Source organism: Shewanella sp. SW32 (assembly GCF_025653365.1).
Lineage (GTDB): Bacteria > Pseudomonadota > Gammaproteobacteria > Enterobacterales > Shewanellaceae > Shewanella > Shewanella oncorhynchi.
The window spans coordinates 1-41,056 of the sequence record NZ_JAKKSJ010000042.1; the positions used below are offsets into that span (position 1 = coordinate 1).

Annotated in this window: 31 protein-coding genes and 1 pseudogene; 20 read left to right on the top strand and 12 right to left on the bottom strand. The window is 45.8% G+C overall.

The annotated features are described in order from the left end of the window. Positions 1 to 185 (top strand): annotated as a pseudogene (tnpA, locus tag L5M28_RS20020) (IS200/IS605-like element ISSod23 family transposase); the annotation flags it as partial. 77 nt (positions 186 to 262) lie between these two features. On the opposite strand, the gene L5M28_RS20025 reads toward tnpA, so the two are convergent. After that, on the bottom strand, positions 263 to 1,222 hold the full coding sequence (locus L5M28_RS20025; protein WP_212600427.1) for a sodium-dependent bicarbonate transport family permease: 960 nt from the start codon (positions 1,220 to 1,222) through the stop codon (positions 263 to 265). Between the two features lie 138 nt (positions 1,223 to 1,360). Between L5M28_RS20025 and L5M28_RS20030 the strand changes: the two genes are divergently transcribed. Beyond that, complete coding sequence (locus L5M28_RS20030) at positions 1,361 to 2,368, top strand: LysR family transcriptional regulator (protein ID WP_263196142.1); 1,008 nt, start codon at positions 1,361 to 1,363, stop codon at positions 2,366 to 2,368. A 115-nt stretch (positions 2,369 to 2,483) separates the two neighbouring features. Here the strand turns inward: L5M28_RS20030 and L5M28_RS20035 are convergent, their stop codons facing one another. Then, entirely contained in the window at positions 2,484 to 4,109 is a 1,626-nt protein-coding gene (locus tag L5M28_RS20035; protein WP_263204256.1) for a methyl-accepting chemotaxis protein, read from the bottom strand. A 587-nt stretch (positions 4,110 to 4,696) separates the two neighbouring features. Beyond that, entirely contained in the window at positions 4,697 to 5,977 is a 1,281-nt protein-coding gene (gene zapE, locus L5M28_RS20040) for a cell division protein ZapE (RefSeq protein ID WP_263204257.1), read from the bottom strand. A gap of 281 nt (positions 5,978 to 6,258) precedes the next feature. Here zapE and L5M28_RS20045 point away from each other — a divergent pair, with 281 nt between their 5' ends. Next, the gene (locus L5M28_RS20045) at positions 6,259 to 7,056 is read left to right on the top strand and encodes a polymer-forming cytoskeletal protein (protein WP_263196145.1); all 798 of its coding nucleotides are present in this window, start codon (positions 6,259 to 6,261) and stop codon (positions 7,054 to 7,056) included. 44 nt (positions 7,057 to 7,100) lie between these two features. Here L5M28_RS20045 and L5M28_RS20050 read toward each other — a convergent pair whose 3' ends face one another. Then, a complete protein-coding gene (locus L5M28_RS20050; protein ID WP_263196146.1) occupies positions 7,101 to 8,666 on the bottom strand; it encodes a M16 family metallopeptidase in 1,566 nt (521 codons plus the stop codon). Beyond that, entirely contained in the window at positions 8,663 to 10,081 is a 1,419-nt protein-coding gene (locus L5M28_RS20055; protein ID WP_263196147.1) for a M16 family metallopeptidase, read from the bottom strand. The genes L5M28_RS20050 and L5M28_RS20055 overlap by 4 nt, the downstream gene beginning before the upstream one ends. A 216-nt stretch (positions 10,082 to 10,297) precedes the next feature. Between L5M28_RS20055 and L5M28_RS20060 the strand changes: the two genes are divergently transcribed. Beyond that, positions 10,298 to 11,125 (top strand): M14 family metallocarboxypeptidase, encoded by an 828-nt coding sequence (locus L5M28_RS20060; RefSeq protein ID WP_105251567.1) that lies wholly within the window; start codon positions 10,298 to 10,300, stop codon positions 11,123 to 11,125. A gap of 91 nt (positions 11,126 to 11,216) precedes the next feature. On the opposite strand, the gene L5M28_RS20065 is transcribed toward L5M28_RS20060, so the two are convergent. Next, on the bottom strand, positions 11,217 to 12,131 hold the full coding sequence (locus L5M28_RS20065; protein WP_105251568.1) for a L,D-transpeptidase family protein: 915 nt from the start codon (positions 12,129 to 12,131) through the stop codon (positions 11,217 to 11,219). An 886-nt stretch (positions 12,132 to 13,017) separates the two neighbouring features. Here L5M28_RS20065 and L5M28_RS20070 point away from each other — a divergent pair. Continuing rightward, entirely contained in the window at positions 13,018 to 14,748 is a 1,731-nt protein-coding gene (locus L5M28_RS20070) for a potassium/proton antiporter (protein ID WP_105251569.1), read from the top strand. Positions 14,749 to 14,839: 91 nt separating this feature from the next. Here the strand turns inward: L5M28_RS20070 and L5M28_RS20075 are convergent, their stop codons facing one another. Beyond that, complete coding sequence (locus L5M28_RS20075) at positions 14,840 to 15,766, bottom strand: LpxL/LpxP family Kdo(2)-lipid IV(A) lauroyl/palmitoleoyl acyltransferase (protein ID WP_263196148.1); 927 nt, start codon at positions 15,764 to 15,766, stop codon at positions 14,840 to 14,842. A gap of 103 nt (positions 15,767 to 15,869) precedes the next feature. Here L5M28_RS20075 and hldE point away from each other — a divergent pair, with 103 nt between their 5' ends. The 4 genes from hldE (at position 15,870) to L5M28_RS20095 (ending at position 19,508) form a co-directional block, all read left to right on the top strand. Continuing rightward, a complete protein-coding gene (gene hldE / locus L5M28_RS20080) occupies positions 15,870 to 17,300 on the top strand; it encodes a bifunctional D-glycero-beta-D-manno-heptose-7-phosphate kinase/D-glycero-beta-D-manno-heptose 1-phosphate adenylyltransferase HldE (RefSeq protein WP_113939015.1) in 1,431 nt (476 codons plus the stop codon). Further along, a complete protein-coding gene (locus L5M28_RS20085) occupies positions 17,297 to 18,124 on the top strand; it encodes a hypothetical protein (RefSeq protein ID WP_263204258.1) in 828 nt (275 codons plus the stop codon). The genes hldE and L5M28_RS20085 overlap by 4 nt, the downstream gene beginning before the upstream one ends. A 151-nt stretch (positions 18,125 to 18,275) precedes the next feature. After that, complete coding sequence (locus L5M28_RS20090; RefSeq protein ID WP_263196150.1) at positions 18,276 to 18,755, top strand: TetR family transcriptional regulator; 480 nt, start codon at positions 18,276 to 18,278, stop codon at positions 18,753 to 18,755. Positions 18,756 to 18,923: 168 nt separating this feature from the next. Then, positions 18,924 to 19,508 (top strand): hypothetical protein, encoded by a 585-nt coding sequence (locus L5M28_RS20095; RefSeq protein WP_131524277.1) that lies wholly within the window; start codon positions 18,924 to 18,926, stop codon positions 19,506 to 19,508. 197 nt (positions 19,509 to 19,705) lie between these two features. Here L5M28_RS20095 and L5M28_RS20100 read toward each other — a convergent pair whose 3' ends face one another. From L5M28_RS20100 to L5M28_RS20110, 3 genes are all read right to left on the bottom strand, one after another. Continuing rightward, positions 19,706 to 20,086 carry a hypothetical protein gene (locus L5M28_RS20100; RefSeq protein ID WP_263196151.1) on the bottom strand — a complete coding sequence of 127 codons (381 nt, stop codon included), beginning with the start codon at positions 20,084 to 20,086 and terminating at the stop codon, positions 19,706 to 19,708. 221 nt (positions 20,087 to 20,307) lie between these two features. Beyond that, positions 20,308 to 21,792 carry a Re/Si-specific NAD(P)(+) transhydrogenase subunit beta gene (pntB, locus tag L5M28_RS20105; RefSeq protein WP_173496776.1) on the bottom strand — a complete coding sequence of 495 codons (1,485 nt, stop codon included), beginning with the start codon at positions 21,790 to 21,792 and terminating at the stop codon, positions 20,308 to 20,310. An 11-nt stretch (positions 21,793 to 21,803) separates the two neighbouring features. Continuing rightward, positions 21,804 to 23,330 (bottom strand): Re/Si-specific NAD(P)(+) transhydrogenase subunit alpha, encoded by a 1,527-nt coding sequence (locus L5M28_RS20110; RefSeq protein ID WP_263196152.1) that lies wholly within the window; start codon positions 23,328 to 23,330, stop codon positions 21,804 to 21,806. 419 nt (positions 23,331 to 23,749) lie between these two features. Here L5M28_RS20110 and L5M28_RS20115 point away from each other — a divergent pair, with 419 nt between their 5' ends. From L5M28_RS20115 to L5M28_RS20135, 5 genes are all read left to right on the top strand, one after another. Next, the gene (locus L5M28_RS20115; protein ID WP_263204259.1) at positions 23,750 to 25,549 is read left to right on the top strand and encodes an assimilatory sulfite reductase (NADPH) flavoprotein subunit; all 1,800 of its coding nucleotides are present in this window, start codon (positions 23,750 to 23,752) and stop codon (positions 25,547 to 25,549) included. Between the two features lie 99 nt (positions 25,550 to 25,648). Beyond that, the gene (gene cysI / locus L5M28_RS20120) at positions 25,649 to 27,346 is read left to right on the top strand and encodes an assimilatory sulfite reductase (NADPH) hemoprotein subunit (protein ID WP_212600421.1); all 1,698 of its coding nucleotides are present in this window, start codon (positions 25,649 to 25,651) and stop codon (positions 27,344 to 27,346) included. Next, entirely contained in the window at positions 27,339 to 28,121 is a 783-nt protein-coding gene (locus tag L5M28_RS20125) for a phosphoadenylyl-sulfate reductase (protein WP_263196154.1), read from the top strand. Before cysI ends, L5M28_RS20125 begins: the two co-directional genes overlap by 8 nt. Before the next feature lie 756 nt (positions 28,122 to 28,877). Then, positions 28,878 to 29,663 (top strand): monofunctional biosynthetic peptidoglycan transglycosylase, encoded by a 786-nt coding sequence (gene mtgA / locus L5M28_RS20130; protein ID WP_105251581.1) that lies wholly within the window; start codon positions 28,878 to 28,880, stop codon positions 29,661 to 29,663. A gap of 402 nt (positions 29,664 to 30,065) precedes the next feature. Beyond that, on the top strand, positions 30,066 to 31,802 hold the full coding sequence (locus tag L5M28_RS20135) for a hypothetical protein (protein ID WP_173496778.1): 1,737 nt from the start codon (positions 30,066 to 30,068) through the stop codon (positions 31,800 to 31,802). A gap of 61 nt (positions 31,803 to 31,863) precedes the next feature. Here L5M28_RS20135 and L5M28_RS20140 read toward each other — a convergent pair whose 3' ends face one another. Beyond that, positions 31,864 to 33,420 carry a S41 family peptidase gene (locus L5M28_RS20140; protein WP_263196155.1) on the bottom strand — a complete coding sequence of 519 codons (1,557 nt, stop codon included), beginning with the start codon at positions 33,418 to 33,420 and terminating at the stop codon, positions 31,864 to 31,866. Between the two features lie 233 nt (positions 33,421 to 33,653). Beyond that, entirely contained in the window at positions 33,654 to 34,538 is an 885-nt protein-coding gene (locus L5M28_RS20145) for a phospholipase A (protein ID WP_263196156.1), read from the bottom strand. A 442-nt stretch (positions 34,539 to 34,980) separates the two neighbouring features. Between L5M28_RS20145 and cobA the strand changes: the two genes are divergently transcribed. The 6 genes from cobA to L5M28_RS20175 all read left to right on the top strand — a co-directional run. Next, on the top strand, positions 34,981 to 35,826 hold the full coding sequence (gene cobA / locus L5M28_RS20150) for a uroporphyrinogen-III C-methyltransferase (RefSeq protein WP_263196157.1): 846 nt from the start codon (positions 34,981 to 34,983) through the stop codon (positions 35,824 to 35,826). Positions 35,827 to 35,917: 91 nt separating this feature from the next. Beyond that, a complete protein-coding gene (cysD, locus tag L5M28_RS20155; RefSeq protein WP_105251586.1) occupies positions 35,918 to 36,826 on the top strand; it encodes a sulfate adenylyltransferase subunit CysD in 909 nt (302 codons plus the stop codon). Between the two features lie 83 nt (positions 36,827 to 36,909). Continuing rightward, a complete protein-coding gene (gene cysN, locus L5M28_RS20160) occupies positions 36,910 to 38,352 on the top strand; it encodes a sulfate adenylyltransferase subunit CysN (RefSeq protein WP_113939005.1) in 1,443 nt (480 codons plus the stop codon). Positions 38,353 to 38,355: 3 nt separating this feature from the next. Then, on the top strand, positions 38,356 to 40,080 hold the full coding sequence (locus tag L5M28_RS20165; RefSeq protein ID WP_263204260.1) for an SLC13 family permease: 1,725 nt from the start codon (positions 38,356 to 38,358) through the stop codon (positions 40,078 to 40,080). 64 nt (positions 40,081 to 40,144) lie between these two features. Beyond that, entirely contained in the window at positions 40,145 to 40,762 is a 618-nt protein-coding gene (gene cysC / locus L5M28_RS20170; protein WP_105251589.1) for an adenylyl-sulfate kinase, read from the top strand. A gap of 166 nt (positions 40,763 to 40,928) precedes the next feature. Next, a partial coding sequence (locus L5M28_RS20175; protein ID WP_263196057.1) for a transposase occupies positions 40,929 to 41,056 on the top strand: 128 nt, incomplete at its 3' end.

Below are 41,056 nucleotides of genomic sequence, written 5' to 3' on the forward strand. Positions count from 1 at the left end.
GTGCGATAAGGCTATTCAATAAATTCCCTCATGTACGTAAAAAGCTATGGGGCAATAGCTTTTGGGCCAGAGGTTATTTTGTAGATACAGTAGGTGTTAATGAAGAAATCATTAGACGATATGTGCGCCATCAAGATAAACAAGATCAGGAACATGAGGCTCAATTGTCGTTGCAGATGATGTAGTTTTTGGAATAGCCCCTTCCAGGGGCAAGTCAAAGCCGCCTTCTAAGAAGGCGGATTCTTTACTCGGCGAAGAAGTACTAAGCTGTAATGAGCGTTACCCAATGTTGATATAAGGGTAAGCCAATTAGCACGTTAACTGGAAATGTGATCCCCAGTGAGGCTAGCATAGCCAGACCTATATTGGCTTCGGGGATTGCGGCTCGAATGGCCGCTGGAGCTGCGATATAAGATGCGCTGGCACTTAATGCCGCTAACACTAAAATGCTGCCTGAAGGTAAGTCCAGCCAAACACCTACACCAATACCACACCAAGCCAATATAAAGGGCGTTACGGCGGCGAACACTAATAAGCGCCATTGTTTCAGTGGTAGCGGCAAACACACTTTAGCCGTTACTAAGCCCATTTCCAGTAAAAATAATGCCAGTAAGGTTTTGAATCCGCCTAGTAACACAGGTGTAAGCGGCGCAAGTCCCGTTGGGCCATAAAGCCAACCTATCACTACACCGCCAAGGAGTAAGACAACGCCGCGGCTGGTTAAGGCTTCGTGCAACACGCTTGATTGATTTTCATTTTTGGGTGATGTTTCAATTGCTTTTTTGGCACTTAAGTATCTGTGTAACCAGAGCATTACGACAATAGCAGGTAGTTCCAGCAGCACGAGATATAGGGTCGTTTCTGGCCTTAAGATCAACCCAGATTTTTCAACCATAGCCATCACCACCGCAAAGGTTCCCGCACTGACGGAGCCGTAATGGGCGGCAATACTAATGGCATCGGTATGGCCAATGCGAACCAGCCGGGTTAGTACAGGGTATAAGGCCAAGGGGATTATCAAACCTAAGGCAACAACCGCTAACAGCTCAGTGAACACTAAGTTTTGAGTGTGACCGTGGAGTGCCATTCCGCCCTTTAAACCTAAGGTAAGCATTAACAGTATGGATAGGGTTTCGTAGATCGCGGGTGGGACTTTAAGATCTGATTTCACTAGGCCAGCTAACAGGCCTAAGGCGAAAAATGCAATGACAATATCGGGCATAGGTATCTCATTAAGTTTGACTTTTAAGCGGTGCAAAACGCGCTTGTTTGTCGAGTGATCCTGATGGCTGGTGATTTTGGACCTAATTAGTTATATTGAAAAATAAATTGTTTACCACCTAGGTATAGATAATTATCTATGGATAAGCGTTCGTCATCGACTCAGCTTAAATTGCGGCATTTGAGTTTTCGGTTACTGCAGGTGTATGTGCAAGTGGTGCGGTTAGGTAATATTTCCGCAGCGGCGAGGGCATTGCATTTAACTCAACCCACAGTGTCATTACAGCTTAAAAAACTGGCCGATGTGTTGGGTGAGCCATTACTCGAGAGTCGTGATGGCCGCATGTTACCGACATTGATTGGTAATGAGTTGTACCGCGCAGCCTGCGATACCTTGAGTCGTTTTGAGGATTTCGATGCTTTTATGCAGCAGGCTAAAGGTGGCAGTGTCGGTCACATCAATATCGGTATTGTCACTACCGCCAAATACGTGTTGCCACGGATTTTAGGGGCATTTTATCGGCAGTTTCCACAGGTTAAAGTGACCTTAAACATTGGTAACCGTGCCCATGTATTAGGCAGATTTGAACGTCAAGAAGATGATTTATACCTGTTCAGTCATCCTCCAAGTGGCGATAACGTGTTATCTGCACGCATCATTAAAAATCCGCTGCAACTGATTGCACCAAAGGAGCATTGGGCAGTGGGTCGTGAACAAGTGAATTTTAACGAGCTTAAGAATGAGCGTTTTATCGTGCGCGAACCGGGGTCAGCCACCCGCTTAATGTTCGAGTCTTGGTGCAGCGGACAAGGCATCACGCTCGGTGACACTATGCAAATCGAGAGTAATGAGGCGATACGCTTGAGCGTCGCGTCGGGCTTAGGTTTGTCGGTGATTTCGGCGCATACCTTGCAAGAAGGGCGCGAAAAACCTGCAATTCTAACTGTTACGGGGTTTCCGCTCGAAAGTAACTGGTATCTAGTTGGCCGTAAAGATCGCCGTTTGCCCTATGCCGCCATGCAACTGGTGGACTTTATGGCGGCGCATTTGGTCGAGTGTATCGAGCCAGAATGGGTTGCCACTGATATCAGTGAACTGGCTATGCACTTTAATCATGCACCGCAAACTCGGTCCTATCACTCTTGAGTCTTGCTTGTATTATGGAATGCTTTATTAAACTAGATCATAGCGTTATGCATTGAGGGTAACGGTTTAACACATCTTGTGCCATTACCCTCTGATTCCATTATAAAGTGATACTCTAGACTTTAAATCGCGTCAGTAGATTGTTCAGTTCAACGGCGAGTCTTGAGAGCTCATGCGCTGAGGCACTGGTTTGCTGTGCCCCCGCAGCACTTTGGCTGGCAAGATCACTAATATTCACAATGTTTTTATCGACCTCGCGTGCGACTTTCGCTTGCTCTTCGGCGGCGCTTGCGATGACCATGTTGCTGTTATTCATCGTACTGATTTGGCGATTAATCGTGTTTAATGCATCCCCTGCCAATCTTGCGACTGAGAGTGCCTGTTCAGCCTTTTGGCCGCTGTGCTGCATTGATTGCACAGCCGTTTCGGTGCCGTGCTGGATTTTGTTAATCATGTCTTCAATTTCACGGGTCGAGGACTGAGTGCGATGGGCTAGGGCACGAACTTCATCAGCAACAACCGCAAAACCACGGCCTGTATCACCCGCTCGCGCCGCTTCAATGGCTGCGTTTAAGGCCAGTAAATTCGTTTGCTCAGCAATGGCGCGGATCACATCGAGAACTTTACCTATATCCCTCGCTTGAATCGCTAAGGTTTGAACAACCTGTGAACTTTGCGTCACATCCTGATTCATGTCGATAATGGCTGCGACAGTCTGATCTACCTGTTTTTTACCTAATTCGGTACTGCGGGCGGTTTCTTCAGAGGCTTCTGAAGCGAGCACCGCCGTATTGGCAACTTCATCTACTGCCGAACTCATTTCGGTAATCGCAGTTGCCGCTTGCTGTATTTCATCATTTTGTTGCTGTATGCCGCGGGAAGCATCTTCAGTGACGGAATTGAGTTCTTCGGCGGCGGAGGCGAGCTGGCTAGAGGAGTTTGCTATATGGGATAAAGTGTCGCGCAGGTTTTGCTGCATTTCAGCTAATGATTGCATCAGTTGACTGGTTTCATCTTTACCCACTGTACTGATTTTCTGTGTTAAATCCCCCCTTGCGACTGCCACAGAAATGCCTACAGCTTCCTTCATTGGCTGCACGATACTGCGAGTTAAAAATATTGCTACTACAAATGCAGCGATTAAGGAGCCCACTATCATAATGCTGTTTAGCCATTTACTCTCGTCGTAGGCTTGTGCAGTTATTTGACCTTGTTCCTTTGCATATTCAGTATTCAAGCTGCCAATGCTAATGAGCGTCTTTGTCATTTTTTCGGCTTGCACTATCATGACATCATCCATGATCCGTTTAGCTTCGGCTGCATCATTCGCCTGTAGCTTGCTGATCATCTCATCTTGATGTTTTAAATACAGATCAAGGCTGCCACTAAATTCTTGATAGAGCTCCTGCTCACCTGGCAGGCTAATTAAAGGCTCATAGTTTTTTTGATCCGTTTTAATACTCTGGCGGGTTTGCCTTAATGTATCGAGTCCTTTGTTAAGTTCAGCAGTCGAATTTGCTAATAATAGGCGAAATGTAAACACCCTAGCGCGCATCACATTGAGGTTGATGCTCGACAGACTGACTAGCGTAGGTAGGGTATTATCTTCAATTTCTTCTGCAGTGGATCGCATGGATGACATTGTCTGTAATGACATGATTCCTTGAAGTAGCAACACAAGAGCAAGTAATCCAAACGCAGCAATTAATCGTGAGCCAATCTTAAATTGTCGTAACCACATAAGTTAATCGTCCCTGTATTTAAAAGAGTTCCGTTTAAGGCTGTTCTTAATATTTTCTAGCGAATATTTCGAACTAAGTGTCATGGCGCTTAGTCAGAATCATGAGTCTTTAGTTGATTGCATAAACTATAGATTATATTTTTGAGCTTTTATGTTGCAGGTTATAAATTTGATCGATTTAAACCTATAGGCTGTAAATTAGAATAATTGAAACTAAGTTACACCGTACCTTAAAACTCAAGGTTAGCAACAGCTAGAAGCAAATTGAACGTAATGAGTCATTTGGTTGTGTGGATTGAATCGATTATGGTAGATGGATTTCCTACTTTATGTATTTGATTTTTAACTATTATAATGTTTTTTCTGTACTAGTTTGTCTATGATTGCAGATTTTCAATTTAGGTACTTATTCATCTTTCTAGGCTTGTATCTGCAAATAGCGTATTTGACTTGTTATATTCTGAATGCATGAATTATCTTGTCACTAATTGTTCCTCGAATTTTTATCGTGATGACTAACTTCTCGCTTATCAATATTAGGCTTTTGGTCTAACTCAACAGAGCGATAAATCGCTAATGTTTTACGGTCATTCACTTCGACTCATTGCTATTAATCGACTGTAGGTGCGGCGGAATTCAAAACTGAGTGCGCCACCTTGATAGAGTTCACTCAGTGGCACGTCGCAGCTGAGATATAAGCTGACATTTTGATCGTATAACTCATCAATCAAGCTAATAAAGCGCCGTGCTGGGTCGTCGTTGGCCGCATAGGAGAGTTTGCGCTCGCCCGTGGCTGCGGCTTGGTTATCACCTGTACCGTCTTCTGTGCCGCGGGCACGGATCCAGCCTTTTATTTCGCCGCCTAATTTGGGAACGCCGCTTACCATTAAGATCTTAAATCGACTGGCTATTTCGATATAATCGAGCTGGGATCTCGGGCCGTCACATAGGGCATAAAAGTCGAACCAAGCGACTGAGTTGCCTGTTGGCGCTATAGCGGCGCGGATCACTGGAATTTCACGGTTGCAGATGGTGAGGCTAGCATTACTCATTCTGCTATCACTAATGCCAATAGCGCTCATACTGAGTGTATTTGGCGTTAACCCATTCACTAGCTTGTCAAAAATCCGCTCAAAATCGAGTGTTCCGGTAATGCCGATATTGCGGGAAATCGAGGCGTTAACTTCAGCGCTATCAATGCCAATCTCGTTGTTTAATGAAGCATTGATGGCGTGCATTCTATGGTCTTGGTTGCCATTGAGATGCAGCATTTGAGTGTGTGTTTGCAGCAGTTGGATGCAAGGTAAAAATCTGTGTCTAGCTAGGCCGTTCTCATATAAGCGCTCAATAGGAATATTTGAGGTGGCGACCAGCACCACACCTTGTTTGAATAGGCATTCAAAGAGCCCAGCGAGTATCATGGCATCGCCAATGTCCGAGACAAAAAACTCATCGAAACACAGCACCTTGCACTCTTTTGCGAGATTTTTAGCTATGAGAGTTAACGGATCTCGTTTACCCGAATGTTCGCGTAATGCTTGGTGAATCCGTGCCATAAATCGGTGAAAATGCAGTCTTAACTTGCCTTCACTCGGCAAACAATCGAAAAACAAATCCATCAGAAACGTTTTGCCCCGACCTACATCGCCCCACAGATACAGACCCTTGATTGCTTGTTTGTTGATAAGGGAAAACTGTGCTGAATGTGGCTGTAGCATCAACTGCTTAAATAGCACATCGAGCGCCAACACCGCCTGTTGCTGCGCGAGATCGTCAATGAGATCTATGCTCACCTTGGCGCGATACGCTTCAAGTGGTGTCACGATTGGGGTTATCGATTGCGAGCTAGCGGAGTTTGAATGTGCCATGTCGGGGTCTCGTTGGCGGTTTGTTTTCGGTGTTTGCTGCTAGTGTGTTCTTTAGCTTTGTTTTAGTGCGATATCAACACTCACCTTTTTGAGGCATCCTGTTACTCATATTCAGGTACTCGGGAGCCATATGGCAAGATGCTCAGGGTAACATAGTCGCTGGCGTGACTTAAGTCCCGCTCTGTGGCTTAGGTTAAATACTAAGCGAAACCAGTGCTTTATTCTCGAGGACTTTTACCATAACATCTTTGTCACAAAAATAATGATATGGAATGAACCCTATGGCGAGTAAGGGCAATGGCATTACGGTTATCAGTGCACAAACCTTGATTGAGGGCGACATTCAGTTAGAGAGCGCGGCATTCATTGCGGGTAAATTGCAGGGCAAGATTAGATCAGCAGGACAAATTAAGATCGAACTTGGCGGCGAGATCTCTGGTGAAGTCAGTTGTCATGAGCTGCGTGTTTGCGGCGTATTTCGCGGAAGAGTCTGTTGTAATAAGTTGATTATTACCAGTTCTGGTGTGGTTGACGGTGAAGTCGCCAGTCATCAGATGGAGATTTACGAAGGTGGGCAGTTTATTGGTCAGCGCATTAAAGGTCCTGAACTCGATGCCTTGCCGGACATGCTACAAGCACTCGCGCCAATAGCTCAACGCTCGGATGCGCATTTATATGCCAGTGAAAGCACTTTACTAAGAGGTGAGCATCTGGCGATTCGCCCTTGGCTGTATGTTGCAGTGGCAACTGTCGTCATAGCATTAGGTTTTAGTTTTGGACCCGAGCAATTGCGTGAGTGGTTACCGAATCTTAGTAACAGCACGTTGAAAACTGAGGTGTCTCCGGCAATCGAGGGGCTTAAGGCAGTAAATGGTATGTCTCCTGATCAACCTGCTACGCCAAATAGCGCGAATGCCGACAATATGGCGGTATTTCCGGCAGATGATCCTGATCTGCAGATCATGCAGCAGGATTCGGCGATGGAAGATTTGCAACAAATGGAACAAGGCCATGAACAGATGACGCAGGGTGATAATGGCGCACCGCCTGCCAGCGACAGTGCGACCAATAAGCTCTAATCTGTCGATCGCGCATTTGAATCTTTTAGAAGGATTATTTGGCTTTAGTTGTCAGTTAGGCCAACCTTAACCCTTTCAAACTGCCACTCTGGTAGCTTGGTTTTTAAGTCAGGAAGAATTCGATCAACATCGCCCCGCAAGATAATCAATGGTTCACCGCTAAACGCCCCGTTGGCTAACTGCTGCAGCCTTTCGGGCGTTAGAGCTTGCAACTCTGCATTCAGCTTTTGCACATCAATTCGAGTTGATCCTGTCGCGACTTGGTGGATATATTGGTTTTCACGTTGAATGCTGTTGTCTTGGCTGAGCAAATCTTCACCGATCAAATAGGTTTTAAGTGCATCGATTTCACCTTGGCTAGCACCTTGCGTCTTAACTAGCGCGAGGTGATCGAGTATGCCCACCACAAACGCGCTCGTATGTTCTATGGCTGTACTGCCGTAAAACTTGATGCTGCTGGACAGCGGTGCATTGGCACACTGGCCGTAGATGCCATAGGTGAGGCCGCGTTTTTCCCGTAAATCATAGTAGAGTCTGCCCGAAAAACTGCGGCCCATGAGTGCGGATAAACTGCGACAGCTTAAGGCGACTTCCTGTGGGTTCAGTTGCTGCTGAGTTGATGCATCACTTAGGACATGATCTATGGCATAACCTAGGCGGACTTGGGTTTGCACGCTGCCCGGCGCATCAATAAGGTAAATCCGCTTGATTTGCTGAGGCTTTACTGTCTCTGGTTTATCCGCTTTCGGCACTGAATTAGGCAATAATGGCCACAGTTTAAGGCTAGCTTGAAGGTCAAATTTAGCGTTATTTGCCAAAGGGTTGGGTAGGGAAAGATGCCACTGTGCTTGTGTTACCGCCTGCTGTTGGATTTGTTGTAGTTGCCTTAGGCTGAGTGAATCGAACAATGCATTATTATTGATCACTCTATTGTAGGGATGTTCAGGGCCGAGCAGTTTATCGCGCCACACTTTATCTATCTCGGCGCCACTAAAGGCGTTTAAGTGTTTATTGAGCTTGAGTTGACGGCGAATATTGTCGACATCGGCGGGGGCGGTTGTCGCATCAACAAAGGCATCTGGCTGCCAAAATTGCAGTAGTAAGCCGTAGATATGGTTAACATCGTCGGGGCAAGTGAGGCTTAAATTAATGCTGTGCAAGCTGACACGCATATTGAAAGTCTCAAGACAGGGATCTGCGCGGCTAATGGCAAGTGCGCGGGCCTTTTCTTGAAAGGCAATCTGTAAAATATCAGGATTATTGAAGGGAACTTGCGGGCTCACTGCCGCTAAACTGACCCTGTTGCTCACACTGCTATTAATTTGAAGTGAGGCAAGGCGATGTAACTGATAGGGTAAATCCAATTCGGTATGGACTTCATCGGTAAAAATTTCATCCGTTACGGGGATAATGACGCTGCTTTTGGGTAAATGACTGTTCAAAGAGCTAGGCAAAGAATGGGCTAAAGAGTTTGGCGTTTCAAAATGGGCCAAACTCGGCGGTTCGCTCGGCGTGAAGACGATCTGCGTCTGCTGGCAGGCGTTTAGTGATAAAGCCAGAGCGCAGAACATTAAGCCTTGTAGCTGCTTTGACATTGTCTGAGTCGTCATAATACCGCATCCTCTAAACTGTCACTCATATCGTTAGGCAGCCATTCCAGTAGCGTTTTACCCCAGCGAATATACCAAGGTGGCAGTAGGTCGACTCGGACATAATCTTGGTTGAAATACCGTTTTGCGACGCTTTGGATATCGTCGGCCGTGACTGCGTTGATCCGTTGCCATTGCGCGGTAAAGGGATGGTCTTTATCTTGAGCCGACGTTGCGGAAAGCTTGGTAGCTAAGGCCTGGGTGTCATCCAGTTGTTGTAATTGATTGTTTAACCACACTTGTTTAAGTGTGCAAAGACTTGCTTCATCCAGAGCATCTTGCTGCGTTTGTGCCACAAGTCCCAATACTTTTTGCACTAAGGCATCGAGTGAGGTCCGTGCCCGTGGGACCAAGACGATATTCGCTATGCCGTGATTTTCTAACTTAAAGGGCAGGGAGTAGCTGAGCATTTGTTCGGGATTATGCAGACTGAGTTTAGCGAGTGCACTGGCGGTGTTTTGAAATAAATAGCCTTCTAGCAGCCGAATTGCCGCCGCATCGGGGTGATCTTTACCTACGGTATGCCAAGCAAGCAGTAATCCAGGCCAAGGTCCGCGCTCATCAACTAACTCAGCATGTACTTGTTTAGGCTGGATTGTTAACTCAGAAAATTCAGGTTCAGCAATTGTTGGCCTATACCAAGTCGCAAAATTTTGCTCAATCCATTGTCGGGTTTGTGGGCTCAGTTTGCCGACAAGGGAAAGCTGCATCGCATCGGGACGATAATAAGCACGGTGAAAGGCAGTTAGGTTTTCTTGCGTGGCTTGCAAGATATCTTCGCGACTGCCAATAATACCGTGACCGTAGGGAGTGCCTTTTACTTGCTCGAGTAAAAACGCCATCGCGCTACGGATATAGGGCTGATTATCTATGGTTTGTGCCATTTCCTGCAGTACGGTTTCCTGCTGATTTTTAACCGTAGTGGCGTTAAGGCTAGGGCGGATAAAGCGATCGGCTTCGAGATATAAGCCCAATTCTAATGCTTGGTTTGGCAGCGTCACATAGTAGTTGGTGTAGTCAAAATGCGTGCTGGCATTAAAACGTGCACCTAAAGCACTGAACTGCTGAGCATAGGTATCGCCGGGGGCATTTTCACTCCCTTTAAACAACATGTGCTCAAACAGATGGGCGTAACCGCTCTGACCTTGGGCTTCGTTGCGGGCGCCTAAATTAAATTGGCTGGCGACTGTGACTGTTTGTTTATCTGCCATGGGCAGTAATCGCACTGTTAGGCCATTTTGTAGCGTATAGGTCTCTATATTCGCTTCGAGCGCATATAAGGCTTGTGCATCTTGCTCGGCGCGACATTGGGCCTGTAGCGTATGACTGAAAACACTGGCCGAAAGGGCGATAAAAAAGGTGATTTGAGTGTTCATAAGTGCGTCCTGCCGAGCTTATTTTTTAATTTGTTAAATGCCTTACTCAAGCTGGATACCATTAACGACAGGCAATTGATACATTTGCAGCTATCGATACAGATTGCACCACTGTCGACGACTGCTCGGATTTCATCGAAATCAGTTGAATAGCATTCAGTTTTTGAAAAGAACTGCTATGATGGCACAGTTCTTTTTCTGGCATAAGTACAAGATATGGTAAGCAGATCTCCGTTCGAATCCTTTCAGTGGAAAAGCGATATTTTTAACTGTGAAAGCACTGATATTGATAATTTCTATCTGCTGCTTGAGCAGGAAATGACCCGTTTGGGCATGGTTGAGAAAACATTGGGTGAAGTAGGTAAATACGATGTTAGCTTGTATCAGTCGCCGGCCGCTAAGTCAGGCTTACCTTCTTTATTGATCAGCACAGGATTTCATGGCGAAGAATCTGCAGGCCCATGGGGTTTGTTGCATTTTTTGAGTGAAGCTTCAGCAGACCTATTTGAACGGGTGAACTTGAGTTTATTGCCCCTCGTCAATCCTACTGGATTCAGCCGTGGTCATAGATTTAATAAATACGGCGAAAACCCAAATCGTGGTTTTGTATTTGAGAACGGTAAACCTAAAGCGAATGAACATACATCGGTTGAAGGTAAGCTATTGTTAGAGCATGCACAGTTACTGCTTGCTGCGAGTCGAGACGGTATTTTAACTTGCCATGAAGATGTCTTGAGTCGTGAAGCCTATGTGTATTCTTTTGAGCCAAGCCAAGTGCCTGGACGTTTTAGTCTCGATCTGCGAGATACTTTAGGTGGTTATTTCCCGATTGCGGTAGACGGTGAGATTGATGGGTGTCCTGTTAAGGATGGTTTGATCTTCAATCATTTTGATACGTCTTTTGAAGCTTGTTTAGTACGAAGTGGTGCTCGTGTCGGTGCTTGTACTGAAACGCCTGCGTTGCAAAACTTCGATCAACGCGTATTAGCAAACAGTGCTGCTATGACTCACTTCTTGGCCCTGTGTGCACCTTTATGTGATTGATATGTTAGTCTATTACGTTAGTGAGTAGCCTGACATGACAAAAAATACCCGCAGATTGCGGGTATTTTTTTAGGTGGTATTCGCCAGTGAATTATTGATTAATTCGCATTGGCACACCAGTACGTTCATCGAGTAGCTTCTTGATCACAGAAGAATCAGTGTCAGCTTTAGCGATAAACTTAGCGATCTCTTTTGGCAGTGATATCGCAACGGGCTCATTTGATTCAAACTCCGCCACAGTGCGAGACAATGGTTGATGCACGGCTAAGTAGCGTTTACCGTCTGGCTCTTCGGTTGCTTTAATCGGCTGGTTCACAAATTGTACCCGGGTTCCCACTGGTACAGTCTTGAATAGATGCTCGATATCTTCATGGCGTAAACGCACACAACCTTGACTGACACGCAAACCGATACCGAAACTCGCGTTAGTACCGTGAATCGCATACAAGTTGCCGATATACAGCGCATACAGTCCCATAGGGTTATCTGGACCGGCTGGCCATACCGCTGGCAGGATTTCACCTTTAGCAGCATATTCTTTACGAATGCGCGGTGTGGGTGTCCAAGTTGGGTTCGCACGCTTGCGTTGTACAGTGGTCACCCAGTTTTCTGGTGTGTCTTTACCGATTTGGCCAATACCAATAGGCAACACTTCAACAGTCTTTTTGCCTTTTGGATAGTAATACAACCGCATTTCAGCCACGTTGATCACTATGCCTTCACGGGGAGCGTTTGGCAGGATCAATTGCAATGGAATGATCAGTTGGCTACCTGGTTTTGGCAGAAATGGATCCACACCTGGGTTAGCTTCGAGTAAGTTACTGAGACCAAGTTGGTATTTGGCTGCGATATCTTCGAGAGTGTGTTTACCCTCTGGAACCGTATAATACTGGTTCTCGCCAATTAGCCTGCTTTGGGCGGCTGGTAAAGGATATTCCGTTGCTAAAGCGGACAGACTAGGGAAAACCAAAGTCAATAATAAAGCTGTGGTGCGAAGCATACTCATAAGCGGATACTACGATTCCTGTTAATAAAAAAGCGTGTTTAACGCAGCTTTCTCTCTTAAAACGAGAGCGGCAATTTGACGAGCAAAATGCACTGGCGCGCGAAGCTCGCATCCTTCCTTATTTTGGACATTATTTCAACTGAAATATGATCAGTACGGCGTATTTATCGCTTAATTTTTTGTTTTAACGGTTTTCCTTGGCGGCGTCAATTGCCAGTATTTAGTCTTGTCGTTAAAACCTGCTGTACTCAATTGTCTTGTGCATGCCTTCCTGCTTGATGAAAAATATTTGCAGTGTTAACCAATCTAAAACGTGTCTGTTTGAATGGCGAGCATGTATGGCGTTACTGGAACTGAATTGATTTGTTTTGGGAAAACAGTGTGTGGTCCTTTTCTGACAAGGCTATTGCTCATCGGATAAAGTGAGTTTAAATCATCTCATTGGCAAATAAATGGAGTTAAAACAATTAGCTTAAGAATAATGTTCAAATATTCACCTTTTATACGACATTATTTTATCTGGCACTAAATTGGCTATGATACCGTTAGTTTATGCAGGTTTGTGAGCTGAGTTTTGCTTGAATGATTTGAGTTTACGTTCAGTTTGTTATTTTTAACTATTTGATATTTATTTGTTTTAATGCTTATTAAGTCGTGTGGTGATGTTCTGCTATCCTTTAGGTTTTACGTTCGCCTTTATCTAAAGGTTAATAGAAAGTTGGTTTTATGACATTTTTTATGTAGATGATTGAAATTTAATATTTAACGCTCCAATAATTCGATATTTTTGTGCTAATATAAAATCATAAAATTGTGAGTTGAGTCATTTTTAACCTCGGTGATTTGTCTATCGTTTAACTAAACAACCTGTATTAAGGAGGCGTTTGTGGATGCAGATTCCATCAATAGTTTTTTTCTGATTGGCGCCTTGCTTACAGCAGTGAGTGTTTTACTTAGTCCTATGTCTTCCCGTTTGGGCATCCCTATTTTATTGATTTTCCTCGCTGTGGGTATTTTGGCTGGCGAAGATGGCCTTGGTGGAATCCAGTTTGATGATTATTCAACTTCCTATTTAGTCAGTAACTTAGCCTTAGCGATTATTTTACTCGATGGCGGTATGCGCACCCGCGTTGCCAGTTTTAGGGTGGCGCTATGGCCTGCATTATCGTTGGCGACCTTTGGCGTTGCCATTACGACCAGTATCACCGGCATGATGGCCGCATGGTTGTTCGACTTGCATTGGTTGCAAGGTTTGCTGGTGGGCGCGATTGTGGGCTCGACCGATGCCGCTGCGGTATTTTCCCTGCTTAAAGGGCGTAGCCTTAACGAGCGGGTTGGTGCGACCTTAGAAATTGAGTCCGGCAGTAACGATCCCATGGCGGTATTCTTAACCGTAACCTTGATTGCCATTCTTGCCAATGTCGACAGTGAGTTGTCCTTCAGCTTTATGCTTATTAGCTTTATTAAGCAATTTGGTCTGGGGATCTGTTTAGGTTTAGGCGGCGGCTGGATGCTGTGGAAGCTCGTCAATTTAAGCAAGTTAGCTGATGGTCTGTACTCTATTTTAGTTTTAAGCGGTGGTCTGATTATTTATGCTGCGTCCAACAAACTGGGTGGTAGTGGTATTCTGTCGATTTACTTAGTGGGTCTGTTCCTCGGCAATAAGCCAACCCGTGGCCGTCATGCGATTTTGAACGTACTGGATGGTATGACTTGGGTCAGTCAAATCGGCATGTTCCTCGTATTAGGGTTATTGCTTACCCCTTCAGATTTAGTCGATATCATGATCCCAGGTTTTGCTCTGGCATTCGGAATGATTTTATTTGCTCGCCCTGTCGCCGTATGGATCAGTCTATTGCCATTTAAGAGCTTTAGCAGTCGCGACCGCTGGTTTATTTCTTGGGTGGGGTTACGCGGCGCTGTGCCTATCATCTTAGCAGTATTCCCTATGATGGCTGGCTTACCGGGTGCTCAGTTGTACTTCAACTTAGCCTTCTTCGTTGTATTAGTGTCGTTGCTGGTTCAAGGTGCATCTTTGACCACAGCAGCGCGTTTAGCTAAGGTGGAACTGCCCCCAAAGCCGTTACCCGTTTCGCGCTCGGGAGTTGAAATTTACCCGAGCAGCGAATGGGAAGTGTTTGTCTATCGTTTGAGTGAAAGTAAGTGGTGTATTGGTGAGCCGCTAAAGCGCTTAGCTATGCCAGATGGGACACGGATTGCGGCGGTATTTAGGGATGACACTTTGTTGCATCCATCGGGTAGCACTCGCCTCGAAGCGGGCGATATACTCTGTGTGCTGGGTCAGGAGAAAAGTTTAGAAGCCTTGAGTAACCTCTTTAGCCAAGCGCCAGAAAATAAAGAAGTACAACGATTCTTCGGTGATTTCTTTATTGAAACAGACGTTAAGCTTGCGGATCTCGCGCCTATTTATGGTTTGAGTTTAGATAATCTCGCTGATGATATGACAGTCGCAGACCTTGTGGTATCTCAGCTTGGCGCCAATCCTGTACTTGGGGATCAGTTCCACTGGCAGTCGTTGCATTGGGTGGTGGCGGGGTTGTATGAAGGTAAAGTCACTAACGTAGGTATTCGTTTACCGACTGAGAATGCGCTCTAATCCTATGTGCTAGATGGTCCTTACTATCGAAAGTTACCATAAAAAATGCCAGCTTATTTGCTGGCATTTTTGTATTCAAAGCTAATTGAGCTTATTGATATAAAGATTTGTCCGTTGGATCGGGACGGGTCTTAAAGCGGCGATGTAACCACATATATTGGGCGCGGTTTTTATCTATGATGGATTCGATAATCTTGTTACCGCGAATCGCGTCGGCTAATTCATCTTCGCCGGGGAAATTATTCAGCGGTGGCATCACTTCAATTCGATAGCCTTTATCATCTGTAGTACGTTCCACAAAAAAAGGCAGGACTTTAGCTTTGCCGAGTTTAGCTAACGTGGTGGCACCGGTAATCGTTGCCGCATCTGGCATGGCATAAAATGGGATAAATACCGCGCTTGATCGGCCAAAGTCTTGATCGGCCGTGTACCAAATCACATCGGGATTGCGTAGGCAGCGTATCATTTGGCGCAAGTCGCGTTTAGAAACGAGACCTTTATTCGAGCGTAAACGGCCTTTGACCTGCAGGTATTCCATCACAGGATTATTGTGTGGGCGATAAACCCCCACGCCGGGTTGGAATTGGCCGAAGATACGTGCGCCCATTTCCAGCGGTAAACAATGCACGGCAAAGAGGATCACGCCGTGGCCAGCATTTAACGTGTTTTGTACGTGTTCTTCGCCTTTGATACTCATGTGCTGCTGCACTTTTTCATCGGGCCACCACCATGCATTGATGGTATCGAAAATGGCTTTGCCCGTTTCTTCAAAGTTACGCGTGAGTAAATCTTCTCGCTGTGCTTCCGTCATTTCAGGGAAACAGAGGGTCAAGTTACGGCGCGCTGTGTGGGTGCGGCCAGCTGCGAATTTCATTACTAAGCGACCGAATCCCTTCCCCAGCGTCATCTGCCAAGGAAGCGGTAGAAGCTGAGTTAAACGCATCAAAAATACGCCAAACCACATGGGCCAATGCTTAGGATGATATAAAGAAGATGAAAACTCGGCTTTCTCGACCACAAAAATACTCACTACTTTTGAAAATTACTGCTCATTCTAACTCAATTTTTGCTGAAAATTAGGTACAATCACGGTTTAATTTCTGCATAAAGATAAGAGCACTATGAAGGTTTCTCTGCCAGCATTTGAAAAAGCCAGAGTGTTAGTCGTCGGCGATGTGATGTTAGACCGCTATTGGGTTGGCCCTACGGGACGTATCTCCCCTGAAGCCCCCGTACCTGTGGTGAAGATTAATCAAGTCGAAGACAGACCCGGCGGCGCGGCCAACGTGGCGCTCAATATCGCGACCTTAGGGGGGCAAGTCCAACTTGCCGGGCTCGTCGGCCAAGATGATACTGCCCATGCCCTAACGCTCGGTGTGCAAACTTTAGGGGTTGAACCCCAATGGTTAAGTATTACTGATAAACCAACCATCACTAAGCTGCGGGTGTTATCACGTAATCAGCAGCTTATCCGCCTCGATTTCGAAGAAGCCTTCGACAAGGCCGATAGCGTGCGTTTATTGAAACAATCCGAGGCCTTACTCGATTCTGTCGATGTCGTGGTGTTATCTGACTATGCAAAGGGCGCTATCGATCAGCCACGTGATTTTATTGCCTTAGCGCGTTCGAAAGGTGTGATGGTATTAGTCGATCCTAAGGGCAGTGACTTTGGTCGTTATCATGGCGCGTCACTCATTACCCCAAATATGAGCGAGTTTGAAGCTGTTGTTGGCACTGTGACCTCTGAAGCCGACCTGTTGGAAAAAGCCCGTGGTTTACTCAAGCAACATCATTTTGATGCCATTTTAGTCACCCGCTCTGAAAAGGGCATGACCTTAGTGACCGCTAATGCGCCTGAGTTGCACATTCCTACCGTTGCCCGTGAAGTCTATGATGTGACGGGTGCTGGCGATACTGTGATTTCAGCCTTAGCAACCTCATTAGCCGCGGGCGCCGATTTACCGCAAGCTTGTGCGATTGCGAACACCGCCGCAGGCGTTGTGGTCGGTAAACTTGGCACTTCTACCGTGAGCCGCATTGAGCTTATTGAAGCTTTAGCTTTGCACCATGGAGAATCGGGTTTTGGGGTGGTGAGTGAAGATCAACTGGCCTACGCCTTAGAGCAAGCCAAACTACGCGGTGAACGTGTGGTGATGACTAATGGTTGCTTTGATATTTTACATGCGGGCCACGTGAGCTATCTTAAACAGGCGAAAGCTTTGGGCGATCGTTTGATCGTCGCGGTAAACGATGATGCCTCGGTTAAACGCCTCAAGGGTGAAGGCCGTCCAGTTAATCAGGTTGATCGTCGTATGGCTGTGCTCGCTGGCTTAGCTTCTGTCGATTGGGTTGTGCCTTTTAGTGAAGATACGCCGCAGCGCATCATTACTCGATTGCTGCCAAATCTGCTGGTCAAAGGTGGTGATTATAAGCTTGAGGATATTGCTGGTGGCGCTGAAGTGATTGCCGCAGGTGGTCAAGTGCAAGTGCTGGGCTTTGAGGATGGTATTTCAACCACGGCGATTATACAAAATATCATGGCGAATCAGTGAGCTTAGTCGCTCTGGCATTCGCATCTAGCCTGACTTGGACGCCCATTGCCGATAAGCAGGCTTTGATTTGCCCTTTACCAGAGCTTGGCACTTGCTTGGCATTATTGCCAGAGCAAGTGTTGGTGCAGCTTCCTGCAACACTCGAACAATTTAGGCTTGATTTAGGCCGCAGAAGTGCCATGGTCATGCCCGTCGATGACAATAAAATTGCGGGCCTAGTCTTAGTGAATGAGCAGCGGACACCGCAAGTACAGTTAGCCAGTGTCGATATGGTGACCTACCAATTACCTTTGCTTGAACAGCCGCAATTAACCCTATGGCATGAGCTCGGTCATTTGGAGAACCTTGCTCTGCAAGGCTCTGTGTTACCTACTCACTTGAGTGCATATCAACATGAATGGCTAGCTGACATTTATTTAGTTTGGCGTATCGCACGGGAAAAAGGTGATTTTGCCTTGGCGTGGCAGCAATACCACAGACGCAACCTTGACGCATTAACAAGCCCGCAATATTTGTCTCATTGGAGTTCGCCAATGTTGATACAAGTGTTGCATCGATACAATGTTGCTCAAGTGGCTAAATTTGCCGAGTATCGGGACTTTTTAACGAATTTTTACCCTAAAGCAGAGCAATTAGAGCCGAGATTATTAGGTGAGTATTCGAGCTTGATGCAACGCACTTTTGGCGCGAGTGTATTGCAACCCCTTCCTGAATATCTATTTTGGCGAAAAGCTGATCTTGGACACTATCTCCAACCGACGTTCGTTTTACTCATGGGCGAAGAAAAAGCACATAACTGGTTGGTACAAAATTCAATGTTATGAATGTGTTAATTGAATCGGTGGTGAAGCCTGTTTTAAACTGAACCCTAGCTGAACAAAAGTGAAATACGCTGGTTACGGCCCAGTGAACAGCAGTAATCCCTGAGCGGCTTTGGTAAGCTTTCCCCCTAAAAATAAGAGGGGAGACATTACTATGGCTAAGCGCTCGCGAGTACAAACTGAGCAAACCATAAATCAAATTATGGATGAAGCGTTAAGACAAATTTTGACTATCGGCTTTGAGACTATGTCTTATACTACGTTATCTGAAGCAACGGGTATTAGTCGCACAGGTATTAGTCACCATTTTCCACGCAAAAGCGATTTTCTTGTTCGTTTAGATAGTCGTATCGGCAATCTATTTGTTGCTGCGCTGAATTTTTCTAGCCAAGAGGCATTGGAAACATCCTGGATGCAGGCAATGCAGGAAGAACATTACCGCGCAGTATTGAGACTATTCTTTAGTCTTTGTGGTGGTGCGAATAATGAAATTACCCTCTTTAGAGCGGTGAGTACAGCGCGTCAGCAAGCGATTGCTGAGTTAGGCTTAGCAGGCGATCGCACGATCAACCACCTATTAGGCCGTACAGCTGTGATGTTGCTATCCAATTTTGATGTGGCAAAAGCAGCATAATAGACTGACCAATGAATATAAAAATGGAGCCAGATGGCTCCTTTTTTGTGGGTAAAAATCGTGATTTGTACTGAGGTAAGTCATACCCCAATAGTGTAGGATGACCACTTAACAATGATTTAAGTTAGTGATATTGCCTTGTACTCTTGATTTGACAGGATAAAACATATGGACATGACACCCATCTCTAATGAGGCAGATATGCCTAAACGCACCATTAAGCTTGATAACACTGAGCTTATCAAAACCAGTTTTTGGGTGAGTCAGATTTTTATAATCATTGCGACTGTTGTTGGCGTGTATTTAGCCGCGCAAGAAGGGTTGTCACAGGCAATTAAATTTGATGCCCTGAGCAATATGCAGAATAACTATCATCTGCGTCATGCCCTATATGACGAAGTGAGTGACAATGTTGAAATCTTGAGTCATTACGCTGACACAGTTGAGACTGTGAGTAGTAATAGTTTAGTGAAAATGCATCCACAGATGGGATTATTTGTCTGGGATAACATGCGCTATTCTGCCAATGCGCTAGAAACACCGAGTGATATTTTGTCTGATATTCGTCGTTTGTATTTAGAGTCTGAGAAGATCATTAGTAATATTGAAACCCGTCACTATAGCGTTTCTTACGGTAAGGATCAGTTGCAAAATGTATTGAGTAAAATCAAAGAAGATACTTTGCCAAAACTCAAAACGAATTATGAAACCCTGTCAAAAGAGCTTAAAGATAACGATATTGCCGTCGACTAACGTATCTTGGCTTAACTCCCACCAAACATCAGGGGCCATTCTTATCCCTGATGTTTGAATCCATTGATGAATTCAGTGTTGCTGACAACACTTCTACATGGTCTGCTTTAGTCCCCCCCATTATTTATGGCACTTAAGCTAATGATGAATTTACCCAGCTTTTATTCGTCTGCATTTGTCATCAAAACCTTGTTGAGTTAGCTTAATTTCTGTCGATAGGCTTGAGTTAATTTTTGCTGTTGTAGATAGATGCGAATCGCCAAGAAGGTTAATGCAGCAGCAATCACGGCACTGATTGCGTGGTGTAAGACTAAGTGACTTATCAGGAATGTGGGCAAGTCTTCAAAGCTGTCGATAAGGAAAAGCTTAGTGATTAAGCCGATATAGACGAGAAGATGCAGAGCCGCACCAGTGATAAAGAGTCGTTTAAATTTATCAATCAGTTTGATATCTAAATTGATATTAAACCATCGACAAAACAGGTACCCACTCAGGCCGATGGTAATCGATATCCAGCCAAGCCCGAGTAATGAGGTTTTGATTAACACGGCAGACAGGATAAACAGCCCAAGCAACATTTATTATTTCCTTAAACCAGCTTTAGATTTAACTTACTGTTTTAGCTTACATTAAGCATATCAGCATTGTGGGCAGATAAGCCTCACATCATATTGGCGCAGAGACTAGCTTAATAGGCTTAAAAAAATGTGAAAAGAAAGGGAGCCATTGGCTCCCTTCATTTCTTTAGAATAGTGTTTATCGCCTAAACGATTTCTACTCTGTTGATATTAAATCAAACTCAAAGTGCCTTTAAAATGGCTTCAACACTGGCCTTAGCATCCCCAAACAGCATTTGGGTATTTTCTTTGAAGAACAGTGGGTTTTGCACGCCGGCATAACCTGTGTTCATCGAACGTTTAAAGCCAATCACGTTTTGTGCTTTCCACACTTCCAGCACTGGCATACCTGCGATTGGACTGCCTGGATCTTCCATTGCCGCGGGGTTAACCGTGTCGTTGGCGCCGATAACGAGCACGACATCTGTGTCTTTAAAGTCTTCGTTGATTTCGTCCATTTCGAGCACGATATCGTAGGGGACTTTCGCTTCAGCGAGCAGTACGTTCATATGGCCTGGTAATCGACCAGCAACTGGATGGATACCAAAACGCACTTTCACGCCGCGATCACGTAGTTTTTGAGTGATTTCCGCAACAGGATATTGCGCCTGCGCCACTGCCATACCGTAACCCGGAGTGATGATGACTGAAGTGGCATTTTTCAGCATATCCGCCACATCTTCGGCGTTGGTTTCACGGTATTCACCCATTTCTTCATCGGCAGTCGAGGCCACACCATCTGTGCCAAAGCCGCCCGCGATAACTGAAATAAATGAGCGATTCATGGCCTTACACATGATGTAAGACAGAATCGCACCCGATGAACCCACTAACGCGCCGACCACAATCAAGAGGTCGTTCGACAACATAAAGCCTGCCGCTGCCGCTGCCCAACCTGAGTAGGAGTTCAGCATAGACACAACCACTGGCATATCCGCGCCGCCAATGGATGCCACTAAATGCCAGCCAAAGGCGAAGGCAATCAAGGTCATCAACAGCAGTGCTGGCATAGTGCCGCCTGTCTGTACGAAGTATACCAACAGGGCTAAAGACACTAGCACTGCGACTAGGTTTAGCTTGTGGCGATGTGGCAGCATCAGAGGTTTAGATGAAATCAGTCCGCGTAACTTACAAAAGGCAACGATAGAACCCGTAAAGGTCACCGCACCGATGAAGATCCCGAGGAAGACTTCGACCAAGTGAATGTTAAGCATAGCGCCAGTGAGGTGCTCTTTGCTGGCGGTCTTCACCGCTTCACTTAGCGCATCTTGTACTGCGGCGAGGGTCGTATTGATATCACCACCGACTGCCACCACGACTTGTGATACTTCCTGTGGGTGTAAGTCGATAAAGCTGTTGAAACCCACTAATACCGCGGCCATACCCACAAAGCTGTGCAATATAGCAACCAGTTCAGGCATTTCAGTCATTTCGACTTTTAGTGCTAAACGGATACCAATCGCGCCGCCAATCACCATAGCGATTAAGATCCACGCAATTCCGTTAGTATCGGGGTTGAAAATGGTAGCCAGTAGGGCGATTGCCATACCTAAGATACCGAATAAATTGCCGTGTTTTGCCGTCTCTTGCTTCGACAGTCCCGCGAGACTGAAGATGAAGAGAATGGCGGCAATAATGTAAGCTGCTGTTACCAGTCCTTGAGACACGTTAAACCCCCTTAATCCTTACGGAACATCTTCAGCATGCGCTGAGTGACGGTAAAGCCACCGAAGATGTTAATACTGGCGATCAGCACGGCGATAAACGCCAGTACAGTGACCAAAGTTGAACCCTGACCGATTTGCAGTAGGGCGCCGACCACGATAATGCCAGAAATCGCGTTAGTGACTGACATTAGAGGCGTATGCAGTGAGTGGGATACGTTCCATACCACGTAATAGCCAACAACGCAGGACAGCAAGAATACTGTGAAATGCGACAGGAACTCTGGTGGTGCTACCGATGCCACGGCAGCAAATCCAGCAACGCCTAAGGCGGCGAGCACGTATTTGAGCTTAGATGGTGCCTTCGGAGTGGTATTTTTCGGCTCGATTTTCTCCGCTGGTTTTGCTGGCGCCGCAGAAACAGAAATCGGTGGTGGCGGGAAGGTCACTTCACCTTCTTTAATCACTGTCATATTGCGCATGACTACATCATCAAAGTTGATGCTGGCTGTGCCGTCCTTTTCTTTACACATTAACTTCATCAGGTTGACTAAGTTAGTGCCGTAAAGCTGTGAGGATTGCGCCGGTAGACGACCGGGAAGGTCGGTATAACCAATCACTTTTACGCCGTTAGGAGTAACAAACAGCTCACCCGATTGCGTGTATTCGCAGTTACCACCCGTCGCAGCGGCTAAATCGACGATCACTGAGCCGCTCTTCATGCTATCAACCATGGCTTTGGTGATGAGCTTAGGCGCTGGACGACCAGGGATTAGCGCTGTGGTGATGATGATATCGACTTCTTTGGCTTGTTCGGCAAACAGTGCCATTTCGGCGGCAATAAATTCATCCGACATGGTTTTAGCATAACCGTCCGATGAACCACCTTCCTCGTTACCAAAATCCAGTTTAAGGAATTGGCCGCCCATAGATTCGATTTGCTCGGCCACTTCTAAGCGGGTATCGAAGGCGCGCACTATGGCGCCAAGCGATCCAGCTGTACCAATGGCGGCAAGGCCAGCTACACCAGCACCAATGACTAACACTTTGGCGGGCGGTACTTTACCTGCAGCGGTAATTTGGCCAGTAAAGAAACGGCCAAATTGATGTGCGGCTTCAACAACGGCGCGATATCCACCAATGTTTGCCATAGAGGAGAGGGCATCAAGTGACTGGGCGCGGGAGATGCGTGGCACCATGTCCATTGCCATCACGTTGATCTTACGTTTAGATAACTTCGCAACCAGCTCAGGGTTTTGTGCGGGCCAAATAAAGCTGACGATAGTCGCCCCGTCTTTGATTTGTTCAATTTCGGCGTCGCTTGGCGCATTGACCTTAAAGATCAGATCGGCTTGCCAAACGTTTGTTGTCACCTTCGCGCCCGCAGCTTCAAAGGCTGCATCATCGAAACTTGACAGTTGACCCGCATTGGCCTCAATAACAACTTCAAAGCCGAGTTTTTTAAGCTGCTCAACGGTGGCTGGGGTCGCGGCGACCCTAGTTTCACCGGCGAGACTTTCTCTCGGTATTCCAATCTGCATGACTACTCCCTGATGGTTTATATAATCGTTCCGCCTGCTGTTCTTCCTTCATCGTACTCAACTGCAAAATCTGTCGTCACCAGCGTTTATTCGGCGGGTGATTCGAGTCAGTTAGGGCATTCAATCCAGGATGGACACTTTTTGTTTTTAAAACAAACTATTCTGTGGGCAACAGACATTATTGTTCGACAGGCTCATGACCATTGTGGCGATACTTTAGCTTGGCACAAGTGCATATTTCTCAAGCAGGCCGTTTCTGCACTGGTCGGATCAAAAACTTTTAACCAGTGCACACTTTTGTAGCTTAAATTTTGCACTTTGTATATTCCAAAATGGAATTAAAAATCCTATTTTATTCTTTTTTGCTTTTCTTAAACCGCGATAAGCTTGTGGACATTACACTGTCATAGGGCCGTCTCATGTTGTTAAAAGAACTTTCATCGCTGGCTTCGCCATTGTCTCAAGGACAAGTCGAGAAGCTAAAACAACTCACTTCTGAGTTAAGTGCTGTGCAATTGGCCTGGGTGAGTGGCTATCTTGCTGCTACAGCTAATGCGGGCCAATTAGCGCCCGTCGCGCAGGCGCAAACGGCTCAAACTGTGACTATCCTCTATGGCAGCCAAACGGGTAATGGCCGTGGTGTCGCCAAAGCGCTCGCCGATAAGGCGCAAGCGCAAGGTTATGCGGTCAATCTGGCTTCAATGGGCGAATACAATGTTCGCCAATTAAAGCAAGAAGCTGTGCTATTATTGGTGGTCAGCACCCATGGTGAAGGTGAAGCGCCGGATGATGCGATTGAATTACACAAGTTTTTAGCATCGAAACGTGCCCCTAAGTTAGACAATCTACATTACTCTGTGCTTGCGCTGGGGGATTCTAGCTATGAATTTTTCTGCCAAACCGGTAAAGACTTCGATGCCCGCCTAGCGGCACTCGGTGCTAAATCACTATTACCTTTAATTGAATGTGATGTGGATTATGAAGCTGCCGCGGGCCAGTGGCACGCCGATGTATTAGAGGCCGTTAAGCCGCTAATCGAAACCTCGTCCGCCAGTGTGGTATCCATCGGCACCGCTAAAGCGATTGGCGAAAGTGAATTTACTAAGCAAAACCCATATAGCGCCGAAGTGCTTGTGAGCCAGAAAATTACCGGCCGTGGATCAGGCCGAGACGTGCGCCATGTTGAAATCGACCTTGGCGACTCAGGGTTAACCTATCAAGCGGGTGATGCCCTTGGTGTGTGGTTTAGTAATAACGAAGTCTTAGTCGATGAAGTCTTAGCGGGTCTGTCATTAGCCGCCGATGAGTTAGTGACCCTTGGTACTGAATCCTTGTCCCTTAAGCAAGCTTTGGTTGATAAGAAAGAATTGACTCAGTTATACCCTGGATTAGTCAAAGCATGGGCCGAATTGAGCGGCAGCGCAGAACTGCTGGCATTGAGCGAAGATAAAGAACAAGTGCGCCACTTTATCCTTAAGCATCAATTTGCCGATTTAGTCACTCAGTATCCGTTATCAAATAACTCAGTAACCTTAAATGCAGCAAAACTGCTTGAGCTACTGCGTCCATTAACGCCAAGACTTTACTCTATCGCCTCAAGTCAAAGCGAAGTCGAAACAGAAGTCCACTTAACTGTGGCCTTAGTGGAAGATGAGCGCCACGGCTCAGCACGTTTTGGCGGCGCGTCACACTTCTTAGCGTCTGCGCAGGAAGGCACGCAAGTTAAGGTTTATGTTGAGTCGAACAAGCATTTCCGTTTACCCGAAAATCCAGAAACACCGGTGATCATGGTGGGCCCTGGTACCGGTGTTGCGCCGTTCCGTGCCTTTATGCAGGAGCGCGTAGCCCAAGGTATTCAAGGCGATAGCTGGTTATTCTTCGGCAATCCACACTTTGAGCAGGATTTCTTGTATCAAACTGAGTGGCAACAGTATCTGAAAAATGGCGATCTCAGCCGTATCGATGTGGCGTTCTCACGCGATCAAGCTCATAAGATTTATGTGCAGCACCGCATTAAAGAACAAGGCCAAGCCCTGTGGCAATGGTTGCAAAATGGCGCGCATCTTTATATTTGTGGTGATGCTGAACGTATGGCCAAAGATGTTCACCAAGCCTTGATTGAGGTGGCAGTCGAAGTCGGTGGTTTGAATACCGAAGCTGCCGAAGCCTATTTTGAAACCCTGCGCAGCGATAAACGTTACCAAAAAGACGTGTATTAATCTCAACCGTTGCGCAGATAAGAAACGCATAAGAATAGCCAACGCTGCACACGTGATGATCTGTGCAGCCAGCGAACCCAATTTTAAGAGGCAGTTGCCATGAGTGAGCAAAAGTTAGCGTTAAACGAATACCTAAAGACTGACAGCGATTACCTGCGCGGGACTATCAAAGAAGGTTTAGATTCTTCTGTGACTGGCAGTTTCAGTGACGGCGATCAGCAGTTGATCAAATTCCATGGCTTCTATCAGCAGGATGACCGCGATTTACGTAATGAACGTAAAGAGCAAAAACTCGAACCTTTATATAGTTTTATGTTGCGTGCCCGTGTACCCGGCGGTATTTGTTCTCCGCAGCAATGGTTAGGCGTAGATAAAATTGCCTCGACTTTAACTAGCTCGAACAGCATTCGTTTGACGACCCGTCAAACCTTCCAATACCACGGTATTCCTAAGCGTAACTTGAAGACCATTATTCAAGACTTAGATCGCGAAGCGCTGGATTCGATTGCTGCCTGTGGTGACGTTAACCGAAACGTCATGTGTAACCCCAATCCGGTGGAATCTAAACTGCACGAGCAGGCCTATGCGGTGGCGAAACAACTGTCTGATCATCTATTACCCCACACTCGCGCCTACGCCGAAATTTGGTTAGATGAAGAAAAGTTACTCTCAACCGAAGATGAAACCGTCGAACCTGTGTATGGCAAAACTTATCTGCCACGTAAGTTCAAAATGGCGGTTGCAGTTCCTCCCGATAACGATGTTGACGTTTACACTAACGATTTAGGCTTTATTGCTGTTGCCGAAAATGGCGAGCTAGTTGGCTTTAACTTAACGGCGGGTGGCGGCATGGGCTCGACCCATGGCGAAGTAGAAACCTTTCCACGCCTGGCTGACGACTTTGGTTTTATCAAAACTGAAGACGTGATGAAGTTTGCTGAAGCTGTCATGACAGTGCAACGCGACTGGGGCAATCGCTCTAATCGTAAGCGCTCGCGCCTTAAGTACACAATCGTCGACCACGGCTATGAAAAGTTCAAAGCCGAAGTCGAACTGCGTGCAGGAGTAAAATTTGAACCTAAGCGTGATGTCGTGATTGGCGATCGCGGCGACCGTTATGGTTGGGTCGAAGGCGTTGACGGTAAGTGGCATTTAACCCTATTTATCGAAAGCGGCCGCATTAAGGATTTACCGGGCCAGACCCTGCAAACGGGGCTGCGTGAAATCGCTAAGATTCACAAGGGCGATTTCCGTATGACCTCGAATCAAAACATGATCATCGCAGGCGTCGCGGCGGAAGATAAAGCCACCATTGAAGGTTTAGCCCGTAAACATGGTCTGCTGGGCCAAGTGTTGACGCAAACCCGCGGTCACTCGATTGCCTGTGTGGCGTTGCCGACGTGTCCATTAGCGATGGCGGAAGCCGAGCGTTATTTCCCTGAGTTTATCGATCATATCGATGCGCTACAGGCAAAACACGGCATCAGCGAGCAAGCGATTGTGGTGCGGATGACGGGTTGTCCTAACGGCTGTGCCCGTCCTTTTGCCGCTGAAATTGGGCTTGTGGGTAAGGCGCCGGGTCGTTATAACTTGTACTTAGGTGCAAGCTTTGAAGGGACTCGTCTGAACAAGATGCACAGAGAAAATATCCAAGAGGCGGACATTCTCGCCGAATTGGATACCCTGTTTGGCCGCTACGCCGTAGAGCGTGATGCAGGCGAAACCTTTGGTAACTTCACCGTCCGCGTGGGTGTAGTGAAGGCGGTGATTGATGCCGCTAAGGATTTTCATGGCTGATCTTGACCAAAAAACCAGTGATAAAGTGCCGACTGTGGTCAGCGCTGCCGAACTCAAGGCATTATTGAGTGCGCCTAAGGCAGAACAAGCGATAGAGCTTGAGCGCATAAATCAGTTCTTAGCCGGATTGAGCGCGCAAGAGCGAGTGCTATGGGGCTTAACTTATTTGCCCGGTAATCATGCGCTGTCCTCAAGCTTTGGGATCCAAGCCGCTGTAATGCTGCATATGGTGAGCCAGGCACAGGCGAATATTCCGGTTATTCTGACGGATACGGGTTATTTATTTCCTGAGACTTATCAGTTTATCGACGAGCTGACAGAGCGTTTATCACTGAATTTAAAAGTGTACCAAGCAGTGATGACATCGGCATGGCAAGAGGCGCGCTTTGGTCTGTTGTGGGAGCAAGGGGTAAACGGACTAGAGCAATACAACCGGTTAAACAAAGTTGAGCCTATGCAACGCGCTTTAGCCGAGCTTGAGGTCGGCACTTGGTTTGCAGGGCTTAGACGCAGCCAAGCCAGTACCCGTGAGGCGTTGCCGATACTGGCGATTCATGGTACTCGCTTTAAGTTACTGCCGATTATCGAGTGGTCGAATAAAGATGTTCACCTCTATCTGACGCAATTTGACTTGCCGTACCATCCACTTTGGGACCAAGGCTATGTTTCTGTGGGGGATACCCATTCGAGTAAACCACTCGAATTAGGCATGACAGAGGAAGAAACTCGCTTTAATGGCCTACAACGTGAGTGTGGTCTGCACTACGAAATCTAGTCATTTTATTGATTTTAAATATTAAACGCCTCAACTTAGTTTGGGGCGTTTTTTTATCACTTTAAGATAAGTAGGGTGAATTTAATACTCTGGACTGTCGAGGAAGCTAAGTGATGTCATTTAAGCGTCATTTAACTAAGATAGATTGATATTCATAGAGTTAGTTTGCATTCATTTTTAAATGCTAAAAATGTTGTACATTTTTACTCACAGAGTTATGCACATTAGTTAAGCCTGCGCTATATTTTGAAGTTCCCGTAGATGGTTTTGAAGCGTTTTACTGCGTTAATTGACATGATTCATGTCTTTTATGAGGTTAAGTTGTTGTATATCGGTATTTATGGGCTGGGTTTGCTGTGTATCGATATGGCTTAATTGGATGCAGTGAAAGCGTTGAAAACCTGACTCGCACCTGCGAGTATCAAGCAGTTTGATTGACTTGCTAGCTCTCGTTAATCAGTCATCATTACCTCGGTCAGCTGTCGTCAAAGCTGCCGAGGTCAAGTTAAGTCGACCCCAGTTAATCTTCAATAGTGATTTGTTCTTGTTATGGTTATTTCTCAACCTATCTTTGATTATCGAGTAAGATATCCTTGGTGTTTCCTTTACTCTCGTAGCATGATCAGCTTGCAACTCGCGTAAAGCTTTAGAATATTTTCTGTAAGCCTAGGTTGCCCCAAAGAATCCTTGCAATGGGATGGCTTGACTGGATAGATGAGAAACAAGAAATGAGAGTGTGTGGATGAGATGGTATAAATGACGGCCCCTTTATATGCGATGCGAGATCATGTCAGGCGTCCAAGTGTCAATAAGTCGAGTGACCCAGCACCTCAGAGACGAAAGCGTGGTTTTCGTCGTTTATTGTCTTGGTTATTTAAGGGATTAGTTTGGGCATTTATTTGCTCAATTTTATTAGTGATCCTACTACGATTCGTCGATCCTCCTATGTGGACTTGGCGTATCGAGCGTGCCTTATTTCCACCTGCACCTATCGGTGAGATCAGGCATCAATGGCGCGATTTAGCGCAAATTTCTCCCGAATTACAATTGGCTGTGATTGCTGCGGAAGATCAACGTTTTGTTGAGCATACTGGATTCGATTTAGCCGCGATAAGTTCGGCGCTGAAATACAACCAAAAAGGCACCAAAGTCCGTGGGGCAAGTACCTTAAGTCAGCAGGCGGCGAAAAACCTTTTTATGTGGTCGAGTCGCAGTTTCTTTCGTAAGGGATTGGAAGCTTGGTTTACGTTATTGATGGAGTTGACTTGGGATAAGTCGCGTATTCTTGAAGTGTATTTAAATATTGTAGAATTTGGTCCAGGCATTTATGGCGCCGAAGCGGCATCAAAGCATTATTTTGGAAAGTCAGCGGCAAAACTCACCCAATACGAGGCCTCATTACTCGCAGCCATTTTACCCAATCCTTGGCGCTATAAGGTGTCTCCACCGTCATCCTATGTACAGCAGCGCTCAGCTTGGATTCGTAAGCAAATGCGTCAGCTAGGTGACGTCACGCTTAAAAAAGTCCACGAAGCACGATGACGCTCTGGTGAGTTAGTTTGAGTGAGATGAGCTTAATTTGTCATTGGGTTCTTTGCTTAATCGTCGATGACTTTGAGATGTTTTATTACCGAATTGAAATAAGATTGGAGTTATGTTTAATAAACGTTAATTCTAATGCGTTTTTAATGCTGCGAACTCCTATCCTGTTCGCTTCTGTGTCGGTTTAATGTTAAATTATCGGGAAAATTTTATACCTTAGTTTCGCTTAGCCTAAGCATTTTAAACTGGGTTTGTATTGCGTAGGGCTGAGTCGTTGCGTTTTCTGATTTTGCATTATCTGCATAAGGGATATGTAAGAGCGGATAAATATTTAAATACCTAAGGTGAGTTCTTTAGGTATTGTTTTCATAAAATTGAATGTCATTAAATGGAGTTTCTTAAATGAAAAAGATTGTGATTGCCGCGGCAATTATTGCAGCAGGTGCTGGTGGTTATTGGTATATGCAGAATGGCGCGGGTTCTAGTGCCTCTGCTAATCCTTTGCTCGACTATGTACCTGCCGATACGCCGATATTTTCGGGCCAGTTAAAACCCTTCCCGTTAAAAGCGTATTTACAGTCTATTTCTGGAAATTATCAGCAATATCCAAGTAATACGCTTGATGAACTCGGTGTGCAGGATAGCCCTATGGGCAAGTTCTTCGTTAGCATTTATCAGCAGTATATGGATGGGATGAAAGATCCTGCCTTACTGTTAAAAACCTTCGGTTTCCCCGATGAAGTTAAACCTTATATTTATACTTTAGGTGCTTTGCCAGTATTAAAGATTGATGTTAATCAGGCCGAAGCATTTTGGGCTGTATTAGATAAAGCCGAAAAAGACAGTGGTGTAACCCACGAAATGCGTAAAGTGGGTGATGTTGATTATCGCGCTTATGCACTATCGGATGAAAGCTCAGCAGAGAAAGCAGAACTGCTATTTGCCCAGAAAGATGGCATATTAACGATGACTTTCAGCACCTCTATTACCGAGCCTGAGTTATTAGAAATGGCATTTGGTATTAAGAAGGCGCCGCAGTCATTAGCCGCTTCTGGCATATTAGAAGATATTATTAAGACCCATGGTTTTAAAGATGACAGCATTAGCTTTATTAACCATGTGGAAATTGTAAAGGCATTGACCTCTGCAGATAGCAATATGCTAGCTAAGCAACTGACTCAATTTTTTGCTGATGAAAGTGAGGGTGAAGATCCATTAGCTCAAATCAGAACACCAGAATGTCGTACCGAACTGACTGCGATTGCCGCTAACTGGCCGCGTACCGTTGCTGGTTTAACGGCGTTTTCTGTGACTGAAAAAGAAAGCCATATGGCGGCTTCATTTGTTGTCGAAACGAAGAATCAACCTATTCTTGCGGCAATGCAAAAGATGCGTGGTTTTATTCCATCGCATCTGGCGGATATCGACAGCACTATCTTCTCCATGGGAATAGGTCTAGATATCAATGAAATTACCCCTTCATTAACGGCTATTTGGGATGATCTGCAAAAGCCACAACTGACCTGTGCACCATTGGCAGAGTTGCAGGCTGAGTTGAGCCAACAGAGCCCTGCTATGCTAGGCATGTTTACTGGCATGGCTAACGGTGTGAAAGGCATGAGCGTTTCATTGCTCGATTTTAAAATGAGCACACAAGATCAAGAGCCTAAGTTAGAAAGCTTAGATGCTTTAGTCAGCCTTAGCGCCGAAAACCCATCCATGTTGTTCAATATGGTGAAACCTTTCGCCCCTATGCTGGCTGAAGTGCAATTAGCCGATAACGGCGATGCTACTGATTTATCTCCAATATTGATGTTGCCTCCAGAGTTAGGTGTTAAGCCAATGCTGGCGATTAAAGGCCAACATTTAGTGGTGTATAGCGGTGATAAAGGCTTGGCTTTAGCCAACAAATTAGCAGGCGAGAAACTGTCAGCGAATGGTATGTACAGCTTGTCTGCTGATTACGGCAAGATGTTTACGCCAGTGCTTACACTGTTAGAAATGAGCGGTGAGCCGATCCCTGAAGAAATGCAAATGCTTAAAGATTACAACATGCGAGTTCAAATGAGCTTTGATGTGAATAAGCAAGGCTTGGTCATAGGTTCAGTCGCCAATTCTAAAGCGACTGAAAAGAAGTAATGCGTTAGTAAACTCATATTTGCTTAAAAAGAGCCTGCAGATTGCTGGCTCTTTTTTTGGCTTAATTTAGCTTAGCTTGAGCCAACTTAGTGTGCTGTGCTGGCAGTACAAGTTGTGCTTTTGGCTTGGCGGAGCGCATTAAACTAACGAGCCCTTGCCATTGAATATCACTGTTCTGAGGGAGCAAAATATCCGGTTCAGTCCCGATACCGGACAGGAGTCTCCCTTGTGCATCATAGGTTAACGAACTGCTGAATCTTATGTTTAATCCACTGTTTGGCAGTTTGAAATGATACTGACGTGCAAAGTCGCCTGAGGTTTTTTCACCAATCAAATTTGCCCTAGACCAAGATTTAGTACGATAGGCAATCCACTCGCATTCTTGGCGACAATGGGGACTCACGAGTAGTGCTAAGCGATTTCGCCCTTCAGGAGCCACCGCAGGCTTAGTGCGAACATACCAAGGGCTGAATTTCTCTTTATCGACAGAGGGTAAGTTACGGGTGAGAGATTTGAGCCTAGGAGGACTGTACTCTAACGCATCCAGAGGCATAAAATTGAGCGGCTGTAGATAATCATTTCTCAGCTCTGGTGAGCGGCGATAGTGCGCAAATCCCATCACGTTAAGTGCTAAAGTGTTATTTAAATCCGTATCTTGATATCGCGACAGCATAGTCAATAATTTTGGACTAAAGCCACTGGCATCACGTAAATCAATGATCAGTAAGGGATGTGTCATGCCTTTGAGCAGTTCTTGCTGTTGTTCTTTATCTAATTCAAAGGCGTAGAGATCGCTGATCTTAAGCTTGACCGTCGTATTGTTGACCGTCTCTAATTGATTTGGCATGTCTTGAAATTCGGTGCGTTCAAATTGAGATAATTGGTTAATAAACTCGAGCACATTAATATCTTGAGTCTCGTCTTTTTCACTGATAGTTGCTAATTGAACTTGCGGTTTATGGCTTGGCAGGGCGAGAGTCACCTGCTGGCTTTGCAGGTCATCATTAATTAGCGTAATGACTACATAGGGCTTTATGCTGAGTCCTAAGTCTTCGCGCAGTAGGTTAAGTTTTTTCAGCCAAGGTAACTGCATTTCTTGACTCTGTTTTGCCGGCTCAGGTAAGTAGGTTTGGCTGGCCGCTACCCATTTGCTCATAGGTAAACCATCGATATGAGTGATAAAGGGGAAGTCGTTGTTGACTGGATTATTACCGTTATCCAAGGCTAACCATTGGTCGTTGACTGGCCTTAGCGTTAACGGGAGATCGCCGCTTTGATCATCGAAGTTATGCACTTGAGCGCCTGGATCTTTGAGGGTATTGAGTAATTTAGTGACTTCAGCAGCAAAGCGATCATTGGGAGTAATATCTTGATACTGTTCAACAATAAGGCTAGCCATAAATTTAAGCTGCGGGTTGGCTTTGTCGGCCGTTAAGGCATAAAACGCTGAGTGTTGCTCGATTTGATCCAATAAGGCATAGAGATCTTGGCGTACCTCTTGTGCATTCAGCACTGGTGCAGCGCTATCTTTTGGCGCAGCGAAAAACGCGAGCTTAAGTAAGCTCGCGAAAATAATGACACTGAGTAGCATGACTATGCTGCGGTAGCTAAAACTCATATTCCTCCATGATGTTAAGGCGCTGCTTCAGGGCACAAAAAGGTGTGCGACTATCGGCTTAAATGCCATTCGGATCAATGTAAATCGTCCCGCTGAGCCATAAACTCAGGTCCATCTGAGCAATTTAGCAGCAGGTTTGGTAGATTAGCAGCAAATTATGGTCGATTTTTGTACTTAGTCACTTTATATACCCAAACAATCTTAAACAGCGGGACCAAGTGGGTATATCTTTCTTATAGAATATCGTTGAGTGAAATTCCGATACCAATACGTTGATTGTGATAGTTGTAATCGATTAGGCTTTCGCCATAACCATTAAAGTATTGAGTATAAAAGCGTAAGTTGCCGACGATAGGATGACTCCAAGTCAGTTCTGCTGAGCCTCTGTCGATATCTTCTAGATTGGTTTTAACAGTTAAAGTGAATCTATGTTCATCGATACCATAAACGCCAATAAACTCTGCTTTACCTATATAGTCATCAATATTAGGGTTATCGTCGCCGCTGGATTTATATGGATCTGTCTTTTCATCTTCAGGAATACGCCACCACACTTTGGTGGAGAAGGCGAGTGGGCCTGCATCAAAAATCATAGTGGCATAGAGTCGATTCCAACTGCGGGAAAGTGGCCCTGCTTTACCATTCGATTGATGTACGGCACCAAATCCCCAAAAGGAATTGGTCACACTGCCAATTTTCCAATCGTTATTAAACAGCATAAAGACTTCAGGCTCGTGATTGGTTTCCCTAAAAGGCGATGAAGTGTCTTTGTTATAAACCTGCCAATAGGATTGATTGGTGTAAGCAAAAAATAAATGGCCATTATCACCAAACACATTGTACCAAATAGGAAATTTAAAACTGATTTGGAACTTAGCCTCAAACTCATCTAAAGAATAGGGGTTGAGTATTGCATCTTCGGTGAAAGGTGCCATGTTGGGATCTGGGCTGTAGGTGACTGGTAAAAGGTAATTCACTTTATGTGGCGTAATCACAAAAGGTAGATCCGCCGTGGCAAGTTCATCTTTTACTCTTCCTTTTACTAATGATTCTTCGGCATTTACGTCCGTACAGGCTAATAGCCCTGCCAATGCAATACCTGAGTAAAGTGGTTTCATCTGCCCTCCTTGATGTGTTTATTTATTTGTCAGTCGTACTCAACAAAGATAGTTATTTCCAGCTTAACATTAGAAAGTGAATTTATGCTTATGGAAAAATCCGGTGTCACTTAATGAAAAATCTTGTAGTCAGCCATTTTTAGTCCCATAGAGACATGTTTAGGTAGAATTTTTGGCAATAACATAGTGCCAAAATCATGCACTTAGCGGACAGATATTATTTTGATGCAATTCGCTTAATCTTATTAAGTTATTTTTATTTCAATGGGTTAACCTGGATTTAGGGCATTTTTGATTTTGAAACCCAAGGTTTTCCCCACTTTAAGTGAGTGGTCACTTATTCTTTTATATCTAAATGATATAAAAACTAATAATTATCTATTTATTATGGAATATAAGACGCGCTATATTTCTACAGACTAAAGTGATCTTGGGGATTCTGATGGAAATTTTCTCTTTACCGGGCCAAGCGGCCAAAGGCAAAGTCTGGCTGGTGGGTGCCGGTCCCGGCGACGTTGAGTTATTGACGTTAAAGGCATGGCGCATCCTTAAAACCGCTGATGCAGTGCTATACGACGCTTTAGTCAGCCAAGATATCCTCAATCTTATTCCTAAAGACGCTGAGAAGATTGCCGTAGGTAAACGTGCGGGCAAGCATAGCGCCGCACAGGACGAGATTAATCAGTTACTCGTCACTAAAGCTTACACCCGTAAAAATGTGGTGCGCCTTAAAGGTGGCGATCCTTTTATTTTCGGCCGCGGGGGCGAAGAGTTACAAACCTTAGTTGAAGCTGGGGTTGAGTTTGAAGTCGTTCCCGGCATTACCGCTGCCAGCGGCACGTCAGCCTATGCGGGAATTCCCCTAACCCACAGAGACCATGCCCAAGGCGTCACTTTTATCACTGGCCATTGTCAGTTAGAGAGTCGCCCTATGGATTGGCAAGGTTATGCTAATCCTAACAATACCTTAGTCGTGTATATGGGGGTTCTGAACGCAGGCATTATTCGCCAAGGTCTAGTCGATGCGGGCCGAAGCCCTGAAACGCCTGTGGCGATAGTGTCAAAGGCAACCACTAAAGAGCAACGTCGTTTTATCGGCCGTTTAGGTGAGCTTGAACAGCTTGCCGCCGATCCAGAATTACAAATGCCAGCTTTGATGATCATAGGTGAAGTCGTCACGCTGAGTGACACTTTGCATTGGTTCAAACCTGAAGCGATTGAATCGACTCAGATCAGTGATGAACAGACTCAATCGGTTAGAGTGTCGGCCGTCGCGTCGATAAGCTAAGCCGCAAACAGTTAAAGCTATTAAGCAGTTAAACAAATTAAGCTAATCCATGCTGTGGTAACACGGCGAATTTAAGGTAACGGAGAATAGTATGGCCGGGCGTGAACTAAGCCACTTACAACAACTGGAAGCCGAGAGCATCCAGATCATTCGTGAAGTTGCAGCCGAATTCGATAATCCTGTGATGTTGTATTCCATCGGGAAAGATTCTTCCGTTATGTTGCACTTAGCGCGTAAAGCCTTTTATCCGGGCAAGATCCCATTCCCGTTGCTGCATGTCGACACGGGGTGGAAATTCAAAGAGATGATCGCGTTTCGTGATGCGCAGGCAAAGAAATTTGGCTTCGAGTTACTGACACACATTAACCCAGAAGGGTTGGCGCAGGGGATTAACCCCTTCGACCATGGCAGTGCGAAACACACTGACATCATGAAAACTCAAGGATTAAAGCAAGCACTTAACCAATATGGTTTCGATGCGGCTTTCGGTGGGGCTCGCCGCGATGAAGAAAAATCGCGCGCCAAAGAGCGTGTGTATTCCTTCCGCGACCGTCACCACAGATGGGACCCTAAAAATCAACGTCCAGAATTATGGCGCACCTATAACGGCGCAGTGAACAAGGGTGAAAGTATTCGCGTATTCCCATTATCTAACTGGACTGAGCTGGATATTTGGCAATATATTTATCAAGAAAACATTGAGTTAGTGCCTTTGTACTTTGCTGCTAAACGTAAAGTGGTTGAGCGCGGTGGTCAGTTAATCATGGCTGATGACGAGCGGATGAAGTTAGCCGAGGGCGAGCAGATTAAAGAAGAAGTGGTGCGTTTTAGAACCTTAGGTTGCTACCCACTCACGGCCGCCATGTATTCTGAGGCCGACAGTCTAGAAAAGATTATTGAAGAAATGCTGTTAACCCGTTCGAGCGAACGTCAGGGCCGATTGATCGACTCAGATCAAAGTGCCTCTATGGAGCAGAAGAAGCGTCAAGGCTACTTCTAATCTCTACAGGGTTAACCCTATTTCGCGAAAGTGGCGCAAGTAAAGCGCGACCTTCAGCCAAGCAGATCAAGAGTGAGAGTAAGATGGACAAAGCGGTCAATAAAACCAATCTCATGGCGGCAGAAATTACCCTCCATGGTGTGAAAGAATATCTAGCCCTGCAGCAACACAAAGGCTTACTGCGTTTTTTAACCTGTGGCAGTGTTGACGATGGTAAAAGTACCTTAATCGGCCGTCTGTTACACGACAGCGCCCAGATCTATGAAGATCAATTAGCGAGCCTAAAGAGCGACAGCGCTAAGATGGGCACCACAGGTGAAGCCATTGACTTAGCCTTGCTGGTGGATGGTCTGCAAGCCGAGCGCGAGCAGGGCATCACTATCGATGTGGCTTATCGTTATTTTTCAAGTGATAAGCGCAAGTTCATCATCGCCGATACGCCAGGGCATGAGCAGTACACTCGCAACATGGCAACGGGTGCATCGACCTGTGATTTAGCGGTGATTTTAGTCGATGCCCGCTACGGCGTGCAGACTCAGACTAAGCGTCATGCGTTTATCGCGTCATTACTGGGTATTCGTCACTTTGTTGTGGCCGTGAATAAGATGGATTTGCTTGGGTTTGACGAGCAAGTATTCAACCGTATTCGTGCCGATTTTACGGATTTCGTTAAAGATTTCGGCAACCTCGATATCCACTTTGTGCCGTTATCGGCGCTTAATGGTGACAACGTGGTTGAGCGCAGCACTCAAAGCGACTGGTATCAAGGCGGTACACTGCTTGAACTGCTAGAAACCATTGATACTCAACGTGAACTCAGCTCATTGCCAGTGCGTTTTCCTGTGCAATATGTGTCGCGTCCTCACTTAGATTTTCGCGGTTTTGCAGGCACTTTAGCCTCTGGCATTATCAATGTTGGTGACGAGTTAGTCGCTTTGCCATCGGGCAAACGCAGCAAGGTTGAACGTATTGTGACCTTCGATGGTGACATACAAGAAGCGGTTGCTGGCCAAGCTGTGACGATCACGCTGGAAGATGAAATTGATATTTCCCGTGGCGATTTACTGGCAAGACCGGATTCTGCACCTGCCGTCGCTAACGTGATCAGTGCTGATATAGTGTGGATGGATGAAAAGCCATTACAACTCGGTCAGTTATACGACATCAAAGTGGCCGGTAAGAAGACGCAAGCTTCTGTGACTGCTATCGATTATGTGGTTGACGTTAACACCTTAGCGCGCAGTGCGACAGATACGCTTGGGCTAAACGCGATTGCGCGTGTGACCTTAGAATTGACCGAAGACATAGTGTTTGATGCATATTCGTTAGTGCGTGATACGGGCGGAATGATCTTAATCGACCGCCTGAGTAATGCGACGGTTGCCGCAGTGATGGTGGTGTCGGGTCAACATGTTAACAAGCAAACAGCATCACAATTTAGTGCCTTTGAAGTCGAGTTTAATGCCTTAGTGCGTAAACACTTCCCCCATTGGCAAGCGATAGATATCACTAAGCTTGGAGCTTAATTTGTGAGTGACTTGTGGCTATTAGCGATTATTTTGATAGGGCTTGTGGCTGGCTTAATTAGCGGCCGTATCAATCCAGCGGTATTGTTTTTATTTGCATTTTTGCTCTGTTATTTGCTTGGCATGGTTGCGCTCGATACCGCATTAACAAGCTTTACCAATATTGGCTTAGTCACGCTGGTCCTCTTGGTATTGGCCGCGACGGCGTTAGAAAAAACGTCCCTGCTGGGAAAGTTGAGTCAAGTCATAGGCAATAGTTCTTTGCCTATGACAATGGCAAAGCTCGGTTTTTCGACGGCTTTACTGTCGTCATTTACCAATAACACTGCAGTTGTGGCATCACTGATTGGTGTTGTGCGCCGCAATCAAGCACACGCGCCAGCTAAGTTATTATTGCCGTTAAATTATGCGGCAATTTTAGGTGGCACACTGACCCTGATTGGTACCTCGACCAACTTGATTGTGAACTCCTTTGTAGAAAACGCCGGCTTACCCGCCTTAGGCTTCTTCGAGTTTACGCCAGTTGCAGTGGTGATCGTCGTCGCAGGCATCTTGTTACTGACCTTACTGGCGAACATTCTGCCCGACAGACGGGAAGAATCAGATGAAGAAGCGCTGCCATATTTGCTCGAAGCCCATGTGGCGAAAGGTTCGTCCTTGGTCGGTCGCAGTGTGGTGGATAACAAACTTAGGGCACTAAAAAAGTTATATCTGGTTGAATTAGAACGCAGTGGCATTTGTATTTGCCCTGTGCCGCCCCAGTTAGTGTTGCAAGCGGACGATGTGCTGCGCTTTAGTGGCGCGGTGGAATCGGTTGAGTTATTGCACCAATTCGATGGTTTAGATTGGTTTGGTAAACATCAAGCCAAAGGACAAAATTTAGTTGAAGCTGTACTCGCACCGTCATCCAGTTTAGTGGGCAGTTCGTTGAAAGCATCGCGTTTTCGTGAGCAATTTGATGCGGCTGTGATGGCCATTCGCCGCGGAAATCATCCGCTGAAGGGCGGACTCGGTGACATTATTCTGCAACCCGGTGATGTGTTGTTATTGACGCCAGGTGATGGTTTTAGCAATAGCGCAAAGCTGAGTTCAGAGTTTGCAGCGATCAGTGGCTTAGATTTGAATGTGCGTCTAGACAGTCGTCGTGGTCGTTGGGTATTGCTGGGCTTTGCGGCAACGATCGTCCTGAGTGTCACTGGCATATTACCCTTGGCTAAAGGTTTAGTGATATTGCTGCTCAGTTATTTTGCCATAGGCGCAGTCACACTGGCTGAGCTTAAACGCCGTTTCCCATTGGAATTAGTGGTGATCGTGGGGAGTGCATTAGGGCTTGCCAACTTGATGATGAGTACAGGCCTTGCGAACAGTTTAGCCCAAGGATTACTCTCAGTTATTAACGGTTATGGGGTATTTGGCGCTTTTGTCGGCGTGTATTTAATGACCTTATTGCTGACTGAACTGGTGACCAATAACGCAGCGGCGGCGCTGGCGTTCCCTATCGCTTACGCGATCGCGCTTAATTACGGTGTCGATGCAAGGCCCTTTATTATGGCCGTTGTCTTTGGTGCCAGCGCGAGCTTTATTTCACCCTACGGCTATCAGACCAATTTGATGGTATTTAATGCGGGTAATTATCGCTTCAGTGACTTTGTCCGCCTTGGATTGCCGTTATCTGTGCTGTATTCCCTGATAGTGATATTTATGGTGCCGATCATCTTTCCATTTTAGTGATTAGCTTGAGTTTATTGCCCTTATGTTAGCGGTTAGTCAACATGGGGATTGAGGAGTTTTTATGACAAATATCGTGTGGCATCAACATCCTGTAGACCAAGCCGCCAGAGCCGAGCAGAAAGGCCAAAACCCAGTACTACTTTGGTTTACCGGACTTTCTGGCGCGGGCAAGTCAACATTGGCGGGTGCACTAGAGCGGGCGTTATTTGAGGCGGGATTCCACACTTATTTGCTCGATGGCGATAATGTGCGCCATGGCCTGTGTAAAGATTTAGGGTTTACGGTTGAAGACCGTGATGAGAACCTGCGTCGTGTGGGTGAAGTGGCTAAATTGATGGTGGATGCGGGGCTTGTGGTGTTATCGGCCTTTATTTCCCCGACCCGTGAAGAACGTGATGGTATTCGTGCCCGTTTTCCTGCGGGGCAGTTTATTGAAGTGCATGTAGCGACGCCTTTGAGTGTGTGCGAGCAGCGTGACCCTAAGGGGTTGTATGTGAAAGCGCGCAGTGGCGAAATTAGCAATTTCACTGGTATTTCATCACCCTATGAAGCGCCATTAGCCGCTGAGTTAACCATAGATACCAGCAAAGGCGATTTAGTGACACAAGTGCGTGCATTAATCGATTATTTAACGGCGATCAATGTTATTAATGCCGATAAGGCAAAAGCGCTAGCTTAACATTTAGCCCTTATCTTGCTTAAAAGGAGCCTTTAGGCTCCTTTGTTATTGTCATCCCAAAACCACCGCCTCTGGCGGTGGTGATTGTTCCTTGAGGCTATAGCCTGAATTACGCCCATGCTAAAAGAGACTTCTTATTCACCACAAGTAAGAGGAAACGAAAAGCATGGGCGATTATAGAAGTTCATCACATGTTTATTGGCGTTGCAAATATCATATTGTTTGGACTCCGAAGTACCGTTTTAAAATATTAAAAGGAAACCTTGGTAAGGAGTTATACAGGTCAATTTATAT

Coding starts and splice junctions, on each gene's coding strand:
- L5M28_RS20025 (WP_212600427.1), bottom strand. CDS start 1,222: ATGCCCGATATTGTCATTGCATTTTTCGCCTTAGGCCTGTTAGCTGGC.
- L5M28_RS20030 (WP_263196142.1), top strand. CDS start 1,361: ATGGATAAGCGTTCGTCATCGACTCAGCTTAAATTGCGGCATTTGAGT.
- L5M28_RS20035 (WP_263204256.1), bottom strand. CDS start 4,109: ATGTGGTTACGACAATTTAAGATTGGCTCACGATTAATTGCTGCGTTT.
- zapE (WP_263204257.1), bottom strand. CDS start 5,977: ATGGCACATTCAAACTCCGCTAGCTCGCAATCGATAACCCCAATCGTG.
- L5M28_RS20045 (WP_263196145.1), top strand. CDS start 6,259: ATGGCGAGTAAGGGCAATGGCATTACGGTTATCAGTGCACAAACCTTG.
- L5M28_RS20050 (WP_263196146.1), bottom strand. CDS start 8,666: ATGACGACTCAGACAATGTCAAAGCAGCTACAAGGCTTAATGTTCTGC.
- L5M28_RS20055 (WP_263196147.1), bottom strand. CDS start 10,081: ATGAACACTCAAATCACCTTTTTTATCGCCCTTTCGGCCAGTGTTTTC.
- L5M28_RS20060 (WP_105251567.1), top strand. CDS start 10,298: ATGGTAAGCAGATCTCCGTTCGAATCCTTTCAGTGGAAAAGCGATATT.
- L5M28_RS20065 (WP_105251568.1), bottom strand. CDS start 12,131: ATGAGTATGCTTCGCACCACAGCTTTATTATTGACTTTGGTTTTCCCT.
- hldE (WP_113939015.1), top strand. CDS start 15,870: ATGAAGGTTTCTCTGCCAGCATTTGAAAAAGCCAGAGTGTTAGTCGTC.
- L5M28_RS20090 (WP_263196150.1), top strand. CDS start 18,276: ATGGCTAAGCGCTCGCGAGTACAAACTGAGCAAACCATAAATCAAATT.
- L5M28_RS20095 (WP_131524277.1), top strand. CDS start 18,924: ATGGACATGACACCCATCTCTAATGAGGCAGATATGCCTAAACGCACC.
- L5M28_RS20100 (WP_263196151.1), bottom strand. CDS start 20,086: ATGTTGCTTGGGCTGTTTATCCTGTCTGCCGTGTTAATCAAAACCTCA.
- L5M28_RS20110 (WP_263196152.1), bottom strand. CDS start 23,330: ATGCAGATTGGAATACCGAGAGAAAGTCTCGCCGGTGAAACTAGGGTC.
- L5M28_RS20115 (WP_263204259.1), top strand. CDS start 23,750: ATGTTGTTAAAAGAACTTTCATCGCTGGCTTCGCCATTGTCTCAAGGA.
- cysI (WP_212600421.1), top strand. CDS start 25,649: ATGAGTGAGCAAAAGTTAGCGTTAAACGAATACCTAAAGACTGACAGC.
- L5M28_RS20125 (WP_263196154.1), top strand. CDS start 27,339: ATGGCTGATCTTGACCAAAAAACCAGTGATAAAGTGCCGACTGTGGTC.
- mtgA (WP_105251581.1), top strand. CDS start 28,878: ATGACGGCCCCTTTATATGCGATGCGAGATCATGTCAGGCGTCCAAGT.
- L5M28_RS20135 (WP_173496778.1), top strand. CDS start 30,066: ATGAAAAAGATTGTGATTGCCGCGGCAATTATTGCAGCAGGTGCTGGT.
- L5M28_RS20140 (WP_263196155.1), bottom strand. CDS start 33,420: ATGAGTTTTAGCTACCGCAGCATAGTCATGCTACTCAGTGTCATTATT.
- L5M28_RS20145 (WP_263196156.1), bottom strand. CDS start 34,538: ATGAAACCACTTTACTCAGGTATTGCATTGGCAGGGCTATTAGCCTGT.
- cobA (WP_263196157.1), top strand. CDS start 34,981: ATGGAAATTTTCTCTTTACCGGGCCAAGCGGCCAAAGGCAAAGTCTGG.
- cysD (WP_105251586.1), top strand. CDS start 35,918: ATGGCCGGGCGTGAACTAAGCCACTTACAACAACTGGAAGCCGAGAGC.
- cysN (WP_113939005.1), top strand. CDS start 36,910: ATGGACAAAGCGGTCAATAAAACCAATCTCATGGCGGCAGAAATTACC.
- cysC (WP_105251589.1), top strand. CDS start 40,145: ATGACAAATATCGTGTGGCATCAACATCCTGTAGACCAAGCCGCCAGA.